The sequence below is a fragment of the Hymenobacter glacieicola genome (assembly GCF_014640315.1).
Lineage (GTDB): Bacteria > Bacteroidota > Bacteroidia > Cytophagales > Hymenobacteraceae > Hymenobacter > Hymenobacter glacieicola.
On the sequence record NZ_BMGS01000006.1, the window covers coordinates 56653 to 113645 of the forward strand.

At 60.9% G+C, this 56993-nt stretch carries 49 protein-coding genes (2 of these 49 only partly in view); 16 read left to right on the forward strand and 33 right to left on the reverse strand.

All coding sequences use genetic code 11. The annotated features are described in order from the left end of the window. The 3 genes from IEW18_RS12265 to IEW18_RS12275 all read right to left on the reverse strand — a co-directional run. Positions 1 to 569, reverse strand: partial view of a PQQ-dependent sugar dehydrogenase gene (locus tag IEW18_RS12265; protein WP_188558150.1) — the 5' portion only. It extends 1159 nt beyond the left edge of the window; only the first 569 of its 1728 coding nucleotides appear in the window; the start codon lies at positions 567 to 569; the stop codon falls past the left edge of the window. A gap of 206 nt (positions 570 to 775) precedes the next feature. Further along, a complete protein-coding gene (locus tag IEW18_RS12270; RefSeq protein WP_188558151.1) occupies positions 776 to 1657 on the reverse strand; it encodes a pirin family protein in 882 nt (293 codons plus the stop codon). 403 nt (positions 1658 to 2060) lie between these two features. Further along, positions 2061 to 2711 (reverse strand): HAD family hydrolase, encoded by a 651-nt coding sequence (locus IEW18_RS12275; RefSeq protein ID WP_188558152.1) that lies wholly within the window; start codon positions 2709 to 2711, stop codon positions 2061 to 2063. Positions 2712 to 2936: 225 nt separating this feature from the next. Here IEW18_RS12275 and IEW18_RS12280 point away from each other — a divergent pair, with 225 nt between their 5' ends. The 5 genes from IEW18_RS12280 to IEW18_RS12300 all read left to right on the forward strand — a co-directional run bounded on the left by IEW18_RS12280 (position 2937) and on the right by IEW18_RS12300 (position 9852). Next, positions 2937 to 5135 (forward strand): TonB-dependent receptor, encoded by a 2199-nt coding sequence (locus IEW18_RS12280; RefSeq protein ID WP_188558153.1) that lies wholly within the window; start codon positions 2937 to 2939, stop codon positions 5133 to 5135. Between the two features lie 150 nt (positions 5136 to 5285). Beyond that, a complete protein-coding gene (locus IEW18_RS12285) occupies positions 5286 to 6023 on the forward strand; it encodes a phosphodiester glycosidase family protein (RefSeq protein WP_188558154.1) in 738 nt (245 codons plus the stop codon). A 275-nt stretch (positions 6024 to 6298) separates the two neighbouring features. Then, positions 6299 to 6991: a hypothetical protein gene (locus IEW18_RS12290; protein ID WP_188558155.1), complete on the forward strand. Its 693-nt coding sequence runs from the start codon at positions 6299 to 6301 to the stop codon at positions 6989 to 6991. A 522-nt stretch (positions 6992 to 7513) separates the two neighbouring features. After that, positions 7514 to 8635 carry a sensor histidine kinase gene (locus tag IEW18_RS12295; protein ID WP_188558156.1) on the forward strand — a complete coding sequence of 374 codons (1122 nt, stop codon included), beginning with the start codon at positions 7514 to 7516 and terminating at the stop codon, positions 8633 to 8635. A 422-nt stretch (positions 8636 to 9057) separates the two neighbouring features. Continuing rightward, positions 9058 to 9852, forward strand: a complete 795-nt coding sequence (locus IEW18_RS12300) for a LytR/AlgR family response regulator transcription factor (RefSeq protein WP_188558157.1) — start codon at positions 9058 to 9060, stop codon at positions 9850 to 9852. A gap of 4 nt (positions 9853 to 9856) precedes the next feature. On the opposite strand, the gene IEW18_RS12305 is transcribed toward IEW18_RS12300, so the two are convergent. The 16 genes from IEW18_RS12305 to IEW18_RS12380 all read right to left on the reverse strand — a co-directional run bounded on the left by IEW18_RS12305 (position 9857) and on the right by IEW18_RS12380 (position 27962). Next, positions 9857 to 10291: a hypothetical protein gene (locus IEW18_RS12305; RefSeq protein WP_188558158.1), complete on the reverse strand. Its 435-nt coding sequence runs from the start codon at positions 10289 to 10291 to the stop codon at positions 9857 to 9859. 12 nt (positions 10292 to 10303) lie between these two features. Continuing rightward, positions 10304 to 11092 carry a LytR/AlgR family response regulator transcription factor gene (locus IEW18_RS12310; RefSeq protein ID WP_188558159.1) on the reverse strand — a complete coding sequence of 263 codons (789 nt, stop codon included), beginning with the start codon at positions 11090 to 11092 and terminating at the stop codon, positions 10304 to 10306. Between the two features lie 228 nt (positions 11093 to 11320). Next, entirely contained in the window at positions 11321 to 11830 is a 510-nt protein-coding gene (locus IEW18_RS12315) for a flavodoxin family protein (protein ID WP_188558160.1), read from the reverse strand. Between the two features lie 85 nt (positions 11831 to 11915). Then, positions 11916 to 12386, reverse strand: coding sequence for a DoxX family protein (locus IEW18_RS12320; protein ID WP_188558161.1), 471 nt, complete (start codon positions 12384 to 12386; stop codon positions 11916 to 11918). A 23-nt stretch (positions 12387 to 12409) separates the two neighbouring features. Next, positions 12410 to 13462 carry a sensor histidine kinase gene (locus tag IEW18_RS12325; RefSeq protein WP_188558162.1) on the reverse strand — a complete coding sequence of 351 codons (1053 nt, stop codon included), beginning with the start codon at positions 13460 to 13462 and terminating at the stop codon, positions 12410 to 12412. A gap of 3 nt (positions 13463 to 13465) precedes the next feature. After that, entirely contained in the window at positions 13466 to 14422 is a 957-nt protein-coding gene (locus IEW18_RS12330; RefSeq protein ID WP_188558163.1) for an alpha/beta fold hydrolase, read from the reverse strand. 320 nt (positions 14423 to 14742) lie between these two features. After that, positions 14743 to 15867, reverse strand: coding sequence for a 3-isopropylmalate dehydrogenase (gene leuB / locus IEW18_RS12335; protein ID WP_188558164.1), 1125 nt, complete (start codon positions 15865 to 15867; stop codon positions 14743 to 14745). Further along, entirely contained in the window at positions 15855 to 16454 is a 600-nt protein-coding gene (gene leuD / locus IEW18_RS12340; RefSeq protein ID WP_188558165.1) for a 3-isopropylmalate dehydratase small subunit, read from the reverse strand. The genes leuB and leuD overlap by 13 nt, the downstream gene beginning before the upstream one ends. 254 nt (positions 16455 to 16708) lie before the next feature. Next, complete coding sequence (leuC, locus tag IEW18_RS12345) at positions 16709 to 18106, reverse strand: 3-isopropylmalate dehydratase large subunit (protein WP_188558166.1); 1398 nt, start codon at positions 18104 to 18106, stop codon at positions 16709 to 16711. 199 nt (positions 18107 to 18305) lie between these two features. Next, positions 18306 to 19472, reverse strand: coding sequence for a 2-isopropylmalate synthase (locus tag IEW18_RS12350; RefSeq protein ID WP_188558167.1), 1167 nt, complete (start codon positions 19470 to 19472; stop codon positions 18306 to 18308). A 382-nt stretch (positions 19473 to 19854) separates the two neighbouring features. Beyond that, positions 19855 to 21132: a threonine ammonia-lyase IlvA gene (ilvA, locus tag IEW18_RS12355; RefSeq protein ID WP_188558168.1), complete on the reverse strand. Its 1278-nt coding sequence runs from the start codon at positions 21130 to 21132 to the stop codon at positions 19855 to 19857. 140 nt (positions 21133 to 21272) lie between these two features. After that, entirely contained in the window at positions 21273 to 22346 is a 1074-nt protein-coding gene (ilvC, locus tag IEW18_RS12360; protein ID WP_188558169.1) for a ketol-acid reductoisomerase, read from the reverse strand. A gap of 231 nt (positions 22347 to 22577) precedes the next feature. After that, complete coding sequence (gene ilvN, locus IEW18_RS12365; protein ID WP_188558170.1) at positions 22578 to 23183, reverse strand: acetolactate synthase small subunit; 606 nt, start codon at positions 23181 to 23183, stop codon at positions 22578 to 22580. 192 nt (positions 23184 to 23375) lie between these two features. Next, positions 23376 to 25139 (reverse strand): biosynthetic-type acetolactate synthase large subunit, encoded by a 1764-nt coding sequence (gene ilvB / locus IEW18_RS12370; protein ID WP_188558171.1) that lies wholly within the window; start codon positions 25137 to 25139, stop codon positions 23376 to 23378. Further along, positions 25096 to 26823 carry a dihydroxy-acid dehydratase gene (gene ilvD / locus IEW18_RS12375; RefSeq protein WP_188558172.1) on the reverse strand — a complete coding sequence of 576 codons (1728 nt, stop codon included), beginning with the start codon at positions 26821 to 26823 and terminating at the stop codon, positions 25096 to 25098. Before ilvD ends, ilvB begins: the two co-directional genes overlap by 44 nt. 230 nt (positions 26824 to 27053) lie before the next feature. After that, positions 27054 to 27962: a branched-chain amino acid transaminase gene (locus IEW18_RS12380; protein WP_188558173.1), complete on the reverse strand. Its 909-nt coding sequence runs from the start codon at positions 27960 to 27962 to the stop codon at positions 27054 to 27056. 529 nt (positions 27963 to 28491) lie between these two features. Here IEW18_RS12380 and IEW18_RS12385 point away from each other — a divergent pair. Together IEW18_RS12385 and IEW18_RS12390 are read left to right on the forward strand one after the other, a co-directional pair. After that, positions 28492 to 30036, forward strand: coding sequence for a tetratricopeptide repeat protein (locus tag IEW18_RS12385; RefSeq protein ID WP_229728724.1), 1545 nt, complete (start codon positions 28492 to 28494; stop codon positions 30034 to 30036). Positions 30037 to 30137: 101 nt separating this feature from the next. Continuing rightward, complete coding sequence (locus IEW18_RS12390) at positions 30138 to 32462, forward strand: GH92 family glycosyl hydrolase (protein WP_188558174.1); 2325 nt, start codon at positions 30138 to 30140, stop codon at positions 32460 to 32462. Between the two features lie 289 nt (positions 32463 to 32751). Here IEW18_RS12390 and IEW18_RS12395 read toward each other — a convergent pair whose 3' ends face one another. Together IEW18_RS12395 and IEW18_RS12400 are read right to left on the reverse strand one after the other, a co-directional pair. Then, entirely contained in the window at positions 32752 to 33624 is an 873-nt protein-coding gene (locus IEW18_RS12395; protein ID WP_188558175.1) for a hypothetical protein, read from the reverse strand. Positions 33625 to 33636: 12 nt separating this feature from the next. Continuing rightward, the gene (locus IEW18_RS12400; RefSeq protein ID WP_188558176.1) at positions 33637 to 34098 is read right to left on the reverse strand and encodes an ABA4-like family protein; all 462 of its coding nucleotides are present in this window, start codon (positions 34096 to 34098) and stop codon (positions 33637 to 33639) included. Between the two features lie 164 nt (positions 34099 to 34262). Between IEW18_RS12400 and IEW18_RS12405 the strand changes: the two genes are divergently transcribed. Next, complete coding sequence (locus IEW18_RS12405; RefSeq protein WP_188558177.1) at positions 34263 to 34961, forward strand: hypothetical protein; 699 nt, start codon at positions 34263 to 34265, stop codon at positions 34959 to 34961. 109 nt (positions 34962 to 35070) lie between these two features. Here IEW18_RS12405 and IEW18_RS12410 read toward each other — a convergent pair whose 3' ends face one another. The 4 genes from IEW18_RS12410 to IEW18_RS12425 all read right to left on the reverse strand — a co-directional run bounded on the left by IEW18_RS12410 (position 35071) and on the right by IEW18_RS12425 (position 39765). Next, the gene (locus IEW18_RS12410) at positions 35071 to 35502 is read right to left on the reverse strand and encodes a hypothetical protein (RefSeq protein WP_188558178.1); all 432 of its coding nucleotides are present in this window, start codon (positions 35500 to 35502) and stop codon (positions 35071 to 35073) included. Positions 35503 to 35720: 218 nt separating this feature from the next. Continuing rightward, positions 35721 to 37898 carry a dipeptidyl-peptidase 3 family protein gene (locus IEW18_RS12415; RefSeq protein ID WP_188558179.1) on the reverse strand — a complete coding sequence of 726 codons (2178 nt, stop codon included), beginning with the start codon at positions 37896 to 37898 and terminating at the stop codon, positions 35721 to 35723. 256 nt (positions 37899 to 38154) lie between these two features. Beyond that, positions 38155 to 39270, reverse strand: a complete 1116-nt coding sequence (locus IEW18_RS12420) for an AMP-binding protein (protein ID WP_188558180.1) — start codon at positions 39268 to 39270, stop codon at positions 38155 to 38157. A gap of 45 nt (positions 39271 to 39315) precedes the next feature. Continuing rightward, the gene (locus IEW18_RS12425) at positions 39316 to 39765 is read right to left on the reverse strand and encodes a hypothetical protein (RefSeq protein ID WP_188558181.1); all 450 of its coding nucleotides are present in this window, start codon (positions 39763 to 39765) and stop codon (positions 39316 to 39318) included. A 173-nt stretch (positions 39766 to 39938) separates the two neighbouring features. Here IEW18_RS12425 and IEW18_RS12430 point away from each other — a divergent pair, with 173 nt between their 5' ends. After that, complete coding sequence (locus tag IEW18_RS12430) at positions 39939 to 40160, forward strand: hypothetical protein (protein WP_188558182.1); 222 nt, start codon at positions 39939 to 39941, stop codon at positions 40158 to 40160. Positions 40161 to 40329: 169 nt separating this feature from the next. Here the strand turns inward: IEW18_RS12430 and IEW18_RS12435 are convergent, their stop codons facing one another. The 6 genes from IEW18_RS12435 to IEW18_RS12460 all read right to left on the reverse strand — a co-directional run bounded on the left by IEW18_RS12435 (position 40330) and on the right by IEW18_RS12460 (position 46236). Beyond that, positions 40330 to 40851 (reverse strand): hypothetical protein, encoded by a 522-nt coding sequence (locus IEW18_RS12435; RefSeq protein WP_188558183.1) that lies wholly within the window; start codon positions 40849 to 40851, stop codon positions 40330 to 40332. 257 nt (positions 40852 to 41108) lie between these two features. Further along, the gene (locus IEW18_RS12440) at positions 41109 to 41474 is read right to left on the reverse strand and encodes a DUF6370 family protein (protein ID WP_188558184.1); all 366 of its coding nucleotides are present in this window, start codon (positions 41472 to 41474) and stop codon (positions 41109 to 41111) included. A 128-nt stretch (positions 41475 to 41602) separates the two neighbouring features. Beyond that, positions 41603 to 42427 carry a 1,4-dihydroxy-2-naphthoyl-CoA synthase gene (gene menB / locus IEW18_RS12445; protein ID WP_188558185.1) on the reverse strand — a complete coding sequence of 275 codons (825 nt, stop codon included), beginning with the start codon at positions 42425 to 42427 and terminating at the stop codon, positions 41603 to 41605. A 94-nt stretch (positions 42428 to 42521) separates the two neighbouring features. After that, the gene (menD, locus tag IEW18_RS12450; protein ID WP_188558186.1) at positions 42522 to 44465 is read right to left on the reverse strand and encodes a 2-succinyl-5-enolpyruvyl-6-hydroxy-3-cyclohexene-1-carboxylic-acid synthase; all 1944 of its coding nucleotides are present in this window, start codon (positions 44463 to 44465) and stop codon (positions 42522 to 42524) included. A gap of 119 nt (positions 44466 to 44584) precedes the next feature. Beyond that, a complete protein-coding gene (locus IEW18_RS12455) occupies positions 44585 to 45808 on the reverse strand; it encodes a chorismate-binding protein (RefSeq protein ID WP_188558187.1) in 1224 nt (407 codons plus the stop codon). Next, on the reverse strand, positions 45805 to 46236 hold the full coding sequence (locus IEW18_RS12460; protein WP_188558188.1) for a hotdog fold thioesterase: 432 nt from the start codon (positions 46234 to 46236) through the stop codon (positions 45805 to 45807). The genes IEW18_RS12455 and IEW18_RS12460 overlap by 4 nt, the downstream gene beginning before the upstream one ends. Positions 46237 to 46461: 225 nt before the next feature. Here IEW18_RS12460 and IEW18_RS12465 point away from each other — a divergent pair, with 225 nt between their 5' ends. After that, positions 46462 to 47088: a histidine phosphatase family protein gene (locus IEW18_RS12465; protein WP_188558189.1), complete on the forward strand. Its 627-nt coding sequence runs from the start codon at positions 46462 to 46464 to the stop codon at positions 47086 to 47088. A gap of 635 nt (positions 47089 to 47723) precedes the next feature. Further along, positions 47724 to 49472, forward strand: coding sequence for a pyruvate dehydrogenase complex dihydrolipoamide acetyltransferase (locus IEW18_RS12470; protein WP_188558190.1), 1749 nt, complete (start codon positions 47724 to 47726; stop codon positions 49470 to 49472). Between the two features lie 108 nt (positions 49473 to 49580). On the opposite strand, the gene IEW18_RS12475 is transcribed toward IEW18_RS12470, so the two are convergent. Then, entirely contained in the window at positions 49581 to 50165 is a 585-nt protein-coding gene (locus IEW18_RS12475) for a hypothetical protein (protein ID WP_188558191.1), read from the reverse strand. A 143-nt stretch (positions 50166 to 50308) separates the two neighbouring features. On the opposite strand from IEW18_RS12475, the gene IEW18_RS12480 reads away from it, so the two are divergent. The 5 genes from IEW18_RS12480 (at position 50309) to IEW18_RS12500 (ending at position 56129) form a co-directional block, all read left to right on the forward strand. Then, positions 50309 to 52864, forward strand: coding sequence for a TonB-dependent receptor (locus IEW18_RS12480; protein ID WP_188558192.1), 2556 nt, complete (start codon positions 50309 to 50311; stop codon positions 52862 to 52864). Positions 52865 to 53042: 178 nt separating this feature from the next. Beyond that, entirely contained in the window at positions 53043 to 53579 is a 537-nt protein-coding gene (gene hslV / locus IEW18_RS12485) for an ATP-dependent protease subunit HslV (protein ID WP_188558193.1), read from the forward strand. Between the two features lie 163 nt (positions 53580 to 53742). Further along, on the forward strand, positions 53743 to 54714 hold the full coding sequence (locus IEW18_RS12490) for a deoxyhypusine synthase family protein (RefSeq protein ID WP_188558194.1): 972 nt from the start codon (positions 53743 to 53745) through the stop codon (positions 54712 to 54714). 116 nt (positions 54715 to 54830) lie between these two features. Then, positions 54831 to 55664 (forward strand): hypothetical protein, encoded by an 834-nt coding sequence (locus IEW18_RS12495; protein ID WP_188558195.1) that lies wholly within the window; start codon positions 54831 to 54833, stop codon positions 55662 to 55664. Between the two features lie 135 nt (positions 55665 to 55799). Next, positions 55800 to 56129, forward strand: a complete 330-nt coding sequence (locus tag IEW18_RS12500) for a hypothetical protein (protein ID WP_188558196.1) — start codon at positions 55800 to 55802, stop codon at positions 56127 to 56129. 105 nt (positions 56130 to 56234) lie between these two features. Here the strand turns inward: IEW18_RS12500 and IEW18_RS12505 are convergent, their stop codons facing one another. Beyond that, positions 56235 to 56993 carry the 3' portion of an N-acetylmuramoyl-L-alanine amidase family protein gene (locus tag IEW18_RS12505; protein ID WP_229728725.1) on the reverse strand. It continues 285 nt past the right edge of the window, so 759 of the gene's 1044 nt are visible here — the last part of the coding sequence; its start codon lies off the right edge, out of view; its stop codon occupies positions 56235 to 56237.

Below are 56993 nucleotides of genomic sequence, written 5' to 3' on the forward strand. Positions count from 1 at the left end.
ATGAGCAGGCGCCCGGCGTTATGGTCGTTGCTGCCCGGAATGGTGTCGCACAGAATAAGGGGCCGGCTCAGGGTTTGCGCCCGGGCGTCGTACTCGTAGCGCACGAGGCGGGTGGTGAAGAAGTTGCCGCCGTAATTGGGGGCGCTACCCTTGCCCGGCTGGTTGGCCCCCGCAAACCGGTAGATGTAGGTCAGGTACACGTAGGGCTTGCCGGTGAGCAGCTGCGGGTGCAGGGCCAGGCCCATCAGCCCGCCCTGGGGCCAGGGCTTGCCGCCGTCCACGGAGTCCGGAATTTTATCGTAGCGCGGAAATTCGCGGTTTTTGCTCAGGTCCAGCACTACCTGGCGGGCGCCCGTAGTGGGGTTGAGGCGGCTGACGCGGTAGCCGCGCGCTTCCGTAATCCAGAGGCAGTTGTCGGGCCCGTAGGTGACTTCCCACGGGTCGCTGAGCTTTTCCGCGAGTACGCGCCGGGTAAACTGCTCGCCCAGCGGGCCGGTAATGGTTTGGGCCTCGGTCTGAATTGTCCATACTACTCCCACCATCCAGCCCAGGATATTTCGTAACCGCATCAGTACAGGGTTCAGGGTAAAAGCTATGCCCTCAGGCGGTTACCCTTACTGGCCGGCGGAAGCTTTGGTTATGCTTGACCTTAGACTTGGTAGGTGGTATTACCGTGTCCTTCCGGGCGGAAGCGAGGAATCTGGGTTGGCCTCCTCGGGAGTAATCCAGATTCCCCGCTTCTGCCCCGAAGGACGGTTTTTTACCAAAACGCTTCCTACTTGTCCTCCGGAAACTGGCCCATGCCGCCGCTTTCAAAGTCGGCAATGGCCTGGACTAGTTCCCGGTTCGTGTTCATCACGAAGGGGCCATAGGTAGCCAGCGGCTCTTCGATGGGGGCCCCGGCCAGCACCAGCAGCACCGCGTCTTCGGTAGCGGTCAGGTGCACCTCGGGCAAGTCCCAGCCGAAGACCACGAGCTGTTTGGTAGCGGCCGGGCGGTTGCCGTGCATAGTAATAGCGCCCTTCACCACGTAGATGCCCACGTTGTAGTCGGCCGGCAGACTGATGGTAGTTTCGGTGCCGGCGGGCAGGTGCACGTCGAGCAGGGTGATGGGGGAGAAGGTTTCGGCCGGTCCGGCTACTCCTTCGTACGTGCCCGATACCACCCGAATCCGGCCGCGCCCATCGGCGGTAGCCACTTCCGGAATGTCTTGGGCTTGAATGTTCTGGTAGCGGGGCGGGGCCATTTTGTCCTGGGCGGGCACGTTTACCCAGAGCTGCAACAGCTCCAGGGTGCCACCGCGACGGGCAAATTCGGGTTCGTGGCGCTCCTCGTGCAGCAGGCCCGCGCCGGCCGTCATCCACTGCACGTCGCCGGGGCCGAGGGTGCCGCTGTGGCCGGCCGTGTCGCGGTGGGCCAGGTGGCCCTCGTACACCACCGTCACGGTTTCAAAGCCTCGGTGGGGGTGGGGCGGGGTGCCCAGGGGTGCCTCGGTGGGGGCTACCGGCATGGGCCCGGTGTGGTCGATGAGCAGGAAGGGGCTGAGCTGGCGGATGCGCGGGCCCGGCATGGGGCTGGTCACATCGAAGCCGTCGCCGACGAACTTCTTGTTGCCATCAATCACCTGAAAAATGCGGCGGCCGGTCGTCGGGGTCATAAGCAAGAGCTAGGATGCAGGTAAGCAAGAAACGGGAGCAGCTGTTGCAACCACACTACCCGCGCTAGGGTTTTGTCTAAGGTGTTGGCAACGCTCTTTCGGCTGAGTTAGAGTCCGTGAGCGGTAAATTAAAAGACCGTCATGCCGAGCCGGAGGCGAAGCATCTCGCGTGCTGCCGTCTGGTTAGCATAGCAGAGCCAGCACGCGAGATGCTTCGCCTCCGGCTCGGCATGACGGTCTTTTTGACTTAAAAGTTTCTACTGTCCACATAGCCTAGAGTGGGTGGAAGCTGTTGCAAATACCTGTAGTGCAACTATTTATGCTTTGTCTCTGCCTGACGGTTTTTCGCTATGCATCCGTTGCCAAACGGCCACTGCTTACCCCCAATGCTACCGGCCTATAACTACAGCAGCTTCTGCATGAACGGGTCACGGAAATCGGGGGCGAAGTGGAGCACGTTAGGTAGGTGGCGGAACTCAGCCGGCTCGTGGGTAGTCGTGAGGATGACGGTTGGCATGCCGGCATGTTGGGCCGCCTCGGCGCCTTTGGGTACATCCTCGAACACGAGGCAGTCGGAAGGGGCTACCCCTAATTTTTCGGCGGCCTTCAGAAAGGTTTCGGGGTGGGGCTTGCTCAGCGTCACGTCGTCGGCGCTGACGATGGCCGAAAAGTAGCGGCGGATGTCGAGGCCATCGAGCACGAAATCAATGTTAAACGGAATAGCGGCCGAGCCAATGGCCAGTAGAATGCCGCGCTGGTGAGCTTCGGCCAAAAACTCCGGTAGGCCGGGCAGCAGCTGCAGGTGGGGCCGGAACTCCTGCTGGTAGCGCTGCTCTTTGCGCACGGCCAGCTCGTCCATTTCCGCGGCCGTAAACCGCCCGGGCCCGAACACGCGCACCAGCACTTCCTGGTTTTTGCCGTACATCTGCGGCTTAAGCTCCTCCCAGCTGAAGTTGCCGCCCAACTCGTGGTTGAGAATGTGCTGCCAGGCGCTGGTGTGGTAGTCCATGTCGTGAATCATGGTGCCGTTGAGGTCGAAGAGGAAGGCTTTCATCAGAAGTAGATCAGGGGGCAGAAGCTGCGGGGGCCGGGGCCGGAAGTTGCAAATTGGGGCTGTTTACGGCGGTTAGGCTGCGCAAGCCGCGTATGCAGCGGAAATAATGGGTACCAGCAGGCCCGTAGGAACGCTTCATCCCCCTAATCCGACGCTTCGGTAACGGCAAGTTTCAGGCGCGGCGGCAGCGGGCCACTTTTGGCCTACACCCTCGCTGCTACCCCCATGAAACGTCTGCTACTCCTGGCCTTCCTGCTGCTGGCCCCGGCCCTACTGCTGCTGGCCCAACCTACTACCATCCTCAGCGGCACCGTCCGCGACGCTAGTGGCCAGCCGCTGCCGGGCGCCAACGTGTTCCTGAAAACTACTTTCGACGGGGCCACGACCGATTCCCTGGGCCGCTTTCGGTTTGAAACCCAGGCCGCCGGCTCCTACGTGCTGCAAGCCAGCCTGCTGGGCTTCGTGCCGGTGGAACGGCCGGTAGGGCTTAGCGGCCCGCCGGTGCGGCTGGAACTGGTGCTCAAAAGTACGCCCCACGCCCTGGGCTCGGTGCTTATTACGGCCGGGGCGTTTGAGGCCAGCGACGAGCACCGCAGTGCCGCCCTCAACACCCGCGACATTCAAACCACGGCCGGGGCCCTGGCCGATGTAGCCGCCGCGTTCAATACTTTGCCCGGCACCACGCGGGTAGGCGAAGACGGCATGCTGTTCGTGCGGGGCGGGGCGGCCTCGGAAACCAAGGTGTATATGGATGGGCTGCTAGTGCAAAACCCCTACAACGCCACGGTGGCCGCGGTGCCGGCGCGCGGACGGTTTTCGCCTAGCCTGTTCAAAGGCACCGTGTTTAGCACGGGCGGCTACTCGGCGCAGTACGGGCAGGCCTTGTCCGGGGTGTTGCTGCTGAACTCCACGGACCTGGCCCCGGAAACCCAGACGGGCCTCTCGGTCAGCTCCCTGTTCGTGGGCGCCTCGCACGTCAAGCGCTGGGCCCGCACGTCCCTCGATGCCACCGTCGACTACACCAACCTGACGCCCTACCAGCGCCTGCTCCCCCAAAACGTGACGTGGTTTCAGTCGCCGCGGGGGCTGACTACCTCCCTGGGGCTGCGGCACCACACCGGGCCGGCGGGCATGCTGAAAGTGTACGGCCGCTGGAGCCAGCAGCAGTTTCGCATCGGGCAGCCCAGCCCCGAGCCGGCCGGCCGCCAAACCGTGGGCCTGCGCAACGGCAACGGCTACCTCAACGCCACCTTCCGCAGCCCGTTGCGCCGGGGCTGGAGTGTGCAAACCGGCCTGGGGTTAAGCCTCGACAACCAGCACCTGGCCCCCGATACCGTGCGCATCGGCACCCGGGAGCAGGCCGTAGTGGGCCGGCTGGTGCTCATCAACGACTCGGCCGCGGCGCGCTGGAACGTGAAAATAGGGGCCGAGGTGCTGGTCCAGAACGTGCAGCAGCAGGTGCAGCCTAGTGCGGCCCTGGCTACCGTCTACACGCCTTCTTTCCTGGAGCAAAGGGCGGCGGGCTTCGTGGAATCCGACTTTCAGCTGACGGACCGGCTGGCCGGCCGCCTGGGCGCACGCACGGAGTATTCGGCCTTGCTGAACCGCTGGAACGCCGCCCCGCGCCTGGCCCTGGCCTACCAAACCACCAAAAACAGCTCCGTATCCGGGGCCTATGGCCGCTTTTACCAGAGCCCGGACAACGCCCTGCTGCTGGTGCAGCCCCGTCTGCGCTTCGAGCAGGCCACCCACTCGGTGCTGACCTACCAGTACGCCCGCGACCGGCAGCTGCTGCAAGCCGAGGCCTACTACAAAACCTACCGCCACCTTACCCGCTACGACGGCCAGAACGCCCGCCACCCCCAGGCCTATGACAACGGCGGCACCGGCTACGCCCGCGGCCTGGATGTGCTGTGGCGCGACCGGAAAACCATCAAAAACCTGGAGTACTACCTTAGCTACGGCTTTCTGGACACCAAACGCCAGTACCGCCACGACCCCGTAGCGGCGGTGCCCACCTTTGCGGCCCGCCACAGCCTGTCGGTGGTGGGCAAGTACTGGGTGCAGCCGTTGCACACGCTGTTCGGGGCCACGTACAGCTACGGCAGCCCCCGCCGCTACCACGACCTGAACGACCTCGAGCACGGCTACAACCAGGGCCAGCTGCCCAGCTACCAGGACCTGAGCCTGAACGCCAGCTACATCACCCGCCTGCTGGGGCAGTACACCATCCTGCACCTGGCCGCCACCAACGTGCTGGGCCGCCCTAACGTGTTTGGCTACCGCTACGCCGCCCAACCCGATGCCAGCGGCTTCTACAACCGCGTAGCCCTGACGCCCACGGCTCCGCGCATGCTGTTTGTGGCCCTGTTCATCTCCATCAACAAGCAACGCGCGCTCGACCTCAATGAGCGGCCAGAGTAGGGCCCCAGGCAACTTAACCGGCAGAAACGGAGCGGGCTGCTACCATCGTTCGATTTGCGCCTGCCCGGAAAGCCACGTCAAACCAGTAAGTTGCTCGTCCGCTGACAAGGTGCCTGGGCTAGAAACCAGGGTGTTGCAGCGCAGCATCGTATGAAGGTAAATCGAACCTGTTTGCTGGGGTGGGCCGCGCTACTGGGCCTGGGGCGCTGCCACCCTGATGCGGGCAGCCCTGCCGCTACCCCCGACCTCTACCTCAGCTACCCCGTAAACCCGCAGCGGCAGCAGCTGCGCTTCTACTGGCAGGACGACCAGGGCCAGCCGTTTCGCAGTATTCTGCGGTTACGAAGCTGGCTAACGCAGCGGCAGCAGCAGTTGATTTTTGCTACTAATGGCGGCATGTACAAGGCCGGCAACATTCCGCTGGGCCTGTACGTGGAGCAGGGCGTGGTCCGGACCCCACTGGATACCAGTAGTGGGCCGGGCAACTTCTACCTTAAACCCAACGGGGTATTTTTCCTGACGGCTGCGGGGCAGGCCGGCATTGTTCCTACGGCGGCGTTTCGGCAGCAGCGGGGCATTCGGTACGCTACCCAATCGGGGCCGTTGCTGGTGGTGGGCGGGCAGATTCATCCGGCTTTTTCCCCGCGCTCTGCCAACGTTAACATCCGTAACGGGGCCGGCATTCTGCCGGACGGAACCGTGCTGTTTGCCATGTCGAAGACCAAGGTAACCCTGCACGACTTCGCCACCTACTTCCGCCAGCAGGGCTGCCAAAACGCACTCTACCTTGATGGCTTCGTGTCGCGCACGTACTTGCCGGAAAAGCAGTGGGAGCAAACTGATGGCGACTTTGGGGTAATAATTGGCGTGACGGCGCCGGCCCGTTAGCCTCTACCCTGGCAACGTAGGCAACTGACTTAGCCATCCAAAAGAGCAAAGTCTCCTGACCACAAGCGCCGCAGCTAGTAGCTGTGGCGCTTACGTTTTTCAGGAGCTGCAGCTGCGGTAGGATATGCTTGTAGCCAGGGGGTAGTAGTGCCGCGCTGTGTTGGCCTGGGTTTACGCTTCATCCGGCTTATCCGACACTTCGGTAACGGCAAATTTCCTGGGGGCTCCGGGGCGCGCACCTTTGAAGCGTCAACCACCACAAACCTTTCCTCCCCATGAAAAAGTCCTTGCTCACCCTCGCCCTGGTAGCCGCTTCTTTTGCCGCCGTAGCCCAGAAGCCCACCGCGGCCACGCCCGCCGCTACCGCCGCCCCCGACTCCTACACCACCTTGCTGGCCGCTACCATTCAGGAGCTGATGAGCACCGGCGACCCGGCCAAACTCAAGCAGGCCGATGCCAAGCTGGAGCGCGCCGCCGCCGTGGCCCCCCAGGATTGGCTGCCCCGCTACTACCAGGCCTATGCCCGTACCATCACCACCTTCGTAAGCAAGGAGGAGGACGACCAGCGCGACCAGTACCTCGACCAGGCGGAAGCGGCTCTGGGTCAGGCTCGCAAGTTGGGCGGCGAGGCTTCGGAGCTGCTTGTACTGCAAGCCTACATTTACCAGGCCCGACTGAGCATTTCGCCCATGCTGCGCTCCATGCAGTACTCCAAACGGGTAACGGAAACCCTCGCGGCGGCCAAGAAAGCCAACCCTGCCAACCCGCGCGTGTACCTGGTACAGGCCAACAACGTGTACTACACGCCCTCCATGTTCGGGGGCGGGGCCGAGGTAGCCAAGCCCCTTTTCCAGGAAGCCCAGGCCCGGTTCGCCACCTTCAAACCCAGCTCGGTGCTGGCCCCCAACTGGGGCGAGCGGCAGGTAAAAGGCCGGCTGAAAAGCTACGAGACGGCCTCCGCTAACTAAACCGATTCAGCCTATAGTCTCTGCCAGTAAGTACTCAGAACGTTATGCTCCCTCTGGCGTCCGCTTATCAAAGCATCTCTTTATCAAAGCATCTCTGTCGCTAAGTAGGTAGTTGACCAGCTGAGGGTGGTGCCTTGTAACTGCCCGTCAGGCCGAGCGAAGCATCTGGCGTGCCGACGAAGGCAACGATACCTGATGAGATGCTTCGCTACGCTCGGCCTGACGGCCTTTGAGCTAACGGATAACAGTTGCTAATAGGAAGTCAGCACCAATGCAGTAGAGTTGCTTGGACCAGCGTGCCGTCAGGGCGGGCAGAACGCTCTACTAGGTGTAAAAGTCCCTTACTTGTTTCCTGTCCGTTAGGCTTGCTATAACAGCAAAAACCGTTGGGCCAGGGCACTGGCTCCGGCCCGATAGTTCAGCTACATACAGCTGCCTGCCTGGCCGCCCCAGGATGCCGTTGGCGGCTGGGTTTTAGTATCTTTTCGCTTGCTTTATTGGCCCGTTGAGGCTCCTGCTGCTATGCTCGAATCTGCCCTTCCGTCGAACCGCCCGGCTCCGGCTCCTGATGCCGCGCTAGCGGTGCGGCAAAACTCCCTCTCCACCCTGGGGCGGCACTACCCCCACCGCAAGTGGGCGTTCATGCTGGGCCTGATGCTGGCTTTGTCGTTGGGGCTGAGCTTTGTGTTTTGCCGGGGCTGCGCCCTATGGAGCGAAGATTTTCTGGTGACGTTCGGCTATAACTTTTTCTACACCACCGGCTTGTGGCTGGCCAACGGGTTTCCCAGCGAGTGGCTTAACCGCCGCGTCGACTGGACGATTCAGCCCATCAAGCGCTTCCTGATTACGCTGGCCATGTCGTTGGTTTTGTCCCTGATTGTGATTTTCATCGTCACAACGGGCTTCAACGTGCTCCATCACCACCAGTCCTGGCGCTCCATTACGTGGCGGCCTTTCGTGGTGCCGCTGCTCATTACGGTGGTCGTGTCGTTGTTTATGCACAGCCGCTCGTTTTTGCTGAGCTGGCGCGATGCCACCACCCAGGCCGAGCGCCTGCAGAAGGAAAACGCCCAGGCCCAGGCCGACAGCCTCCGCCGCCAGCTCGACCCGCACTTCCTGTTCAACTCCCTGAATGCCCTGACCTCCCTGATCGAGGAAAACGACCCCGCCCGGGCCACGCGCTTTATTCGCCAGCTCAGCCAGGTGTACCGCTATGTGCTCGAAAGCCAGGACCAGGAAGTGGTGCCGCTCGCGGAGGAAATGCGCTTCGTGGAGGCCTATTTGTTTCTGCAGCGCACCCGCCTGGGCGAGGGCGTGCAAGTAGAAATCAGGGTGCCCGCCGCCGCGCTGGAAACCCTGCTGGTGCCCGCGTTGGCCGTGCAGCTACTGCTGGAAAACGCCCTCAAGCACAACGCCACTTCCCAACGCGACCCGTTGCGCATCCAAATTGAGCTAAACGAAACGGCCCGCGCCCTCACCGTGCGCAACACGCGCCGCCCCCGCCGCCTACCCGATGGCGAGTCCACGGGCCTGGGTCTGAAAAACCTGCGCGCCCGCTACGCCTTTCTCACCAGCCAACCCGTGCGGGTAGAAGAGTCGGCCACGGAGTTTGGGGTAGTACTGCCCGTGCTGGAGCTGCGGTAGGTCGGTAGCTGTGGCGCTTCCGGGGGGCTGTAGAGACGCAACATTTTGCGTCTCGTCATTGAACGGACGTACTATGACGTACTATTCAGTATTCGAAGTGGACACTAAGCCAGAACGCAGTATTCGAAGTGGACAGTAACCAAGACCGTCATGCCGAGCCGCAGGCGAAGCATCTCGCTTGGCTGACGTCTGGATTACTTTGGCAACATCAGCACGCGAGATGCTTCGCCTGCGGCTCGGCATGACGTTCTTAGTTGAACCAAAGATTATTGCTGTTCACGCAGCCCAGAACAAAGCGCGGTAAACATCATCAGCCTGCAGCAGACGCAAGATGTTGCGTCTCTACCACCGGCCTTGAACAGCGCTTCGCGGCTACCTTTAGCACCCTATAATTCCTTTCCTTTCGCTTACTACCTGCCGCTATGCCTTCCATTGCTACCCCACTTCGTGCCCTCATCATTGAAGACGAACCCCTGGCTGCCCGCCGACTCACGGAGCTGCTGCGCAAACAGCCGCGGCCGGTGGAGGTAGTGGGTAAGGCCGAATCGGTGGCGGAGGCGGAGGCGTTGCTGCACGCTGTGCGCCCCGCGCCCGATGTGCTGTTTCTCGATATTCACCTGGCCGACGGGCTGAGCTTCGAGCTGTTTGAGCGCCTGGAAATCAGCAGCCCCGTCATCTTCACCACCGCCTACGACAAGTACGCCCTGCGCGCCTTCAAGGTGAACAGCGTGGACTACCTGCTCAAGCCCATTGACCCGGAGGAGCTGACGGCGGCCCTGCAGAAGCTGGAGCGCCAGCGCCGGGCCGCTACCCCCACCTTCGACGCCAACCTGCTGGCCCAGGTGCTGCGCCAGGCCCAGCCGGCCCGGGAGTACAAGTCGCGCTTCGTGGTGCGGGTAGGGGAGCACCTCAAGGCCATTCCGGTGGAGCAGATTGCCTACTTCGCCAGCCTGGAAAAAGTGACCCTGCTGCACACCCGCGAGGGCCGCAAGTTCGTCGTCGACTACACCCTAGAGCAGCTCGAAAGCATGCTCGACCCCACCGAGTTCTTCCGCCTCAACCGCGCCTACCTGGCCCACGCCGAAGCCATCCACGACATCATCCACTACACCAACTCCCGCCTCCAAACCATCCTCAAGCCCACCGCCCCCGACAACGACACCGTCCTAGTCAGCCGCGAAAAAGTCTCCGCTTTCAAGGCCTGGCTAGATCGGTGAGATACTACTGTTGTTTGAGCTTCATGCGCACTAGGGTACCCTGCAGGCCCATCTTATCATATTCAATGAGGGTATCACCGCTTAGGTAATAGTCGAATCGAAACTTGTTAGTGTGAACACTTACTTTAGGCTGGTGATATTTTGTGGGTTCGTAGGTTACTTTAATAGCTGATTCATAAAAGAAGTAGCGGTCAGCTGGAAAGGAGGCCCCAATTTCTTTCTCTCGATCAGTAAACGTGGTGTACGTGCCTGTCGAATCAGCTTTGATTTTGACAAGCGTAAAGCCTCCTTTATCGTGCCCAATCCAAGTGCCTTCTAATTCTTGAAGGCCTCCTGTTTCGCCAAGTTGCGTTAGCGCAGGCGAGGAAGTGGGATTTGGTTCACAGGCCCCTAGCAAGCACAAAGCGGCGACAAAAAACACAGTCTGGAAAGGTTTCATAGCCGTAAGGTATTACCCCTCCAGCCAGCTTTTCACGGCTGCAGCCTTCTCCCGGCTTACCAGCACTTCCTCACTGGGGGCCGGCTGCAAATCCAGCAGCAGCTTGCCGTTGAAGTGGGGGTGCAGGCGCTGCACGGCGGGCAGCTGGGCAATAAACTGACGGTTAAGGCGGAAAAATTGCGTGGGGTCCAGCAAGCTTTCCAGCTGCTCCAGGGTGTAGTCTACTACGAAGCGGCGGTTGTCGGTGGTGGCGAGGGTAGTGGTTTCGTGGCGGCTCTGGAACCAGGCTACTTGCGCTACGGGTAGGGGCAGGAGCTGCTCGCCGCTACGCACCAGGAAGCGGGTTTTGTACTGGCGGTCGGGGTGGGGTAAGGCGTCGAGCAGGCGCTCCAGGCGGTGAGCGGAATCAATGGCAGCTCCAGACGCCGGGGCGGCGGCCGGCGCGGCGCGCCACTCCCGCAGCTTCGTGAGGGCCGCCTGCAACTCGGCCAGCTTCACGGGTTTCAGCAGGTAATCGACGCTGTTGGCCTTGAAGGCCCGGATGGCGTAGGCATCGTAGGCGGTGGTAAAAATAACCGGGCTACGTACCAGCAGCTGGTCGAAGATTTCCAGACTCAGGCCGTCAGCCAGCTGAATGTCCGAGAGGATAAGATCCGGAGCCGGGTTGCTGCTAAGCCACTGCACGGCCCCGGTCACGCTGTCGAGCACGGCCGCTACCTGGGCCTCGGGGGCGGCTTGCTGGAGCAGGCGCTGGAGCCGCTCGGCGGCCGGGTATTCATCTTCGAGCAGCAGAACGGTCATGCCAGTGGTGAAATGGTGAGATGGTGAAATAGTGAGTTTGCTGTTCTAGGCTGTGTGGACGCAGATACCAAAGACCGTCATGCCGAGCCGGAGGTGCAGCATCTGGCGTGCTGACGTTGTAGTAGTAACTCAGAAATCAGCACGCCAGATACTTCGTCCCTGGCGTGCTGCGCCACCTGTTCGGCATGACGGCCTTGGTCTGAGTAGAAACCTGGCGGTCTACACAGCCTAGTTGCCTACGAGGCTGATCTTCTGGGCGAACTGACGGGCGGCTTCAACCGGAAAGGGCTGTTTGAGCGACTGGTAGAGCGTGCCCTCGAACTTCATGTTGAAGTACTCCGCCGTGCGGCGAAATGGCACCTCAAAGCCTTCGGGCAGCTCTTGGTCGGAGCCCACGGCGAGCAGGAACACGTGCTTGCCACGCAGCCCCCGGCCCAGCTGCTTGTGCGGAGGCTCGGTCAGGTCGGTCAGGCGGTCGAAGAAGTCTTTCATAATTCCGCTCATGCTGTACCAATACACCGGCGTGGCAAACACAACGACGGGGTGGTGCAGCAGCAGGTCCGCCAGCGCGAGAAACGTATCCCGGGCGGGGTACTCTTGCCGGTAGTTATACGGAGCCATCGGCCCCTGCTGCAAATCAACTAGTTGGTAAGGAACATCGGTTAGCACTTGAGAAACCAGGCGGCGGGTGTCGCCATCGGAGCGGGCACTTCCCAGGATAACCAGGGGCTTGTTCATAGGCGTTATGATGCGTGAGCAAACTCTCGGGAGGTAGTAATCCTCGCTCGGGGCTTGGTGATGAAAGCGGGGGTAGTACGGCTGGTTAGAAGGCCGTTTCAGCCGTCAGGTGCAGGCCAAAGTACCACGTCCAGGCCAGAAAGAACAGCTGCAGTGGCACCCGAAACCAGAGGTAGCGCGGGCCGGGGCCATCCAGGGTGCCCGTTTGGTAGTTGAGGTTCCGGCGGGCCGCCAGGATGTTGGCGGGCAAAATCAGTAGGAAGAAAACCAGCAGGCAACCAGCCGTTATGCCTCGCAGCGAGGGAAATAGCAGGCCCACGGCCGCGGCCAGTTCCAGCACGCCGGTGGCGTACACCCACGCCTGTTTGGCGGGCAGAAAAGCTGGCAGCATCAGCATCATGCCCTGGGTAAAGGCAAAGTGGGCGGCCCCGGTGAACAGCAGCATAGCTGCCAGGGCCCCGTTGCCCGCCAGCAGGTAGTTTGGGGCACCTTGAAGGAAATACGTGCCGGCCAGGAGCAAGCCGAACACGACCAGCAAGACAAACAGTGGTTTCATAAAGGAAGGAAGGAAAGGAGAGCCTACGCTGCCGCAAGCAGCGGCAGCCGCACCCGAAACCAACCATCGGCAGCGCTGACTTCAACCGGCTGCGGCGCTTGCAACAGCTCGTAGCGGTGGCGCACGTTGCGCAAGCCGGTGCCGGTGCCCGCCGCCAGCCCGGCGGTGCGGGGGCGCAGTGTGTTTTCGACCAGAAAGTAACCGGTAGCCACCTCGGCCCTGAGGCGCAGCTCCAAGGGGTGCTCTCGCGAGGCTACGTTGTGCTTCAGGGCATTTTCCACCAGCAGCTGAATGCTGAGCGGGGCCACGTGCAGGGGCAGGGCCGCCGCCGGAATGTGCTGTACTACCCGCAGATTGTCGCGGAAGCGGACTTTGTGCAGGGCCAGGTAGGTTTCTACAAAGGCCAGCTCCTCGCTCAGCGGCACGGTGGTTCGGTCGCGGGCCAACAGCACGTAGCGGTACACATCCGAAAGCTGCTCCACAAACTGCTGGGCCGGCTCGTTTTCGGGCTCAATGAGGGCCGAGAGGGTGTTGAGGGAGTTGAAGAGAAAGTGCGGGTCGAGCTGACTTTGCAGGGCTTCGAGCTGACTTTGCACCCCGGCGCTTTGCAGCTGTTCGGCCCGGCGCACGTTCTCGGCCCACTGCCGAAAGAAATTCCAGCTTTCGTAAATGAGCTGAATGACGATGGTGGGCACCATGTTCAGCCCAAACTCAAACCAAAACGTGGACCAGGTGAGGTGCCCGTCTTGCAGCAGCCCCGCAATGCTGCCCAGAATCAGCGTCACGGCGGCCGTAATCAGGGTGTTGATGCTGGCCAGCAGCCAGAGCCGCCGGGAGGTCTGCTCCACCCGCGGAAAGCGGCGGAACAAGGCAATCCACAGGGCCCGGCCCGTGAGCCAGAAGGAGCAGGTGAACCCAATCGAAATAACCCAGTTCACCAGAAACACCGGCACTGAGGGTACGTGCAGAATGCCCCGCGGCAGCAGCACCAGCAAAGCCAGCACCGGAATGCCGATGAGCAGAAACCACCGGTCGTTGATGCGGATGGGATTGGGGAGCGGGGCGGCTTCGGGCATGGACTACAACGTACGGGGCAGGTGCTGCACGAAGCTAACCACCGCCTGCCGAAACCGCAGCGGCTGCTCCAGAAAGGAGTAGTGCTTGCCCGGCAGCACGACCACCTGCTGCCTCAGGAACCGGAACGACTGCGGCGTGGCGCCCGTGGTGCGGTCGTCTTGGCCCGCAATAATCAGCGTAGGCATGGTAAGCTGGGCCGTGCCGGGCACGTAGTCCCGGCCGTAATCGGGCAGGCGGCCGCTGAACACTTGGGTAGCAAAGTCCTGGTTGGTGGGCACCGCGCGGGCGGCGTGGCTGGCGCGGGCGGCCAAGGAATCGGCCGAGTACTGGAGCTGATAGGCCAGTTTCTTCTGCTGCAACGCGCCCATCACCAGGCCAAAGCGCTGCATCATCGGGATATTCGGGTTGGGCTGCTCGGTGGGGGGTAGCAGGGAGGTACCGTACTGCAACATGCTTTCCAGCGAGGCCGTGGGGTTCAGCACGCTATTCACCAGCACCAGCGCCTGCACCCGCTGCGGGTATTGGGTGGCGTAGGCCGTGGCAATGGTGCCCCCAAAGGAGTGCGCCAGCACTACCCACTTCTCTAGGCCCAAGTGCTGGCGCAGCTCTTCCAAATCCTGCACCATGCGCGCCATCGAGTAGTTTTTGCGCGGCGAGCTGGCCGAGCGCCCACTACCCCGCTGGTCGAAGTAGATCATGCGCAAGTCACTTTCCAGTCGGTTGCCGCCCAGCTTCTCAAAGGAATAGCTGCCCGCGCCCGGTCCGCCATGCACAAACACGCACGGCGTACCCCGGCCCGCCACCTGCACAAATAGCCGCACCGAGTCGGAGGTGAGCAGGGTGGTAGCGCCGTTGGTGAGTGTGGTCGGTTTGCTTTGCGCCCAGGCGTGACCTAGGCTGGTCAGGAGCAGCAAGCAGGCGAGTAGCGCGGAGAATGGACGGAAGCGGGGGCTGGTCATGGGAGAGGAGGTAGGAGGTTTGAGACTAGGGTGATAACTGGTTCAAACCTCCTAAAAACGCTCTATTACTACCAGCGCAATCCGGGCGAAACGCACCCAGAGCGGGGCGAAGCAGGAGAAAGGGCAAGGTCAAAAGCAAGCCTCCAGACCTGTCATTCCGAGCGGATCGAGGAATCTGGGTTATCCGCAAGAGGCCAACCCAGATTCCTCGCTCCGCTCGGAATGACAGTTTTAGTATCTATTCTATTACCAAAAAAAGCCCAGGCATCAAGCGTTGCCGCCTGACACCCGGGCTTCACCAACCCACCCCTGGGTGTAGCTTAAATAATGGTGCTCATGCCGAGCTTGATGTTGTTGCGGTGCACCTCACAGTCGGCAATATCCAGCACGCTGTAGGCAATGAAGTTGCCCACCTGCTCGGTGGTGTAGAGCGTGGTCGGGTTCAGTTCTGGCGTTACTACCCCTTGGTCGAGAGCGTGTTGCACGGCGTCGCGCACGCAGTCGGCTTCCTCCTGGAGGTGGAAATGGTCGAGGAGCATGGCAGCTGAGAGGATGGTGGCAATGGGGTTGGCAATGCCTTTGCCCTTGGCCTGGGGGTAGGAGCCGTGAATGGGCTCGAACAGCGCCGCCCCGTCACCCACGGAGGCCGACGGCAGCAGGCCTAGCGAGCCGGCAATAACTGAGGCTTCATCCGAAATAATGTCGCCAAACATGTTTTCCGTCAGGATAACATCGAACTGCTTGGGGTTGAGGATGATTTGCATGGCCGCATTGTCCACGAACAGGTAGTCGAGGGCTACGCTGGGGTACTCGGGGGCAATGCTCTGCACGGTTTCGCGCCAGAGGCGGGAGGTTTCCAGCACGTTGGCCTTATCGACGAGCGTGACTTTGTGGCGGCGCGTTTCGGCCGCTTTAAAGGCCCGGTGCGCAATGCGCAGGATTTCGTCGCGGTGGTAGGTACAGTGGTCGTAGGCGCTGGCGCGGTCCTCGCTACGGCCTTTCTCCCCGAAGTAGATGCCGCCGGTCAGCTCCCGGAAAATCAGAATGTCGGTACCCTGAATCCGCTCGGCTTTCAGCGGGGAATGCGCCAGCAGCTGGTCGTAGGCCGTAATGGGGCGGATATTAGCGTAGAGGCCTAGGGCCTTGCGCAACCCCAGCAGCCCCTGCTCGGGGCGCACTTTGGCGGTGGGGTCGTTGTCGTACTTGGGGTCCCCGATGGCACCGAGCAGCACCGCATCGGCCTGGCGGCAGGCCTGCAGGGTAGCCTCGGGTAGGGGCGAGCCGGTGGCATCGATGGCGCAGGCTCCCATCAATTGGTAGTCGAAGGTAAACTCATGCCCGAAACGGCTGGATACGGCCCGCAGCACACGCACGGCCTCGCTGCACACCTCGGGGCCAATCCCGTCGCCGGGCAACACCACAATCCGTTTGCTTAAAATATCCATGACCGTTGTTGTTCGTAGGCCGTAATGGCCGCCTCCTGGCTAATGAGAAAATCGATGTCGTCGTACCCGTTGAGCAGGCATTCTTTCTTGTAAGGATCCAGCCCGAAATGAATGGCCTGAGCCCAACCCGGCACCGTGAGCGTCTGGGCCCGCAAATCCACCGTCAGCGTGGCCTGCGCATCCTCTGCTACCACCTCAAACAAGCCCTGCAGCACCTCGTCCGACACTTGCAGCGGCAGCAGCCCCGTGTTCAGGGCATTGCCCCGGAAAATATCGGCGAAGTAGCTGCTGATAACCACCCGAAAACCAGCGTCGGCCAATGCCCAGGCGGCGTGCTCCCGGCTCGAGCCGCACCCGAAATTCTTGCCGGCCAGCAAAATCTGGTGGCCCAGGTAGCGGGCATCGTTCAGCACGAAATCCGCCTTAGGCTGCCCATCAGCGGCGTAGCGCCAGTCGGCAAACAGGTTTGCACCGAATCCTGCGCGGGTCGTCGCCTTCAGAAAGCGCGCCGGGATAATCTGGTCGGTATCCACATTTTCTATCGGAAGCGGCACCACGCCGGAGCGTAGCGTCTGGAATTTTTCCATGGGAGTAGGGAAATTAACTATTACTGAACGTCATGCTGAGCTTGCCGAAGCATCTTTCCCGCTTCGTTGCAGGTGTCTGTTCACTAGCCCAGGGTTTAAATCCTGGGCTATGGAGCGGTGACGTTGCTAGGCCAATTGAGTTAGCCAGCGGAAGAGATGCTTCGGCAAGCTCAGCAGGCCAGTTAGTGTGGCAACGTCAGCACGCGAGATGTCTCGACAAGCTCGACAGGACGTTCTGTTTGGTCGTTCTGAATCTAATTCACATACTGCGTGATGTCCACCAACCGGCCTTCCACGGCGGTAATGGCGGCTACCAGGGGGCTGGCTAGCAGGGTGCGGGCTCCCGGGCCCTGGCGGCCTTCGAAGTTGCGGTTGGAGGTAGACACGCAGTAGGCGCCGGCCGGAATCTTGTCGTCGTTCATGGCCAGACAGGCGCTGCAGCCTGGTTCGCGCAGCTCGAAGCCGGCGTCGGCCAGCACTTTGTCGAGGCCTTCGGCAATGGCCTGCTGCTCTACCTGTTTGGAGCCCGGCACGATGATGGCCTCCACGTGGGCGGCCTTGCGCTTGCCCCGCACGTAGGCCGCCACGGTGCGCAAATCCTCAATGCGCGAGTTGGTGCAGCTGCCAATAAACACGTAGTTGATTTTCTTGCCCAGCAGCGACTCGCCCGGCTGGAACCCCATATAGCGCAACGACTTATCGAAGCTAGTAGCCTCGCTACCCCCGTTAAGCACCGGAATGCTGGCCGACAGCGGAATGCCCATGCCGGGGTTGGTACCGTAGGTAATCATGGGCTGAATGGCCCCGGCATCGAACTGCAGCTCGGCATCAAACTGGGCGTCCTCGTCCGAATACAGCGTCTGCCAGTAGACCACGGCCCGGTCCCAATTCTCCCCCTGGGGCGCAAATCGGCGGCCTTGTAGGTAATCAAAGGTGGTAGCATCTGGGGCAATGAGGCCGCCGCGGGCGCCCATTTCGATGCTCATATTGCAGACCGTCATGCGGCCTTCCATGCTCAGGCCCCGGATGGCGCTGCCGGCGTACTCCACGAAGTAGCCCGTGGCCCCGCCCGTGCCCAGCTGGGAAATGACGTAGAGAATCAAATCCTTGGCCGTGACGCCGGGCCGCAGCTCCCCGTCGAGGGTGATGCGCATGCGCTTGGGCTTATCCAGCAGCAGGCACTGCGAGGCCATGACCTGCGTCACCTGGCTGGTGCCAATGCCAAAGGCAATGGTCCCGAAGGCGCCGTGAGTGGAGGTGTGCGAGTCGCCGCAGACCATGGTCAGGCCCGGCTGCGTGATGCCCAGTTCCGGCCCAATCACGTGCACGATGCCCTGGTACGGGTGGCCCAGACCATACAGCTCCACGCCAAACTTAGCGCAGTTCTCGGTGAGCTTATCCACCTGGGAGCGGGACAGCGGGTCCTGAATCGGCTGGTTTTGGTGGCGGGTAGGTACGTTGTGGTCGGCCGTGGCCACAATTTGCTCTGGGCGGCGCAGCGTAAGGCCGCGGGCCGTCAGCTCGTCAAACGCCTGCGGGCTGGTGACTTCGTGAATCAGGTGGCGGTCGATGTAAAACACGGTGAGGCCACCGGCCACTTCGCGCACCACGTGCGCGTCCCAGATTTTATCGAATAAGGTCTTGGATGACATGGGGGAGGGGTGGGAATTTTGAACGTCAGATGTTGGGCTGTAGGGACGCGTATTCGCGTCTGCTGCGTGCTGACGTTGGCCCGTGTAGAGACGCAACATCTTGCGTCTCGGCGTTGCTGATGTTGTTTATTTAGGCTGTTCCAGGCCAGTCGTTCTGCCGTGAGACGCAACATATTGCGTCTCTACACGGGCCAACCTACTACCCCACCGTCACTAGCTGTTCCTGCTCCACCATCACGTGCAAGTCCTCGTCTACCACCTCTTTTTGGCGGTCGGCGAGGACTAGGAAGGAGGCGTAGGCCTTGTTGAGGGCGGTGCGGTCGAAGTCGTAGCCGATTTTCTGGAGGCGGTAAGCCAGGGCGGCGCGGCCGGAGCGGGCCGTCAGCACAATGGCCGAGTCGGGCATGCCCACTTCGTGCGGGTCGATGATTTCGTAGGTTTCGCGGTGCTTGATGACGCCGTCCTGGTGAATGCCGCTGGAGTGCGAAAACGCGTTGGCGCCCACAATGGCCTTGTTCGGCTGCACCGGCATGCTCATCAGGTGCGACACCATAGCCGAAGTTTCGGCCAGCAGCTTGGTGTTGATGCCCGTCTCAAAGTTGAGGTAAGGGTGTTGGCGCAGCACCATCACGGCTTCTTCCAGGGCCGTGTTGCCGGCCCGCTCGCCCACCCCGTTGATGGTGCACTCTACCTGCCGGGCGCCGCCCAACACGCCCGCAATGGAGTTGGCCGTAGCCATGCCCAGGTCGTTGTGACAGTGAGTAGAAAGGCGCACGTGCTCAATGCCGCGCACGTTATCGGCCAGGTACTTAATCTTAGCCCCGTATTCACTCGGCAGGCAGTAGCCAGTAGTATCGGGGATGTTGAGCACGGTGGCGCCGGCCCGGATGGCGGCCTCACAGACGCGGGCCAGAAACTCGTTGTCGGTGCGGCCGGCGTCTTCGGTGTAAAACTCCACGTCCTCCACGAACGATTTCGCCAGCTTCACGGCTGCCACGGCCCGCTCCAGCACTTTCTCGGGGGTAGTGCACAGCTTGAATCGGATATGAGAATCGGAAGTACCAATGCCGGTGTGAATGCGCGGGTGCCGGGCCGATTTCAACGCCTCGGCGGCCGTAACAATATCGTTTTCCACAGCCCGGGAGAGGCCACAGACGGTAGCGTGACGCGTTTGAGCCGCAATTGCTGCTACCGCCGCAAAGTCGCCCGGACTCGACACCGGAAAACCGGCCTCAATCACATCTACGCCGAGTAGCTCCAGCTGGCGGGCAATCAGCAGTTTCTCGTCCCGGTTCAGCTTGCAGCCCGGCACCTGTTCCCCGTCGCGCAGGGTCGTGTCGAAGATGTGGATTTTCTGAGTTGCCATGTCTCTAGGGTTCAGTCAGCGCAAAATGCTGCCCGCAAGAACACGGCTTGGGCGTCAGAGTGAAAACGGGTTGGTGATAGGCTTACTATTTCTAAAAGTTGATTTTTGTTTTATAAGTTGCTGATATAAAGATAATTGAAGCAAGTGTAAATACAGCGGCAAAGCTCTAAAGAACGAAGCTCCCCTCCTCAGATGAGGAGGGGTTGGGGGTGGTTGATGATGTAGGGACAATTGCTGGCCCTAGTTCGCCTCACCCCTAGCCCCTCTCCAGGGGGAGAGGGGAACTAGCTCTAGTAGTCGTTCTACTGCCCATCAACCACCCCCAGCCCCTCCTCATCTGAGGAGGGGAGCTAGTTTTCTAGCTTCTAATTCTAGTACGTGCTTACACCAGCAAGCTCAGGAAATCCTGCTTGCCGTTGAGGTATTCGTAGCCGAAGCCCTCGGCGGCCATGCGCAGCTGGATGCCCTCGATGTCGTGGGGGCGCTGGACTTCGAGGCCGATGAAGACGGGGCCTTTTTCCTTGTTGTTCTTCTTGATGTACTGGAACTGGATGATGTCGTCGCCCTCGCCCTCGCGCAGAACGTGGTTGACGAAGCGGCGCAGGGCGCCGGGCTTCTGGTTGAAGGTGACCAGGAAGTAGTGCTTGCGGCCCTGGTGGCGCATGGCCCGCTCCTTGATGTCCTCCATGCGGGTGATGTCGTTGTTGGAGCCGCTGAGCACGCACACCACCGTTTTGCCCCGGATCTGGTCGGCGTACTGGTGCAGGGCCGAGATGCTGAGCGTACCAGCCGGCTCCAGCACAATGCCTTCCTCGTTGTACATCTTCAGCAGGTCCTCGCACACCTGGCCTTCCGGCACCAGGGCTACCTCGTCCAGCAGCTCCCGACACAGCTCAAACGTCAGTTCGCCGGGGCACTTCACGGCCGCGCCGTCTACGAAGCTCTCAATGTGCTCCAGGGGCTGCCGTAGGCCAGTCTGGATGGCGCGCTGCATGGAAGGCGCGCCGAGCGGTTGCACGCCAATGAGCTTGGTGTGCGGACTCAGCTGCCGAAACACGCTGCCCACCCCCGAGGCCAGGCCCCCGCCGCCAATCGGCATAAAGCAGTAGTCAATGGAGGCCGGCGCGTCGCGCAGAATCTCCAGGCCCACGGTGGCTTGGCCTTCCACAATGGCCAAGTCGTCGAAGGGGTGCACGAAGGTGCTGCCGCGCTGGTTGCAGAAGTCTTTCGCGGCCTGGTAGGTATCATCGAAGGTAGCCCCCGTGAGGACGACTTCTACCTGATCTTTCCCGAACAAGCGTACTTTGTTTACCTTCTGGGCCGGGGTTTGGGCGGGCATGAAGATGTGGCCGCGGATGCCCAGCAGCTGGCAGGCATAGGCTACCCCCTGGGCGTGGTTGCCGGCGCTAGCGCACACTACCGCCCGCTGTTGCTGCTCCCGGCTCAGGCCGGCCATCTTGTTATACGCCCCCCGGATTTTGTAGGAACGCACCACCTGCAAATCCTCGCGCTTCAGGTACACCTGCGCCCCGTACGCCTCCGATAGGCCCAGGTTGTGCTGCAGCAGCGTGTTGTAAATAACGCCGTCCAGCGTGCGCGCCGCCCGTTCCACGTTTTCCAGCCGCACGGTGGGGGCGGAGGTTAAAGTATCTGATTCCATAGGAAATAGGTTGTCAGCAATAAAAGTGAACGTCATGCAGAGGCGGAGCCGAAGCATCTCGCGTGCAGTCGTCTGGTTTACTACCTATCATCAGCACGCGAGATGCTTCGGCTCCGCCTCTGCATGACGTTCAGGAAGATTTAAGGGGCGCTTAGCTCCTCTACTTTCTCGGTGGCTTTGGAGCGCAGCTCGCGCACGGTGGCGCCGGTTTGCCACAGCTCCGAGTCGCGCACTTCTTTCAGCTCGGCTTCCAATTCCTGGCGGTAGCCGGGGGTAGAGCCGCGCTGAATGGTGCGGGCGGCTTCGGCGCCGGAGGCTACGCTGTCGTAGAGTTCGTTGAGCACGGGCAGGGTAGCCTCGCGGAAGCGGCCTTTCCAGTCGAGGGCGCCGCGCTGGGCCGTGACGGAGCAGTTGCTGAACATCCAGTCCATGCCGTTTTCGCCCACCAGCGGCACCAGGCTCTGGGTGAGTTCTTCTACCGTTTCGTTGAACGCCTCGGAAGGGGAGTGCCCGCGCTGGCGCAGCACCTGGTACTGAGCCTCGATGATGCCGGCCAGGGCCCCCATGAGCACGCCCCGCTCGCCGGTAAGGTCGGAGTACACCTCGCGCTTGAAGTCCGTTTCGAACAGGTAGCCCGAGCCGACCCCGATGCCCAGGGCAATGGCCTTGTCGTAGGCGTGGCCGGTCGCGTCCTGGTACACGGCAAACGAGGAGTTCAGGCCCCCGCCGGCCACAAACAGGCGGCGCAGGCTAGTACCGCTCCCCTTCGGGGCCACCAGCACCACATCCACGTCGGCGGGCGGCACGATGCCGGTTTGGTCGTTGAACGTGATGCCGAAGCCGTGGGAGAAGTACAGGGTTTTGCCGGGCGTCAGCTTGGCTTTGAGGGTGGGCCACACCGCAATCTGGCCGGCGTCGGAGAGCAGGTTGGCAATGATGGTGCCCCGCTCGGCGGCTTCCTCAATGTCGAACAGGGTTTCGCCTTCCACCCAACCATCGGCTTCGGCCTTGCTCCAGGACGCGGAGTCGCGGCGCTGCCCGATGATGACGTGGAAGCCATTGTCGCGCAGGTTTAGGGCCTGGCCGGGGCCCTGTACCCCGTAGCCAATCACGGCAATGGTTTCGTTTTGCAGAATGGCGCGGGCTTTATCCAGGGGAAATTCGTCGCGGGTGACTACGTGCTCTTCTACGCCGCCAAAGTTGATGGTTGCCATGATGTTGGGTATTGGGTTGGAAGATGAATTTGTGTAGTTGCTATTCACTAGCCCAGGGTTTAAACCCTGGGCTATGGAGCCGGTCTTTGTGTTTTCAGGCGGTCATGCTGAGCGGAGCCGAAGCATCTCTATCTCTGACTAATTACAAGGCCTCGCACCGACTCAATGAAGCGGTAGAGATGCTTCGACAAGCTCAGCATGACGGTCTTTCGGTAGTAAGTAGTAAATAGCCTACATCGTGAACACCTTGTCGCGGCTGTTGAGGTAGTCGTTTTCGCTGACCTCGGGGCTGGGCTCGGTGCGCTCGAACTCGCGGAGTTTGTGGTGGAAGCCCTGGCTGTCTTTGATGATGGCAATGCGGGCCGAGCGCACGAACTCAATGAGGCCGTAGGGCTGCAGCACCGCCAGGAGCTTGTCGGTTTCCTCGCGGTGACCGGTGGTTTCGAACACGGTGTAATCCTTGCGAATGACCACGGCGCGGGCTCCGTGCTCCCGCAACAGCCGCTCTACCAGGGCCCGCTCGGCAATGATGTCGGTGGGCACTTTGTAGAGGGCCATTTCCTGCCAGATGACGTCCTCGTTGGGGTTGAAGTACACCTTGAGCACCTCCACCTGCTTCTCAATCTGGCGGGCAATCTTGCGCACCACCTCCTCGGTTTCCACCACCACAATATTGAAGCGGTGAATGCCTTCGACCTCCGAAGGGGAGGTGTTGAGGCTCTCGATGTTGATTTTGCGCCGGGAGAAGATGATGGCAATGCGGTTCAGCAGCCCCACTTGGTTTTCGGTGTAGGCTGTGATGTTGTACTCCCGCCGGTCGATGGATTGCTGGGTCATGGCGCTGTAGGCTGTAGAGACGCAATATTTTGCGTCTCTCCGTTGCTGATGTTGTTTAGGTTGTCATTCCGACGCAAGAGGAATCTGGGTCCTCATTCAACGATTTGATCCAGATTCCTCTTGCGTCGGAATGACAACTGGGGCTGCCCGTTCTGGCGCTGAGACGCAACATGTTGCGTCTCTACAGTCGTTCTACTTCAGCCGAATCTCCCCAACCCCGCAGCCCTGGGGCACCATGGGGAAGATGTTGTTCTCTTTCGTTACCATCACCTCCAGCAGGAAGGAGCCGGGATGTTCCAGCATCTCGCGCAGGGCGGGTTGCAGCGCGGGGCGGTTGTCTACGCGGCGGCCGGTAATGCGGTAGCCGCGGGCCACAGTCACGTAGTCGGGGCTGGCAATGTCCACGAAGGAGTAGCGCCGGTCGTGGAACAGCTCCTGCCACTGGCGCACCATGCCCAGGAACTGGTTGTTGAGCAGCAGGATTTTCACGTTCACGCCGGTTTGCATGATGGTGCCCAGCTCCTGAATCGTCATCTGCATGCCCCCGTCGCCGATGACGGCTACTACCGTGCGCGCCGGCGCGCCGTATTTGGCTCCAATGGCGGCGGGCAGGGCAAAGCCCATGGTGCCCAGGCCCCCGCTAGTGATGTTGCTGCGGGTATGGTTGAGCCGGGCGTAGCGGCAGGCCACCATCTGGTGCTGGCCTACGTCGGTCACGATGATGGCCTCGCCCTGGGTCAGCTCGTTGAGCTGCTGAATTACCTCGCCCATGGTCAGCTCGTCGGAGGTTGGGAACAGCTCATCCTGGATGACGGCCGCTATTTCCTCCGCGTCGTGGTCGAGGAAGCGTTGGCGCCACTCGGGGTAGGTGCGGGCTTCCACCAGCTCCGTGAGCAGGGGTAGGGTTTCCTGGCAGTCACCCCACACGGGCACGGTGGCCTTCACGTTCTTGTCGATTTCCGTGGGGTCGATGTCGAGGTGAATGACCTGGGCCTGCTTGGCGTATTTGTCGAGGCGGCCCGTTACCCGGTCGTCGAAGCGCATGCCAATGGCAATGAGCACGTCGCACTCGTTGGTCAGCACGTTGGGGCCGTAGTTGCCGTGCATGCCCAGCATGCCCACGTTCAGGGGGTGGCCGGTGGGTAGTGCGCCCGCCCCGAGAATGGTCCAGGCGGCTGGAATCCCACTTTTCTCAATGAACTGCCGGAACTCCTGCTCCGCCTGGCCCAGCAGCACGCCCTGGCCCCAGAGCACCAAGGGGCGCTGGGCTTGGTTGATGAGCACCGCCGCCTGCGCCACGTACTCCGGGCGCACGACGGGCCGAGGCCGGTAGCTGCGGATGTGGGTGCAGGGCTGATAGGGCGCAAAATCGGCCTTCTGCAGCTGGGCGTTCTTGGTAATGTCAATCAGTACGGGGCCGGGGCGGCCGCTGCGCGCAATGTAGAAGGCCTTGGCCAGCGCCTCCGGAATTTCACTGGCGTCCGTTACCTGATGGTTCCACTTGGTAATGGGCGTGGTAATGTTGATGATGTCGGTTTCCTGGAAGGCATCCGTGCCCAGCAAATGCGCGAACACCTGACCCGTGATGCACACCAGCGGCGTGCTGTCAATCAGGGCATCGGCGAGGCCTGTTACGAGGTTGGTGGCGCCGGGCCCACTGGTGGCAAACACTACCCCCACCCTCCCCGACGACCGCGCGTAGCCCTGGGCCGCGTGAATGCCGCCCTGCTCGTGGCGTACCAGCACGTGGTTGAGCTGATCCCGGAAATCGTAAAGCGCATCATAAATTGGGATGATGGCGCCGCCGGGGTAACCAAACACGGTGTCCACGCCCTCCGCCAGTAGGGCGTGCAGCGTGGCCTCGGCTCCCGACAAGGTGCGGGTAGCGGGCTCCGCCGTGGCTACGGCCGTTTCAGGCAAGGTTGGCGCGGGCTGGGGTGATGGGTTCGAATACATGGTCTTCCTGGTAATCGGTGATACAGCCGCGGCTCGCGTCGCTCACGGTGCGGATATACTTCAGCAGCACGCCTTGTTGCACGGTGGGCCGGGGCCGCTGCCACTGCTGGCGGCGCAGCTCCAGCAGGGCGTCCTCTACCTGCACCTCCATGGTGTTGGTGCCGGCATCCAGCACAATCCAGTCGCCGTTTTCAACCAGCGCAATGGTGCCGCCGTCGTACGCCTCGGGGCACACGTGCCCGATGACAAAGCCGTGGGTGCCGCCCGAAAAGCGGCCATCGGTAATCAGGGCTACCTTGTCGCCCAGGCCGGCCCCAATGATGGCCGAGGTAGGCTTGAGCATCTCCGGCATGCCCGGCCCGCCCTTGGGGCCCACGTAGCGAATCACGACGACCTGGCCGGGCTGAATCTTGCCCTGCGAAATGCCTTCGTTCAGCTCCTCTTCGGAGTTGAACACAATGGCCGGGCCTTCAAACCGCAGGCCTTCCTTGCCGGTGATTTTGGCCACCGCACCCCTTGCGGCCAGGTTGCCATACAGAATCTGAATGTGACCGTCGGCTTTGATGGGGTTATCTAAGGGGCGAAGCAAGTCCTGCTCGGCACCCAAGGGCTGCACGTCGGCGAGGTTTTCGGCGAGGGTCTTACCCGTTACCGTCAGCAGGTCGCCGTGGAGCAGGCCGAGGTTCAGCAGGGTTTTCATCACGGCCGGCACCCCGCCCAAGGCTGAGAGGTCTTCCATCAGATACTTGCCGCTAGGCTTGAGGTCGGCCAGTACCGGCGTGCGGTTGCTCACGGCCTGAAAGTCCTCCATGGTCAGCGGCACGCCGGCGGCGTGGGCAATGGCAATCAGGTGAAGCACGGCGTTGGTGGAGCCGCCCAGCACCGTGGTCATCACCAGGGCATTTTCGAAGGCCTCGCGCACCAGAATATCGCGCGGCTTGAGGTCGAGTTCGAGCAGGCGGCGCAGGTAGGCGCCGGCCGAGCGGCACTCCTGCTGCTTCTCCTGGCTCACGGCGGGGGAGGACGAGGAAAACGGGACGCTCATGCCCAGCGTTTCGATGGCCGCCGCCATGGTATTCGCCGTGTACATGCCCCCGCAGGCCCCGGGCCCTGGGCAGGCATTGTGGATGATGCCCCGGTAATCCTCGTCCGATATCTGCCCCTGCAGCTTCTGCCCGTAAGCCTCAAAGCACGAGACAATGTTGAGCTGCTGCCCCTTGAACGTGCCGCCTTTTATGGTACCCCCGTACACCATGAGCGAAGGCCGGTTCAGGCGGGCCATGGCAATGAGGGCGCCCGGCATGTTTTTGTCGCAGCCCATCACGCAGGCCAGGGCATCGTAGTTGTGCGCCCCGGCCATGGCCTCAATGGAATCGGCAATAATTTCCCTGGAAACCAGAGAGTAGCGCATGCCCGCCGTGCCATTCGTAATGCCATCCGACACGCCGATGGTGTTAAACCGCAACCCCACCAGCCCCTGCTCCTGCACGCCTACCTTCACCTGGTCGGCCAGGCCATTGAGGTGCATGTTGCAGGTGTTGCCCTCGAAGCCCGTGGAGCAGATGCCCACGAACGGCTTATGCAAATCAGCGTCCGAAAGCCCCGAGCCAATGAGCATGGCCTGGGACGCCGGCAGGCTGTCGTCCTGGGTGTAGATGCGGCTGTATTTGTTCAGAAGGGTCATGGGAGGGGTGTAGAGACGCAATATGTTGCGTCTCGTCGTTGCTGATGTTGTTTACTTGGGCCTTTCTGGCGGGGCACCTCACCCCCGACCCCCTCTCCGAAAAAGGAGAGGGGGAGCCAAGGGGGCATTAATGCATCCTGTATCTAAAGCAAGGCGGTTACTTTACTCTTAATCGTCTGGCTCCCCCTTTCCCGCGGAGAGGGGGGCAGGGGGGAGGCCCCTCTAGGTCACTACCGCTGCGGCTCAACCACGCGGGCAGTGCGGGCTACCGTCTGCCCGGTCACCAAGGCGTGGTAGTGGCTGGAAAGCATGCCGCCAATGGTCTGCTGGAAAGGTGTATCAAAGCTGATGTCATCCACGGAGGCCACCCCGATAACCTCGGCGGCGGTACCCGTCATGAAGGCGGCGGAAGCAGTGCGTAGCTCCTCGGGCGTGAAGAACTTCTCGTGCACCATGATGCCGGCTTCCCGGGCCAGGTCGATGATGGTGTTGCGGGTGATGCCGCGCAGGATGCTGCCCGCGGGAGCCGTGAACAGCTCGCCGTTGCGCTCGAAGAAGAAGTTGGCGCCGGGGCCTTCGGCTACGTAGCCGTTCATATCCAGGAGCAGGGCCTCGTCGTAGCCGCGGCCCTTGGCCTCGGAGCTGGCAATGATGGAGTTGACGTAGTGGCCCGCCACTTTCGCCTCAATGGGCACCGCCTTGGGGTTGGGCCGCTCGTAGGGCGACACCGTCAGGCGCAGCAACTGGTCGCCGAGGTATTTGCCCCATTCCCACACCGCAATCAGCACGTTGCTGCTCGTGGCCGCCTTCAGGCTCATGTTGGGGGTAGCGGCAAACACCAGCGGCCGAATGTAGGCGTCGGTCAGGTGGTTGCGCTCCAGCACCTCGTAGCTGATGCGCGTGAGTTCCTCCACCGAGTACTCCAGGGGCAAACCAATGGATTTACAGGAGTAGTGCAGGCGCTCGTAGTGCTGCTCCGCCTTGAAAATGCGGGCTCCGGCCGGCGTGTTGTAGGCCCGGATGCCTTCAAACACGGCGTACCCGTAGTGCAACGACTGGGCATACACTCCACAAGTAGCCTGCCCGGCCGGCACAAACTCACCATCCAGGAAGGCAACGGTATTACTGCTGTAGTACATGAAATTCAGGGCTAGGAAAAGAATAGGGAGGAAGTCGGTATATGAAAAAGCCTTCCTGAGCACCGGGCTAAGAAAGGCTTGCTGTGACGATGAACACGCAGTTCCTTTCAGCCCGGAAGCGGCAGCGTAATGACTGGCAGCGTAATGACTGAGAGCACGGGCAGGCAAGACGATTTCATGGGAGGCAAAAACGGAAGAAGGATGTAGCAGAGGAAAGAAACGAAAGCTCGGCAGCGCCTTGGTTGGGTTCTATTCTTTTCAGGACGCAACGGCCGCTGCTGGTGTATTCGGTAAGAGTTGCTCGGGTGATGGTGGACCGCCGGCTTGCCGCAGGTGACGAAAGAAATAGTGCTGACCAGAAGGTGGAAAAATGCTCGAGCCTATCATCTTTACAGCGGTAGGATGCACGCAAGTACTGGAGCCGATAAGCAGCTCGAAAACTTTTTTCTCAATTACATACTATTTCAAAATCTTGACTATGCAACTATAAGTACTTTGTAATCAATGCATTGACTTTTAGATAAATACAATGCCCAACGAAAGCACCGACCCGGTTTTTCAGCTCATCAAGACGTTGACCCGCACCGAAAAGCGGCACTTTCGCCTGTTTGCCAACCGGCAGGGCTCTACCGATGGGCTGAAGTTTCTGCAGCTTTTCGATGCCCTGGATGGGCAGGAGCGCTACGACGAGGAGCGGGTGCTGGCCCAGGTGCCGGCCATTAAAAAAGTGCAAGTAGCCAACCTAAAGGCCAACCTGTACCGGCAGCTGCTGGCCAGCTTGCGCATGTACCACGCCGGCCACAACCTCGATATTCAGCTCCGCGAGCAGCTCGATTACGCCCGCGTGCTCTACAACCGGGGCCTCTACCAGCAGAGCCTGCGCATGTTGGAAAAGGTAAAGGCCACGGCCCAGCAAACCGAAATGCAGCACATTGTGCTGCTGGCGCTGGATTTTGAGAAACTGATTGAGGGGCAGTACATTACCCGCAGCCTGCGCGGCCGGGCCCGGGAATTGTCGGATGAGGCTACGGACACGGTGCGGCACGTGGCCCGCGAGCATGAGCTGTCGAACCTGGCTCTGCGCATGTACGGGCGCTACCTCAAAATTGGGCACACCCGCAACCAGCAGGACTACGAGAAGATTACGGCTTACTTCCGCGAAGGACTGCCCGTGCTCGACCCGCGGCAGGCCGGCTTCTTCGAGCAGCTCTACTACTACCAGGCCCACGTCTGGTACTACACCATCACCCAGAATTTCCGCTTCTGCTTCCGCTACGCCCAGAAGTGGGTTGATTTGTTTGAGCACAACCCGCTCATGCAGGAGCAGCAGCCCATGCTCTACATTAAAGGCCTGCACAACCTGCTTATTACGGCCCACAACCTGCTGTACTACAGCAAGTTTGAGCAGGTGCTGCGCCAGCTGGAGGCCTACGCCGCCGACCCGGATCGGCGCACCAGTCCTAACATTGAAATGCTGCTGTTCCTGTACATCTACACGAACCGGCTCAACGGCTACTTCATGCGCGGGCAGTTCACGGAAGGCCTCCGCATTATCCCGGAGCTGCTGGAAAAGCTGGACTATTTCCGCCTGCAACTCGACCCGCACCGGCGCCTGGTGTTCTACTACAAAATTGCCAGCCTCTACTTCGGCAGCGGCCAATCTGATAAGGCCATTGAGTACCTCAACAAGGTTATTTACCTCAAGGAGGCGAGCCTACGCGAAGACATTCAGTGCTTTGCCCGCATCCTGAATCTGATTGCCCACTACGAGGCCGGCCGCGACGAAGCCCTGGACTACCAGATCCGCTCGGTGTACCGCTTCTTGGGCAAAATGAACGACCAGCAGCAGATGCAGGAGGCTATCTTCCAGTTCCTGCGCAACCTCGGCGACGTCGCGCCTTCCCAGCTAAAAGACGCCTTCATCAAGCTGAAAAACAAGCTCATCCGCATTGCTGAAAACCCCTTTGAGCGCCGCCCCTTTCTCTACCTGGACATCATTTCCTGGCTGGAAAGCAAGATTGAAAACGTGCCCGTGCAGGAGGTTATTCGGCGCAAGTTTCGGCAGCTGAAGTAAAGTCCGCCAGAGAAAGGAGCCTACCTGTTTCGCTGCTACCAAAGTTGGCGGAGTTGGCGTAGATTGACCGCGTGCTACCCTTGCCCCCGTGCCCTCTTTCTATGGTAAACTTCTTCGCTGCTGCCCGCCTTGCTTTTCTTTGGATAGTAGTAACCGCGGGCCTGTTGGCTGCCGGCGCGGCGCGGGGGCAGCCGGCCCAGGGGCCCGATGTGGTGCAGTGGGTGAACCCGCTGATGGGTACCGATTCCAAGCCCGAGCTGTCCAACGGCAACACCTACCCAGCCATTGCCCTGCCCTGGGGCATGAACTTCTGGCTGCCGCAAACCGGCAAAATGGGCAGCGGCTGGGCCTACCAGTACTCGGCCGACAAGATTCGGGGGTTCAAGCAAACCCACCAGCCCTCGCCCTGGATGAACGACTACGGGCAGTTTGCCCTCATGCCCATCACCGGGCAGCCGCGCTTCGAGGAGGACGCCCGGGCCAGCTGGTTTTCGCACAAGGCCGAAACCGCCACGCCCTACTACTACCGCGTGTACCTCGCCGACCACGACGTAACCACGGAAATTGCGCCCACCGAGCGCGCGGCCCGCTTCCGGTTTACATTCCCTAAGACCGACAGCGCCTATGTGGTGCTCGATGCCCTGGACAAAGGCTCCTACGTGAAGCTGCTACCCCAGCAAAACAAGATTATCGGGTACACTACCCGCAACAGCAAGGGCGTACCGCCGAACTTCAAGAATTACTTCGTGCTGGAGTTTGACCGGCCTTTCACCAGCACGGCCATTTACCAGGATAAAAAGCTGGATACAAGTGGCCTGGAGGCCCAGGCCAATCACACCGGCGCCGTCGTCGGTTTCCGGACGCGCAAGGGCGAGCAGGTGAACGTGCGCGTGGCCTCATCCTTTATCAGCCCCGAGCAAGCGGAGCTTAACCTGTGGGAAATTGGGGCGGATGATTTCGAGGCCGTGAAGCAAAAGGCCCGGCAGGCCTGGAACCAGCAGCTTGGCCGCATTCAAGTGGAGGGCGGCTCCGATGATCAGCTGCGCACGTTTTACTCGTGCCTGTACCGCTCCCTGCTGTTTCCGCGCAAGTTTTACGAGTTGGATGCCGCCGGCAAGCCCGTGCACTACAGCCCCTACAACGGGCAGGTACTGCCGGGCTACCTCTATACCGATACGGGCTTCTGGGATACGTTCCGGGCCCTGTTTCCCTTCCTGAACCTGATGTACCCGAGCGTAAATGCCCAGGTGCAGGAAGGGCTGGTGAATGCCTACCTGGAAGGCGGCTGGCTGCCGGAGTGGGGCAGCCCCGGCTACCGCAACGTGATGATTGGCAACAACTCGGCCTCGGTGGTGGCTGATGCCTACCTGAAAGGCGGGCGCGGCTACGACATCAACAAGCTCTACGAGGCCCTGGTGCACGGGGCCAACAACGCCGGTCCGCTGCAGGCCGTGGGCCGGGCCGGTGCGGACTATTATAACAAGCTGGGCTACGTGCCCTACGACGTCAAAATCAACGAAAACGCGGCCCGCACCCTGGAATACGCCTACGACGACTTCACGATTTATCAGCTGGCCAAAGCTCTGGGCCGCCCGCAAAAGGAAGTCAACCTCTACGCCAAGCGCAGCCAGAACTACCGCAACCTGTTCGACAAGCAAACCGGCCTGATGCGGGGCAAAAACCAGAACGGGAAGTTTCAGGCCCCCTTTAACCCCTTCAAGTGGGGCGACGCCTTCACCGAAGGCAACAGCTGGCACTACACCTGGTCAGTGTTTCATGACGTGCAGGGCCTGATGGATCTGATGGGCGGTGCCAAGCCCTTCGTAGCCACCCTGGACACGGTGTTTACCCTGGCGCCGGTGTTCGATGAATCGTACTACGGCTCCGTGATTCATGAGATTCGCGAGATGCAGATTGCGGGCATGGGCAACTACGCCCACGGCAACCAGCCCATTCAGCACATGGTGTACCTCTACAACTACGCCGGCCAGCCCTGGAAAGCGCAGTACTGGGCCCGCGAAGTGCTCAACCGCCTCTACCAGCCCACCCCCGACGGCTACTGCGGCGACGAAGACAACGGCCAGACCTCGGCGTGGTACGTGTTTTCAGCCCTGGGTTTCTATCCCGTATGCCCCGGCACCGACCAGTACGTGCTGGGCGCCCCGCTCTTTAAAAAGGTAACGCTGCAGCTGGAAAACGGCCGCCAGGTGGTGCTCAGCGCGCCCAACAACAGCGCCGATAACCGCTACATCCGTGGCCTGCAGTTCAACGGCCAAGCCTACAACTACAACTGGCTGAGCCACCAGGCCTTGCTGCAAGGCGCCACCCTGGATTTCGACATGGCCCCTACCCCCACCACTACCCGAGGAACCACCCCAGAGGCCGCGCCCTACTCCTTCAGCAAGCCTAAAAAAGGACGTAAGTAGAAAGGCAATAGATTCAGCTCAGGCCGATTGGGTAGTACAACCTGGCCTAGGGTCTGTGGACAGTAACTAAAACAGCACGTCATGCTGAGCTTGTCGAAGCATTTCTACCGCTGGCTAACTCCTGTCGTGAGGACGAAGCGGTAGAGATGCTTCGACAAGCTCAGCATGACGGTGGTTTATCTTAGTCTCTACACCCAAGAGCGGGTTATCTTGCTCTACACCCTAAGAACAGGGATTAGTGCAGCTGAGAATAGTGCCGAGGATAGAGGATATAGGGGTAGCCGCCCTTTCAAAAACGCCCTTGAACCAGAGGCGTGCCTTGCAGGGCCTGCAGAAACAGCAAGGCCACTAGAGCGGCGTAGAGCGCGGCACCCAGCCAGGTCAGAAGCACGGCGCGCCGGGGGAGCCAGCGGCTGATAACCCAGCCGAGCAAGGGCACCACTTGCAAGGAATGCAGGCCTAGGAAATGGGCAATGCGCAGGTCGCCGGCGCGGGTGCTCCAGCCCAGGCCGGGTAGGCCGGGTCCACCATCGGGGGCGCCCACGGTGTGCTGGTTCAGGTGAATCATCATGCCGCCCAGCAGGCTGCCGAGCAGGAATAGCAGTAGGCCCAGGCGCACGCCCCACACGTAGCCCGCCGGGCCGTGGGGGCGGTGCCGCCACACCAGCAACAGGGCCCAGATGGTAGCAACCGTGTTTACCACAATCATGACGCCCATCACGCTGAAGATCATGCCATCTAGTGGGGTAGCGCCGTTGAAGTGCGAGGTAGTACCGCGGGCCGCCTGGGTTACGATGCACACCATTTCCGCTACCATACTCACGCCCACCGCCCAGCTGATGCGCCGCACGGCCCGCTGAGCTGGGGCCGGCAGGTCGGCTAGCAGCCAAGCCAGCGTCCAGAGGTAAAGCAGCCCCGACACGGCAAACTTGGCTGGCTTCACCCACACGGGCAGGCCCGTAACTACGCGGTTATCAAAGGGCAGCACCACCAGGGCCATCAGCAGAAACCCCACGTGCAGCCACCCACTCCACGATAGGATGGGATTGACGCGGTGCAGCACCCGCAGCCAATCAGCGGCGTAGGCCCGCACCGAAACCCGTGGGCGGCTGGCAGGCGAAACCGGGACCATCGTCATTTTCAGAGGCAGGGAAGCAGACATACAAACAACCGATTACTGCGCGAGAGAGGAAGCTGGAGCCGAAACTTCGCGGCCGTAGAAGCGCCGCACCAGGCTGTAGAGCAGTAGCCCCACCGGCCCCAACAGAAACGTAAGCAGCAAGCAGGGCACCAGCAGCCCGTGCGGCACGCCGCGCCGCCGGGCATCCAGGCTTTCCCAGATGCCCAGGCTCATATCAAAGCACAGATAATGCACCCAGCCCGCCAGCAGCCCCCACGGGTTGCGGAACAAAGCGGTTACTTCGGCCAGGGAGTTGAATCCGCCTTCGGCGGCGTGTGGGCCCAGGTAGTGCGCCCCAATCAGCAGGGCGTAGGCCGCGGCCAGCAGCAGGGGTATGGCGCCGCTCAGTACTACAGCCTGCGTGAGGCGCCAGCGCGGCGCTACCACCAACAGGGCCCAGCCTAGCAGGGCAACCGTGTTGGCCAGGGAAAACAGGGGTTCGGGGTGCAGAAGCATAACGAGTGCGGCCTGATGAGGCCGTAAACATGCATGAAAAGCGGGTGGCCGCCGCCGACAATCGGGGCGAAGCAGCCGGTAGCACTGGTGAAGCGTACGGGGTAGCCGGGTGAGTTGAGGGGGCCGCGTACAACCAAGCCTGCCGGAAGGCGTATTTTTGCGTTGTGGAAGCTGTTTGTTTACCCCGTTTTCTGGCCTTGGCTGGTGTGCTGCTGCTGGCCGCCCCAGCCGCCGCGGCAGCCAGCCCGCCCCCCGCCGAAGATAGTACTTTTGTGCGTCAGGCCCACCGCCGCGTCGTCTTTCAGCTAGACCAGCGCTTTTCCATTCTTAATGGCAAAGTGGTGGGCATTAATGGCGTAAAAGGGGGCGTTGAATGGCGCGGCCGCTGGCGGGCGGGCCTGGGCGTGTACCGCCTCTCCGGCGGGGTGCCTACCCGTATTGCCCAGCCCGAAGGTACCCCACCCGGCACCCGCGACGAGGTCCGGTTTCGCTACCTGGCTGCCTACGGCGAGTACGTGTTTATTGGCAACCCGCGCTGGGAGCTAAGCACGCCGCTGCAGCTAGGAGCCGGCAGCTACTACACCAAATACTACTACCCCGACGGCGGCGTGCGGCGCACCAACAGCCAGGTCTTGTTCCTGCTTGAGCCATCCATTGGAGCCCACTACCGCATTTTTCGCTGGATTGGGGTGGGCGCCGGCGCGGGCTACCGGCAGGTGTGGGCCGCCGGCAAGCAACCCGAAGATGATATGAGCGGCATCATTTTCTTTGGGCGTGTCAAGCTGTTTCTCGGCGACCTAATTAAGGTAGCGCGCGGCCACGAGCGGCTGTTCTCCCAGCAAGGCCTGAAGTTAGAAAAGTAAGCGCCGCTGACAGAGGTACTTAGTTGAAAGAACGCAGCAAAAGCAGCCCGTCCTCCTAGGCGGAAACCTCAGGAGGACGGGCTACTTTTGCTGCGTTCCGTGTTGCTTTTTACCGCGAGCCGGCTACGCCTTTGGCCGACAGGGGCCGGCGCAGCACGTAGCGGCGCACATATTCGCTGGGCTCGCCTTTGGTGTAGTTGATGGGCTGCTCCAGAATCTGGACAATTTCCCAGCCCCGGCTACCCATGTAGTTCAGGGCGCTGATGGTGGTAGCAAATACCTGAATCTTGCCGGCCTCGCGCACTACCTGCTCCGAGCCGCCCAGCTTCTCGTAGCCGTAGCCGAAGTCCACGTATATGTCGCCGCTCTTTTCCTTTTCGGGCTTGCCGATGTTGACAAAGCCCGTGCGCATCAGCTCACAGAACTCGTAACGCTCGGCCTCGGCTTGCACCGGACGAACGGGCTGCGCCGTCTGCGCCTGAACGTGCCCGGCAGTAGCCAGCAGCGCGGCTGCCATCAGGGTAGGGAAGAAGTTTTTCATGGGGGTGATTGGTTGGTGGGGAGAGTTCAGTGAAAGTTTTTTCGGCCGAGAAGCAGGCGAAGGGAAGGTGAAATAATAGTGCGGCTACGTCTGCAAAGTACCAGGAAGCCTGTCATTGCAGCCAGCGGAAAGAATCTGGGCTTGCCAGTCGGCCACTTACCCTAGGTTCCTTTTGCTGGTCGCAAGGACAATTCTGGTTGCTGTGCAGCTTAAAGGGCTTAGTTATAGTTGGGCAACAGGCGGTAGTGGCGGCCGTATTCCAGCATCTGTTCGGCGAAGTTGGTGGGATATTCCAGCTTCACGTCCACAATCTTGTCGCCTTGCTTTACGGGCACCAGCCGGGGCTGAATAAACCCGACGTAGGGCGCAATGTTCAGCTTTTGGTAGCGGGCCAGCACTTCCTTGTGCAGTATGGGGTCGACTTTCACCCCGTAGGTTTCAATCAATGCCTTGCCGGCGGCGTAGTCGCCTTCGCTGGTGATGCGCTGCAGCTCCCGCAGCAGCTGCCCAAACAGGCCGCGCAGCTTCTCGTAGTCGTTGACGCGGAAGTAGGTGTTGCCCGCGCGGGTTACCTTTTCAATGACGTTGTCTTTGCGGCCTTTCTCCAGCACCCAGCGGGCCACCAGCTGGCGGTTGCGCATGTGGGCTTCTTCCACCGTCTCGCCAAATTGCAGGCGCACCAGCTGGGTCAGCAGGCCGTTGCGGATGTAGCTGTCGTACTCTGCTTTGGCCACGTCGGCGGAGGGCACCACGCCCAGCTGTATCAGCTTGGGGTCGGGGAGGTAGTAGAGGGCCACCAGGTCGGCGCGGGCTTCTTCCAGGGCTGAGGCGTAGCTTTTCAGGGTTTCCTTGGGCGTGCCCACGCCTTTGTTAATCTGCCCCGAGGCGTGCCCGATTACCTCGTGCATGTCGGTGTGTAGCTTGGCGGCCAGCTCCGAGTAGGTGCGCGCCCGTTGCTTTTCGGCTTCATCAACGGCAAACTCATCCAGCATACCGCCCGCCTCGGCCGCGTTGCTGGCCTCCACAATGTTGCCCAGCTGCACCGATTTGGAGCCGTGCTCCTTCCGAATCCAGGTGGCATTGGGCAGGTTAATGCCGATGGGCGTTTTGGGGGCCGTCGCGCCGGCTTCCACCACCACGGTAATTACCTTGGCCGTAATGCCCACCACGTTTTGCTTGCGGTGCTGGGCCAGAATGGGCGAATGATCCTCGAACCACTGGGCCTCTTTGCCAATGGCCTGAATGCGCTTGGTGGCCTCTAAATCCTTGAACGACACCACCGACTCGTAGGCCGCGCGGTAGCCCAGCGGGTCGCCGTACACTTCAATAAAACCGTTTACTACGTCCGTTCTCGACTTGGTGTCGTGCACCCAGGCCACGTTGTACTCGTCCCACTTTTTCAGGTCGCCGGTCTGGTAGAACTCCACCAGCTTGCGCAGGGCCAGCTCCTGCTCGGGCGTTTCGGCCACGGCGGCGGCCTTGTTGAGCCAGTACACCACCTTGGTCAGGGCCGCGCCGTACATGCCCTCCGTAAACCAGGCCCGCTCCACAATGCGGCTCTGCCTGTCTTTCACCAGCTTGGAGTTGAGGCCGTAGGAAATGGGCTGGGGGTCTTTCTTGTTGATTTTCTTGCGGTAAAAGGCCTCTACCTCAGTCTGGGTCATGCCCTCGTAGTAGTTGTTGGCCGAGGTTTTGACCATGTCTTTGCCCGCCTCCTGATTTACCCGCTTGGGGGCCACGCTGGGGTCGAAGAGAATGGGTTTCAGGGTGGCCAAAAACTTGGTTACCGACTCGCCCGGCTCCAGGGGCAGCTTTTTGGCATCAGTAGCAAACACCAACTCCCGGAAATACTCGGGTGTGCATTCAGGCGTAAACTTGCGGGTGCTGTAGTGGTGATGAATGCCGTTGCTGAACCACACGCGCTTGGCGTAGGTGGCAAACTTTTCGGCCTGGGCTATCTGCTGCTGGTTGGTGCTGGCCGTGCGGCGCTCCTCGTTGGCCGGCCAGAGGGCCTCCACGGTGCGGCGCACCCGCAGGTTATGCCGGTAGTTCTGGTCGTAGGTAATGTCGCGCCCGCTCAGGGCCGCCTCGTAGAGATAGTAGAGCAGCTCCTTCTGGCGGGGCTCCAGCTCCTCAAAGCCGGGTACCTGGTAGCGCAGAATCCGCAGGTCGGCAAACTGCTCCGTTACTATCTGAAAGGGCGGAGTAGCCGGGGCCAGTGGGGCCACCGGAGTCGATTCTTCCGGCGCAGCTGCCGCAGCCAGTTGCCCCACGGCCTCCGTGGTAGCACTGGTTACGGCCGCGGTAGGGGTGGTGGGGCGGGAGGTGCTGGCGCAGCCGCTACCCAACTGGGCTAGGAGCAGGAAAGTAGCCGCCGAAAAACGCGTATGACTCATTGATTAGGTACAGGGTGGGAAGTTGTACAAATCAACGGATAATTTCACATAGCGAAGGCGAGATGGTGAAATAGTGAGTGAGTGAAGTAGGATCAGGGCGAGGGTACTCGTATAAGCGGCCTGTCATCTTGCGCTTGCGAAGAACCTTCTCACGGTGGAGCACCAGTCGAGTGAACGACTCGTTCAGGCGTGAGAATGTGCCTCGCAAGCGCAAGATGACAAACGGTTTAGTTACTTCACTCATTCACTCACTCACTCACCACCTCACCATTTCCAAAGTGGTGCGTCGGTCTAGCTTGCCGGAGGGCGTGGCCTGGAACTGCGGCACGAAGACAAAGTCCCGGGGCTGCTCGTATTTATCGAGGCGCTGACTCAGCAGGGCCTGCAACTGCTGCTGTTGGGCCGGGGCTAGCGGCTCACCTTCTAGGAAAGCGGTTACCTGCTCGCCCAGGCGCTCGTCGGGGCGGCCCGCTACGAAGGCGCGGCACCGCAGGCCCAGCTCCATGAGGGCTACCTCCAGCACCTGCTCTACCTTTTCGGCCTGCACTTTCACGCCACCGCTGTTAATCACGAAATCGGCCCGACCCAGCCACTCGAAGGTGTGCGCGTCCCGTAGGTTTACCCGGTCGTTGGTGGTGATGAGCTGGCCTTGGGTTACATCGGCCCGGATAGTGAGGCAGCCGCGCTCATCCTGGCCCACGTGAATGCCCGAAAGCACGTGGTAGTAAGGCGTTACCTCGGGGCCGTTGAGGCGGCGCAGGGCAATATGGGAGGCCGTTTCCGTCATGCCATAGGTCAGGTACACCGGCACCTGTAGCTGCTGAATTTCCTGCTCCAGGCTTTTCTCCACGGCCGCGCCGCCCACCAGAATGCCCTTCAGGCGGTTGAGGCGGGGGGCGTGGCCGGCGGCCAGCACGGCCCGCAGCTGCAGGGGCACGAAGGAAGTGAAGTCGAACGCCGCCCCGGCCGGCACCAGGGCCAGCGGGTCGGCCTGGGGCTCCACAATGGTTAGGTGCATGCGCCGCTCAAAGGCCCGCACCAGCATCATCAGCCCGCTCACAAACTCGCAGTTCAGGCACACCAGCATCCGGTCGCCGGGGCCCAGGTCGAAGTAGTCGCCGGTGCGGCGGGCAGACGCTGCCAGCTGTTGGCGCGTCATGGTTACGCGCTGGGGTAGGCCCGTGGAACCCGAGGTTTGCAGCCCAAACTCCTGGGCCCCGTTCAGCCACTGCCGGCAGAAATCCAGCACCCGGGCCTCGTAGCCGTTCAGGTCGGTAGGGGAGTTGGCGGGGTACTGCTGGATGTCGGCGTAACGAAATTCGCGCCCATTGAGCAGCAGGGAATCGGGAAGGAGGGCAGAGTCAGGGGCCATGCAGAAGATAGTAGGAGAACCAAAACGAGCCGTATACGCAGCGGCTCAGCTAAGCAGCCAGCGTTGGTAGGCTTTGGCAGAAGGAGCGGTGAGAAAGGCCAAAACTAGCAGCAGAAACCCGTAGGCTGGCAATTCCAGGGCCCCGCGGCTCAGGGCGTAAGCAACCAGAAAGGGCAAACCCAGCAGGCCCAGCAGACTGTTGCGCAGAAAAATCCGGGCCTGGTAGAGCCGCATGTTTTCCTCGGCCCGCCGGCGTAGGTTGGGCCGTAGCCGCCGGGCCAGCAGGTACAAAAGCAGCCCAACTACCGGCACCAGCGCCCCCAACAGCAGCAAGGCCGGCCCCGATGCCGTGGCCGAGGCATGCGGCGTGCCCAGCCCTACCTGGCTGCTCAGGGCCAGCACTACCCCCACCGTGAGCAGGGCCTGCCCGCCGTAGTGCAGCCAGTGCAGGCGCCAGATGCGCCGGATGGCATGGTGGAATTCCGCATCGGTCATGGGGCGTAACAGGCAAGTAAATCGGATGGCGCAAGAAGTGGAGCCGAGCAGGGGCCCGGGTACTACCTCCCGGCATACGAAACTACCCCGCTCAGGATAAGAAAACCTGGTGGCGCTTGACTTCGAGCGGGTTAACCTCGTATCTTAAACCAGGTCACTACACTCCATCTGCCATGCTTCCTGCCGCCCTAAGCCCGTTTGCGCTGGCCCGAACGTTTGTTTTCCGGCGCTACCTCACGCTGCGTAGCCACGTAGTGCGCCCTACCACCGCCACGCCGGTTGTGGACGCAGCCCGCAAAGCCCGCAAGCAGCTGAAAAAACGCGCCAAGGAGGAGCGCCTGCGCAACTTTTTCGGCTGGTGCGAGGGCTGCGGTGCCTACGGCTCAATATTCTGAGTGCCACCCCAGCAACCAGGCCGGAATATTGGTAGGCTAGACTGGCGGGGAAGTGTAAACCAGAAGGGCGCTACGAAAGCAAAAAGCCCGTTCTGCTGCGCTGGCTCAACTATTCCTACCGCTGCGCTGGCTAACCAAGGAAGTGGTAGGCGCCCGACTGCGTAGCGCCCTAGCTAACGGCAATTATGGTGGTTACCGCCGACGACATCATGGTCATGTAGTAGTTTGCGCAGTGCAGGACGGTAAGCAACAGCAGCACTTTAGAGTCAGATGCCTCCAGCTCCTCCGTGGAGGTAAGCGTGTAGTTGTAATTGAGTTTGCTCCACTGAAAATCGGGCTTTACAACCAGTAGCTCCTGCTCGTTTCTGCCCCGTAGCGCGTACTCGCCTTTGCGCATACTCTTGCTTTTGAAGACAAAGGCCTGGTTGCCGTCATCGAGCCGGGACTTGATGATGATGTTACCGTCCCAGTTCATTTTAAAGTTCAGGAGCACCTTATCCTGGTCTTTCAGCTCAATGGTAGTGCCCCAGAAACCCTTGGGCTCCAACCTGAACGAGGAGCCATCGGCCAGGGTAGCAACTGCTTTAAAGGAAAACCATTCGCTGTAGTGCAGGGCTGCTAGGGCGGTGCCGTCAGCAGCCAGCAGCTGAAAGTCTCGCGTGCCGTCGGCTATTATTCTGTATGCGGCCATAGTTCTTATAAATACGTGCTAGTTGACCACCCGCCGCACCTGCGGGAGTGAAAGAGGTAGCGTTTTGCGCTCCGCCAATATAGTGGGTAACACGCAACAGAAACGTACTTCAGCTAAGAACCCCGGCAGGAAGCGGCCCGCATAAAAACGCCCACCCGAAAACCCAGGTGGGCAGTGCGCCAAACGGTAAGCAACTCCAGGAGCCAGTGCGGCCGAGCTGTTGGCTAGAGCCGTGTTGTACTGGCCCCGGAGGCCCGCTACTTGCCCGAGGCCGGCTGGTCTGGGAGCAGCTTAAAGTAAGTTGCCCGGAAGCGGTTCTCCACTACCTCGCCCTGCACTTCTGCCTTCCGGATGGCCTGGCAAAAACCGTCCTTGGCGTGGGCGTCCCCGTGCGAATCAATGGTGGTGCCATCCACGAAGTAGGCGTTGCCGTCGAGGCGCACGGCCAAATCACAGCCTTTGCCCGGCAGCCCCAGCCGGCACTGCCCGCAGGAAGCCTCCACTACCCGCACTTCCTTGGCCTTGTCGGGGGTAGCAACACGGGGCGCCGGCGCCGCCGACTGCGCCTGCGCGGTGCAGACGGCGGTAACACTCAGCAATACCAGCAGCAGGGCAGCTTTCATACAACTTCAGGTAAGGCAGTAGAGACGTGCGGCAATATAGCCAGCAGCAGACAAAGCAAACGCAGGTACAACAAAACGGCCCGCATCCGAGGACGCGGGCCGCAGTATAACCATCCTGAAACGAAAAGTTACGGGAACTTGGGGTACTTCGAGAAATCGGGCTTGCGCTTTTCCAGGAAGGCGTTCTTGCCTTCTTTGGCTTCCTCCGAGAGGTAGTAAAGCAGCGTGGCGTTGCCGGCCAGTTCCTGAATACCGGCCTGCCCGTCGAGTTCGGCGTTGAAGCTGGATTTGAGCATCCGCAGGGCCAGGGGGCTCTTTTCCAGAATCTTGTGGCACCAGGCTACCGTCGTTTCCTCTAGCTGCTCCAGAGGCACTACCTTGTTTACCAGGCCCATGTCGAGGGCTTCCTGGGCGTTGTACTGGTCGCAGAGAAACCAGATTTCGCGCGCCTTCTTCTGGCCTACCACGCGGGCCAGGTAAGAAGCCCCGAAGCCACCATCAAACGAGCCCACGTTGGGGCCGGTCTGGCCGAAACGGGCGTTGTCGGCGGCAATGCTCAGGTCGCAGACTACGTGCAGCACGTGCCCGCCCCCAATGGCCCAGCCGGCCACCATAGCCACTACGGGCTTCGGAATGGAGCGAATCTGCTTCTGCAAATCCAGCACGTTCAGACGAGGTACGGTGTCCTCGCCGACGTAGCCACCTTCGCCGCGTACGCTCTGGTCGCCTCCCGAGCAGAAGGCTTTGCCGCCCTCACCAGTGAGGATAATTACCCCAATGTCGGTGCGGTTGCGGCAGATATCCATGGCCTCAATCATCTCCTGCACCGTGAGGGGCGTGAAGGCGTTATGGACCTGGGGGCGGTTGATGCTGATTTTGGCAATGCCACCAGCCTGCGTGAAGAGAATTTCGCGGAACTCCTTAATCGGAGTCCAGGTAAGTTGTTCGGCCATAGAAAGTTGGGATGGAAAAGCGTCACATATTCCTGTCATCCTTCCTTCCGAGCTTGCGGCGCGATATCGGCGGGATGACAAGTAGGGAAAAGCATTAGGCAAACGAAGATTTCACCGCGGCGCGGTATTGTTCGAAGAATTCGGCATTGGTCGGGCTATCCGTGGTGATTTCAAGCAGACTCGCGCCGGATTCGGGTGCAAAGAAAACCGGTAAAGCCGATTCTAGTTCGGTAAAGGTGCGGGCCGTGTGGTAATGCAGGTGAAAATCCCGCGCCGTATTCTCGGCCGTGAGGGGCTGGCGCGTCTCGAAAAACTCCTCCAGCTCGGGCTGCTGACGGGGCCCGTCAATCAACCGGAAAATGCCGCCGGCGTGGTTATTAAGCAGGATTACGCGCAGATTGGGCGTGGGGTAATTGTGCCAGAAAGCGTTGCGGTCATAGAAGAACGCCACGTCGCCGGTGAGCAGCACCACGGGCCGGTCGGGCTGGGCCAGGGCCGCCCCAATGGCCGTGCTAGTGCAGCCGTCAATGCCGCTGGTACCGCGGTTGGCGAAAACTTCCGCGGTGCGGCCGGCCGGCAGTCCTAGGATGTTGGCGTAACGCACGGCCATGCTGTTGGCCAAGTGCAGGGCCGTATGGTCGGGTAGCAACTGCAGGGCTCGGTAAATGGCCGTAAACTCGTTGAACGGCTGGTTGGGCTGCTGCATAAACTTCTGCAGGAACCCTTCGGCCCAGTTTTCCGCCGCCAGCCAGGGCTTGAGGTAGGCCGCCTTCGCCGAAGCAGCCGCCTCGCTCAGGTGCGCGCCGCTGCCCGGCCATACTAGCCGCACGGGGCCGGTAGGCGCCGGCGCCGCTGCCACGCGGGTAGCATCCGGAGCTGCCGTGTGGTTAGGCGTGGTCACGTAAGGAGTCGAAGTTGTGGTCGCGCTATGAATCGAACTTAGATCAGAAGATTCTGAGACTCCTATACTATTTGTTGTACTACGCGGCGCTTCAGCCAGCAACGCGGCAAAAAAATCCGTTGGCTCCATGCGCACTACCTTGGTCAGCGACTGGAACGTGTCAGCTACCGCGCCGGCCGGCTGAACGTGCCAGTGCTGGGTTGGCTTAGCGGTGCGCAGGTAGAGCTTGAGGGCTTTGGAAATCAACGACTGGCCGAAAGTAATCAGCAGCTCCGGCTTCAGGGCCGCCTTCAGGCCCGGCTCGGGCACCGCCATAAATACGTCCTGGCGGCCCAGCGGGCGCAGGCGCTGGTCGAAGTTGGGGGCAGCGGGCAGGTGCAGGTTGGCAATCAAATCACCCACGACTGGCACCTGGTAGGCGGCGGCAAACTGGCGCACGGCCAGCAGCAGCTCCGCGCTGGCAGGATGCTGCCCAGCTACCACCAGCACGCGGCCGGTAGTTTGAACAGCCTCCCGCAACTCCTGCAGCGCGGCCGCGGGTAGCTGCGGCCGGCCGGGAAGCTCCCGGGTTACCTTCACCGGTTGAAACTGCAACTGCTCGCCGGCTTTGGGGTAGAAAGGCTCCCGCAACGGCACGTTGACTTGCACCGGCCCCGCCGGAAACTGCTCGGCCAGCCCAATGGCTTCCGACACGATGCGCCCGGCGTGCCAGTGTGCGTCGGGGTGGGTGGTATCAGCGGGGAAGGTGAAGGTTCCTTTGGCGTGGGCCCCGTACAGGTCGGCCTGCCGGATGGTCTGCCCATCGAGTTGGTCAATCCACTCCGGCGGCCGGTCGGCGGTGAAGACTACCAGCGGAATCTGCTGAAAATAGGCTTCGGCTACGGCCGGCGCGTAGTTCAGGCCCGCCGTGCCGGAGGTGCACACCAGCGCCACGGCCCGCCGCTGCGCCTGCGCCAGCCCCAGCCCGATAAAGGCCGCAACCCGCTCGTCGGGCACCGTACGCACCGTAATGGCCGGATGGCGGGCAAAGGCAATGGTTAGGGGCGCGCACCGGGAGCCCGGCGACAGGACCACGTCCGTAATGCCAAGCTGGGCGCAGATTTCGGGAATATTATGAACGGCTTGGAGGGAAGACATGGGGTAGTAAAATAGAAAAGGATAAAGCCTGCGCCTTTGCCCTGATGAAGGCCGTCGTGCTTGGATAAGCTCAGCATGACGGGCTTTTGATACTGCCACTGAGTGCTTTGGTTTTCATTTTACTCATGTAAAATAGCGCCAACGGTGCGCAGCTTCAGCTCCGTTTCCTGCCACTCACGCGCCGGGTCAGAGTCAATGGTCAGCCCGGTTCCGGCGTAGAGAATGGCTTCCTCAGGACGCAGCTGCAGGCAGCGCAGGTTTACGTAGAGACGGGCCACACCGGCTTCGGGCAGATTGACGGGGCCCAGAAAACCGGCGTAATAGGCGCGGTCGTAGCCTTCCTGCTGGCGCAGAAACTCCAGGGCGGGCTGCTTGGGTACCCCGCCCACGGCCGGGGTAGGGTGCAGCAATCGAAGCATATCGGTGCCCAGCGTGGGGAAGGGAACCTGGGGTAGGTGCACGGCAAAATCGGTGCGCAGGTGCAGCAGCTGCCCAGCAGCCACGGTGCGGGGGCCCCGCTCGTCGTACTCGCGCAGGCGCAGCTGCTTAAAGCAGTTCACGATGTAGCGCGCCACCATGGCGTGCTCCTCCAGGTCTTTGTGGGCCCACTTAGCGGTGGCCGGTATCATGCCCGGCAGTAGCGGCTGGGTGCCGGCCAGGGCCATGGTCCGGAAAACCTGGTCCTCGGTAATTTCAGCCAGCACCTCGGGGGTAGCGCCCAGCCAGGTGCCCACGCCCGGCGCACTTACCACCGACACAAAGGCATTGGGGTAGCGCTCCTGCAGCTCGTCAAACGCGGCCAGGGCATCGAAGCCCGGCGGCAACGGCCGGCGCACCGCGCGGCTCGATACTACCTTCTGCACGGTGCCGGCCTCAATGGCGGCTACCCCCGCCGCTACCAGCGCCTCATAGGCGGGCTGGGAAGCCGTGGCCGGTACGGGCTGGCGGCTCATGTGCCAGGGCAGGTCGGCCGTGGGCGGGAGGGCCGCAAAGCGCTGCCGCAACTCCGGCAGCCGGGCCGCCGCCGCCGGGCTCACCTGAATTTCCTCCGGGTGGGCCAAGTCAAAATACAGGTCGGCAGGCAGGAAAAGCGGCGGGTTGTGGTCGGAGTCTCGGAAGGGAAAAAAGGCGAAGCCCGCCGGGGCCGTAGGCTCCAGGGCCGGCGGCAACCCCACGTAAGCGGAATCAACTTTCAGGCTCAAGCACAGCCGCGCGTGCTGGGCGCCGGGTAGCCGCCACAGCGCCACGGGCCGGCCACTGCTCAGGGCCAGGGCCACTAGTCGCCGCCGCCGGTCCGCCACCGGCAGGTTGGGCTGCCAGGAAATGCGCTGCAGGCTACTCATGCCTGGGGCTTGGCGGCGGGTAAGTCAATGACGGCCATGGTAATGCGGCTGATGCACACCAGGGCCCCGGTTTCCTCATGGGTAATCCGAATTTCCCAGACCTGGGTGCTGCGGCCTACGTGCAGGGCTGTGGCCCGGCCTACTACGTAGCCGTCGCGCACTCCTTTGATGTGGTTGGCATTGATTTCCAGCCCTACGCAGGCCTGCTTGGTCGGGTCAAGTCTGGTAGCGGCGGCCACGCTGCCCAGGGTTTCAGCCAGGGCTACGGAGGCGCCCCCATGCAGTAGTCCCATGGGCTGATGGGTGCGGCCGTCTACGGGCATGCGCCCTTCCAGGTAGTCGTCGGTGAGGGCGGTAAGTTCAATGCCCAGGGCATCGGCCAGGGTAGGGCGGGTGCTTACCCAGTGCTTAATTTGCTCCAGCGTCATGCGTAAGGAGTGAGGGTCGAAATAGGAAGGCCACGGTAGTGGTTGGCCGCAGCAAACCGACGCTGCGGCCGTAAAAGAGTAACCGCTTCAGGTCGAAAAAGTAGGTGGAAAGGCTGGCTGAGCGGCCTGATGATGGCAAAACCAGCAAGACAAACCACCTTAAACACATCTGTGCGGGCGAAAAGCCCGTACTTTAACGGCAGACACAGCAAAACTAGGGGGAAAGTGAGCGTCAAAAAAATATACCTCATCCGCCACGGCCAGACCGATTTCAACGTGCGCGGCATTGTGCAGGGCAGCGGCGTCGACTCCTCTCTAAACGAGGCCGGACACCGGCAGGCGGCACGTTTTTTCGCCGCCTACCGCCACGTACCCTTCGATAAAGTGTACACCTCCCTGCTGCAGCGGACTCACCAGTCGGTGCGCGGCTTTCTGGAGCTAGGACTACCCCACGAGCAGCACGCGGGCCTCAACGAAATTAGCTGGGGCATCCGTGAGGGTACCCGCATCACGCCCGAGGAGGATGAAGAATACCACCAGGTACTGCAGGACTGGCGGGCGGGCCGTACTACCTCTCGCCTGCTGGGCGGGGAAAGTCCCGAGGAAGTGGCGGCCCGGCAGCGCCCGGTTATCGAGCTGCTCACCTCCCGACCCGAGGAGGAAAACGTGCTGGTGTGCATGCACGGCCGGGCCATGCGGGTCCTGCTTTGCCAGCTGCTAGGCTACCCCTTACGCCTGATGGACTCTTTCGAGCACCACAACCTCTGCCTGTACCAACTTGATTACACCGGCTCCATGTTCACCGTGCGCAGCTTTCTGGACGTGCGGCACCTGCAGGAAAATCATGTCTAGTAGCAGTTTAGGGGTAGCCGGGCTGGTTGGGTTGCTGTGCGGTTGTACTGCGGAAACTGAAGAACAACGCATGGCGGGCTCCGCTTCAAACTCCGTGACGCCTGCTTCAGAGGTGGCGGATACTATCCAAGAGGGCTTCCGCTGCTATTTTCCGGAGTATTGCTACCGGCTGATAACGGCTCCGCCTACCGTATCTGTCCGGCATCACGCCTGGCGAGGCAAGGTGTTTGTCGGCTTTACTGTTGATTCTACCCTCCGGATCAGCTCAACCCGCATTATGGGTGTACGTCTGATCTGGAAAAAAACGGGTAAGCCCTACCGGAGTTTAGGGATGCAGCCAGATGCAGTGAAGCTGCAGCGTTTTTTGCCACTGGTTAGGCCTGTAGTTAAGCAACTAAACATGGTGCCTACCGCGCGTATTGATCGAAAAGCGTGTGGAGTAGAGCAATGGGTGGTGCCGGTAACTTTCAGGTGAATGACCGTCTGCGTGTCGGGCGCTTTTCTTCTGCAATGCTGGGATTGCTTACTCAGGCGAAAATTCGCTGTTTTGAGCCTGCCCGTAGAAGAGTGTGTTTAGTTTGCTCCCCCAAAAAAACGGGCTAATTTTGGCCCCACTCAACCCAACGAAGACGCAGATGGCCGAACTCATAAAAATGCCCAAAATGAGCGACACGATGACCGAAGGGGTCATTGCTTCGTGGCTCAAAAAAGTAGGCGACAAAGTAAAATCCGGGGATATTCTGGCCGAAGTTGAAACCGACAAGGCCACGATGGAGCTGGAAAATTACGAAGACGGCACCCTCCTGCACATTGGTCCGAAAGAAGGCGAATCCGTGCCGGTTGATGGCTTGCTGGCCATTGTGGGCAAGGAGGGAGAAGATATTTCCGGCCTGCTGAGCGGCGGCAGCGCGGCTCCGGCCCCCGCCGCCGAGGCTCCCAAGGCTGAAGCGGCCCCGGCTCCGGCCCCCACGCCGGCCCCGGCGGCGGCCCCTGCTCCAGAGGCCCCGGCCCCGGTTGCGGCGGCTCCGGCCAGTAACGGTAAGAAAGCTACCGTTATTCGGATGCCGAAAATGAGCGACACAATGACGGAAGGCACCATTGCCTCCTGGCTTAAGAAGGTCGGCGACAAAGTAAAATCGGGCGACGTACTGGCCGAAGTGGAAACCGATAAGGCTACCATGGAACTGGATAACTACGAAGACGGCACTCTGCTCTATATCGGCCCAAAAGAAGGCGAAGCCATTCCCGTAGATGGCATCCTGGCTATTATTGGCGAAGAAGGCGCCGACGTGCAGGCCCTGCTCGGTGGCCAGTCGGGCGGTAGTGCCCCGGCTGCGGCAGCCGCGGAAGCCGCTCCGGCTGCTGCTACCTCCTCGGCGCCGGCGCCGGCCGCTGAGGCTGCTCCCGCTCAGAGCGGGGGCCGCATCTTCGCCTCGCCCTTAGCCAAGAGCATAGCTAAAGACAAAGGCATTGACCTGAGCACCATCAAAGGCTCGGGCGAAAACGGCCGCATCGTTTCCCGCGACCTGGAAAGCGTCCAGCCTGCCACGGCCACCGCGCCGTCCGCTTCGGCGCCGGCCGCGGCTCCCTCGCAGCCCGCTCAGGCAGCTAACACGCAGTCGGAATACATCCAGGCGGCTTTGCCCGAGCAGCCAAAAGCAGCTCCTGCCCCAGCAGCTACCCCCGCGCCAGCTGCCGCCGAAGGCACCTACATCGATACCCCGGTGTCGCAGATGCGCAAGGTCATTGCCCGCCGCCTCTCGGAAAGCCTGTTCACGGCCCCGCATTTCTATCTGACGATGGAAATCCTGATGGACCGCGCCATGGAGGTTCGTACCCAGCTCAACGCCCTCTCGCCGGTGAAGCTCAGCTTCAACGACCTGGTTATCAAGGCCTCGGCCGTGGCCCTGAAGCAGCACCCCGCCGTAAACTCCTCGTGGCTCGGCGACAAAATCCGTCAGAACAAGGTGGTCAACATCGGGGTAGCCGTAGCCGTAGACGAAGGGTTGCTGGTACCGGTGGTGCGCAACGCCGACGGTAAAGGTCTCTCAACCATTGCTACCGAAGTAAAAGAGCTGGCTGGCAAAGCCAAGAGCAAGAAGCTGCAACCGAGCGAGTGGGAGGGCAGCACCTTTACCATCTCCAACCTGGGCATGTTCGGCATCGAGGAATTCACCGCCATCATCAACCCCCCGGATGCCTGCATCTTGGCCGTGGGCGGCATCAAGCAGACGGCCGTGGTAAAGGACGGTCAATTGGCCATCGGCAACGTGATGAAAGTAACCCTGAGCTGCGACCATCGGGTAGTAGACGGTGCTACCGGCGCTGCCTTCCTCCAGACGCTGAAAAGCCTGTTGGAAGACCCCATGCGTATGCTCATCTGATAAGCAGGCGTAAGCCGAGAAAAACCACGCCGCCAGTCCCGCTCCGGAGCTGGCGGCGTGGTTTTTCTCGGCTTATGGGGAGGTAGGCCCGCGGTTAGCTATTGGCTGTTATTGGCGGTGCCAAAGTCCGCCGCGCTTGGTGGTAAAGCCAATCAGGCCCTCGTCGCGGGAAAAATATACGTTGGTCAGCGTGTCGGTCGGGTGAGCCGCTGCTGGTACGCCCATCCGGCCCAAAAACCGGTAGGTCTTGTTGCGGATGGTCGTGTCCTGGGCTACGATGGGCGAGCCCAGGCGGGGTTTCTCGTAGGAGTTAAAGGAAGTGTGCCCCGCCTGTTTATAGGTGTGAATGTCGCCGCAGGTTTTCCCCATCCGGGTGACGTAAATGGAATTAGACCGGGCCTCCAGCGTCAGGTTCAGCAACGAGTCGGGGGCGTTCCGATACCAGACCGTAATAACTTCGGTTTCAAAAGAGCCACCTTTGGACTGCCCCTTCAGCACCTGCTCCTTACGCGCCACCGTAACCGTCCGGACCTGCCCGGCAGCATTGCGGAAGGAAAGGGTTTGCCCGTGCTGTTCTCGCAGCCACTCCTTGGTATAGGCGGGTATCTCAGACTGGTCTAACGAATCGGCGAAGTTGCCGCACGCCGATAGCGCTAGGGCCAGAGTGCCGGCCGCGAATACTGGTCGTTTCATGGCCTTAAACATAAGGAAAGCGGAAGGATTATAGTTGGTGGGCGGGAGGTAGGAATGCAGTTTATCTTAAAATTCCTATACTTACCGGCGGTGGGAGCTACGCCGGCGGCACCCGATTGTGAATCGTTCAATCGAGTAAGGGTATGAAGCAGAATTTACTAGTAGCAACGCTGTGCTTAGCCAGCGTCGGTGCTTTTGCGCAAGGCCAGGCTATTTCGGGGCAGATTGTAGACAGCGCCGGCAAGCCCGTGATTGGGGCGACGGTAGTAGAAAAAGGAACCAACAACGGCACGGCCACCGGCAACGACGGCCGTTTTACCCTCAAGGCGCGCACGGCCAGCCCCCGGCTGCAAGTCAGCTCCATTGGCTATGCTTCCCAGGAAGTTGATGCTACAGGTGGAGCAGTGAGCGTACAGTTAACCGACGCCTCCACGGGCCTCGGGGAAGTGCAGGTGGTTGGCTCCCGCAGCCAGAACCGCTCCGTCACGGATTCGCCCTCGCCAGTGGATATCATCGACCTGCGGGAAGTAACCACCAAAACCGGGCAGCTCGACGTGAATCAGCTGCTGCAGTTTGTGGCGCCCTCCTTTAACTCCAACCGCCAGACCGGCTCCGACGGCGCCGACCACGTGGACCCCGCCACTTTGCGCGGCCTCGGGCCCGACCAAACCCTGGTGCTGGTCAACGGCAAGCGCCAGCACCAATCGGCCCTGGTGAACCTGTTTGGCACCCGCGGCCGCGGCAACACTGGCACCGACCTGAACGTGATACCGGCCGCCAGCATTGAGCGGATTGAGATTCTGCGCGACGGGGCCTCGGCCCAGTACGGCTCCGATGCCATTGCCGGCGTTATCAACATCGTGCTGAAAAGCTCGGTGAAGGAGCTGACCGCCAACGTGAACTACGGCGCCTACGACGCCAAATACCGCTTCGACGACGAGAACTTCGACGGGGGCAACTTCAACGCCAACCTCAACTACGGGGTAGGCCTCGGCGAGCGGGGCAGCTTTGTGAATGCCACCGTCGACTATAACCTGCGCGAGCACACTCAGCGGGCCAACGTGCCCAACGCCGACGGCCTGGCCCGCCGCGAGTACGGCGACCCGAAAATCTGCAACCTCTCGGCCTACCTCAACTCCCGGTTTGCCCTCAGCGACCGGTCGTATTTCTACGTGTTTGGGGGCGGCAACAAGCGCCAGGGCGACGCCTACGCCTGGACCCGCTTTGCCGACGACGACCGGAACGTGCCCGCCATTTATCCCAACGGCTTTGACCCCATCATCAGCAGCGACATCTGGGACGCCTCGGCGGTGGCGGGCCTGCGCACGGCCCTGGGGCAGTGGGAACTGGACCTGAGTAACAACTTCGGCTCCAACCGTTTCGAGTACGGGGTCAAGAACTCGCTCAATTCCTCGCTGGGGGCCAGCTCGCCTACCTCGTTTTACGCGGGAGGGTTTCAGCTCCAGCAGAACGTGGCGAACCTGGGCCTGACGCGCAACTACAAAACCGTGCTGCAGGGCCTGAACGTAGCCGCCGGGGCCGAGTGGCGGCGCGAGTGGTACTCGCTGTTCGCGGGTGAAGAAGCATCCTACGCCAACTACGACCCCCAATCCGGCGCGGCCAGCGGCTCCCAGGGCTTCCCTGGCTTTCAGCCGACCGATGCCATCAAGGCCCAACGCGACAACCTGGCGGCCTACGCCGATGCCGAGCTGAGCCTGACCCAGCGCTGGCTACTGGCCGGGGCCCTGCGCTACGAACACTACTCCGACTTCGGCAGCACGCTCAACTACAAGCTGGCTACCCGCTTTAACCTCACGGAGTTCCTGACCCTGCGCGGCACCTACAGCACCGGCTTCCGGGCTCCGTCCCTGGCTCAGGTCAATTTCAACTCTACCTTCACCAACTTCATCAACGGCGAGCCGGTGGAAGTGCTGCTGGCCCGCAACAACAGCGCTGTAACCCAGAAGCTGGGCGTGCCCAGCCTCCAGCAGGAAACCTCCAACAACGCCAACATCGGCCTGACCAGCCGCATTGGCTCCTCCTTAAGCCTGACCCTGGACGGCTACTACATCAAGGTGAAGGACCGGGTGGTGCTTACCAGCCAGTTCTCTGCCGCCGACCCCGTTATCGGACCCGATTTGCAGGCCCTGAACGTGGACCAGGCCCAGTTTTTCGCCAACGCCGCCGACACCCGCTCCCTGGGCCTCGACGTGGTGCTGAGCCATACGCTACCGCTGGGCAGCGGCCGGCTGAACTCCACGCTGGCGGCCAACGTCAACAACCTCAAAATTGACCGGGTGCGTACCTCGGGCCGCCTGACGGGTAGGGAGGCCGAATTCTTCGGGGCCCGGGAGCAGGCCTTTGTAAAAGCCTCGGCCCCGCCTTCCAAAATCAACCTGACCTTTGACTACCAGCTTGGTCGCTTTGGGGCCTTGCTGCGCTTCGTGCGGTTTGATAAGATTACGCTTATCGACTGGGACGGCGCCCCCATGCAATACGACCCGCGCATCACCACCGACCTGACCCTGAACTACGCGCTAACCAACCACTTGCAGTTCATTGTGGGCAGCGCCAACCTATTTAACCGTTACCCCACCTTATTTGACCCCCAGCGCACGGAAACGGGCGGGGCCTGGGACCCGGTGCAGATGGGGGCGAACGGCCGGTTTTACTTTGCTAAATTGCAGGCCCGTTTCTGAGTAGGTGCCAGCTAAAAATTACCTGTCATCCTGACGAAGGAAGGACCTTCTCCCGTTGAAACGAGCCATTGCTGGGTTAATCGTTTCAGCGGGAGAAGGTCCTTCCTTCGTCAGGATGACAAGCCTTTTTCTGCTACCAGCTGGGGTGGGTACTACTAACAGCTGAATCGTTCCTGATATGAGAATTCGCTCCACTACCGTCCTGGGCGTACGCCACAACGGCGAAATTGCCCTCGGTGCCGACGGCCAGGCCACCATGGACAAGCACGTGGCCAAGAGCAACGTGCGCAAGGTCCGTAAGCTCCACGACGGCAAAGTGGTCACCGGCTTTGCCGGCTCTACCGCCGATGCCTTTATGCTGCTGGATAAGTTCGAGGAAAAGCTGGGCAGCTACAACGGCCAGCTGCGCCGCGCGGCTATTGAGTTGGCCAAGGAATGGCGCAAAGACCAGTACTTGCGTAAGCTCGAAGCCATGATGGTTGTCTGCGACCGGGACGAGCTGCTCATCATTGCCGGCACTGGCGACGTGCTCGAGCCCGACTCCGACGTGGCTGCCATTGGCTCCGGCGCCATGTTTGCCCAAGCCGCCGCCCTGGCCCTGAAAAAGCACGCGCCCCACCTCACAGCCCGCCAGATGGTAGAAGAGGCCCTGCATATTGCCGCCGACATCTGCATCTACACCAACCACAACCTCATGATTGAGCAGCCCAGCTAGGGTAGGAAATCAGCACCACCATGCTTTACTACTCCTGCATTTGTGAGCAACCCAGCCCGGATAGTACGCTATTCAGAATCTTCGATATAGCCTAGGCGTATTGAACGATTCCGGGCTGCACTTTGATTGTAAACCGCATACCACCTACAGAACCTACGATTCGATGAACGTAACGAACTTCCTCAAGCACCACTACCGCCACTTCAACGCCGCTGCTCTGATTGATGCCGCCGAAGGCTACAACAAGCACCTGGCCGATGGTGGCAAGATGATGATTACCCTGGCCGGCGCCATGAGCACCGCCGAAATGGGCATTCAACTGGCTGAGCTGATCCGCCAGGACAAAGTGCAAATCATCAGCTGCACGGGTGCCAACCTGGAAGAGGATATCTTCAACCTGGTTGCCCACGACTTCTACGAGCGGGTACCCAACTACCGCGACCTGACGGCGGCCGACGAGCAGGCCCTGCTGGAGCGCCACATGAACCGCGTAACCGACACCTGCATTCCGGAAGAAGAGGCCATGCGCCGCCTGGAGCACTCGGTGCTCAAGTTCTGGGAGCAGGCCGACCAAGCCGGCGAGCGGTACTTCCCCCACGAGTTCTTCTACCAGATTCTGAAGTCGGGCGAGCTGGAGCAGTACTACCAGATTGACCCCAAGGATTCCTGGATGTTGGCCGCCGCCGAGAAAAACCTGCCCATCATCTGCCCCGGTTGGGAAGACTCCACGCTGGGTAACATCTTCGCCGGCCACGTTATTTCGGGCGACATCAAGAACGTGCACACCGTACGTACTGGCATCGAGTACATGATTTACCTGGCCGACTGGTACACCCAGCAGGCTACTGAGGAAAGCAAAGTGGGCTTCTTCCAGATTGGCGGCGGCATTGCCGGCGACTTCCCGATCTGTGTGGTGCCCATGCTCCACCAGGACCTGGGCCGCACCAGCGTGCCGCTGTGGGGCTACTTCTGCCAGATTTCAGACTCGACCACGTCCTACGGCTCGTACTCCGGCGCCGTGCCGAACGAGAAAATCACCTGGGGCAAGCTGGGCCAGGACACGCCCAAGTTCATCATCGAGTCGGACGCTACCATCGTCGCCCCGCTGGTGTTTGCCATGGTGCTGGGCCAGTAATTAGCTGCGTAGTCTGAGTGCTTCATAAAGAGCCTGTTGCTGATACAGCAACAGGCGCTTTTGCTTATCTGATTAGGTGACTATTCAGGGTTTACAGCATCAAGCAAAAAAGCTAAATGGAACAGCAGAAGTCAAAACCAGTTCGAATACTGCTTATCGTTCTCCGTGTCATTGTGGGTGCTGTGGCAGGATGCTACTTGTTGTTACTTCTGCTCTTACTTGTGATAAAAATGCTGGAGCCTGATAAAAGAGAAGCATTTTTAGCCGACCAGATTATTTCAGAGGTGTACTTCCGAAACCGCACCAATGCAATGCTTTCCCTGGCGCTGACAGTCCCGCGTTCGTCCCTACAGCTTGATACCGTATGGTGGGGAGTAGAAATTGCCCCCGAAGCTGTTGGCTACGCAATGGTAGCTCGGCATCTGACCCTGGGCTGGGTAGAGTATCCGGTTACGGCCCCGGTATTGCTGCAAGGCTCCGGTGATACGCTGGTGGCAGATAAGCCAATCGACCTTGCTGCAACCGGCATGGCTGGCAAGCGTCCAGCCTTTTACCCACATCGAAATTTACCACTCTGGAAAAGCCGTCTGCGACAGTACAAGCCTGCTTTTGAGTCAACGGTAACGCTACGGCCTCTTTCCGGGAAGCTAGATTCGATTATAGTGGTAGTGAAAATTGCTCCCTACGACAGCCTTTTACTTGCTCAGGAACAGGAAAGACCGGTTGAAGTAACTGAACCTAAGAATGTGAAAGAAGGCCGGCCGGTAGATGAGGCAGTTGAGGAAACTATTTCTTTTGCCCTGTTGCCCAGAGTGCAGTGGACTGACTCTCTTCAGCGGGCACATAGACAGTATATTACCTTGGCTGATATCAAAAACGCTCGGGCTAAAAAAACCATTACTGTTTCCAAAGAGCCCAGCAAATCAATTCACTACCTGGATTTTAAGTAGCAGCACAACTGACCGAGGGGGTGCTAAGTGCTTGCCTTGCAAAGTACGGTTGCTATCCAGTTGATATTTTACTGATTACTGCCGCCCGAGACTATACCTTCGACCTCGATTTTACCCTGCCTCCTTCGCTCAGCCATGCCCCTCGACCCCGCCAGCTTCCTCCAACACACCGCCCCGGACGAAAAAACGACGGTTTACACCAAAGCCACGGACGGCACTGTGCAGGAGCATCCGGCCCTGCTGATTGCCCAAACCAAGCACCAAAAGCTGTTTATCACGCTGGAGAAGCGGCGCCGCTACGTAACACACACGCAGGTGCCGGGCTCCAACGACGTGGAAATCGACTTTCTGCAGGATTACGAGGAGGTAGAAGCCTTAATGGAAGACGCCGGCCTCGACGGCATTCACGACGGCGAGCAGGGCATTCTCTACCACAACCTGCTGTTTCTGCTGATGAATCCGTAAATAGTGATGAGGGAATGAGGTGAATAGTGACAGGTAACAGTGATGCAATAAATTCACCCTTCACCTGTCACGATTCACCATTCACCTCATCACTATGTACCTAATTTACCGCCCGGTATAATCAGCTAGCAAACCTTCGTAAATCCAGTTGGCCAGGGCTTGGCGGTTGTCGGCCACCACGAAGCGGCGCTGGTCCTTGCTGTTGCGGATGTTGCCCAGCTCCATGAACACGGCCGGGGCGTGGCTGGTGCGCACCTCGTAGAGGCTGCTGCGGATGGACACGTTGCCGGAGTAGGGGCGGCCGGGTTGGGCGCGCTTGTAGCGGGCAGTGAACACCTTGTGAATGTTCTTGGCCAGGCGCAGGCCGGCCTGACTGTTCTGGTGGTGGTAGAAGAATACGTCGATGTTCTGGCCGGCGCTGCGGCTGTCGACGTGCAGGCTCAGCAGGCGCTGGTAGGCCCCCTTGTGGCGAGCGTAGAGCTTGTTTACCTGCGTCATGCGCTGGCGCAGGCGACCAAGCTGACTGAGCGGAATGCGTTGCTGGGGGTAGGTCAGCTCGTCGTAGTCCATCTTCAGCACGCTCTCGTCGCGGATACCGTCGTTGGGGTCCTGCACCATCAGGTACACGGTAGCGCCGTGCTCCATCAGCACCCGGGCCAGCCGGATGGTCACGTCGTAGGCGTACTCATCTTCGGCCAGCTTGTAGGTGCCGTACTGCCCGATGGCGCCGGGGTCGGGGCCGGCGTGGCCCGGCGAGAGGTAGTACACCGCTCCCCGCAGGGCCCGGTCGCGGACGGGTACCGGGCTGTAGGCGGGGCCGAACAGTTTGGCCGGGAGCAGGGGGGTAGTGCTGATGCCGTGCGA

Bases quoted from the DNA above. Each gene is read 5' to 3' on its own strand.
- IEW18_RS12480 (WP_188558192.1), top strand. From the start codon at position 50,309: ATGAAGCAGAATTTACTAGTAGCAACGCTGTGCTTAGCCAGCGTCGGT.
- IEW18_RS12390 (WP_188558174.1), top strand. From the start codon at position 30,138: ATGGTAAACTTCTTCGCTGCTGCCCGCCTTGCTTTTCTTTGGATAGTA.
- IEW18_RS12430 (WP_188558182.1), top strand. From the start codon at position 39,939: ATGCTTCCTGCCGCCCTAAGCCCGTTTGCGCTGGCCCGAACGTTTGTT.
- IEW18_RS12330 (WP_188558163.1), bottom strand. From the start codon at position 14,422: ATGACCAGCCCCCGCTTCCGTCCATTCTCCGCGCTACTCGCCTGCTTG.
- IEW18_RS12395 (WP_188558175.1), bottom strand. From the start codon at position 33,624: ATGTCTGCTTCCCTGCCTCTGAAAATGACGATGGTCCCGGTTTCGCCT.
- ilvD (WP_188558172.1), bottom strand. From the start codon at position 26,823: ATGACCCTTCTGAACAAATACAGCCGCATCTACACCCAGGACGACAGC.
- IEW18_RS12415 (WP_188558179.1), bottom strand. From the start codon at position 37,898: ATGAGTCATACGCGTTTTTCGGCGGCTACTTTCCTGCTCCTAGCCCAG.
- IEW18_RS12495 (WP_188558195.1), top strand. From the start codon at position 54,831: ATGGAACAGCAGAAGTCAAAACCAGTTCGAATACTGCTTATCGTTCTC.
- ilvA (WP_188558168.1), bottom strand. From the start codon at position 21,132: ATGGAATCAGATACTTTAACCTCCGCCCCCACCGTGCGGCTGGAAAAC.
- menD (WP_188558186.1), bottom strand. From the start codon at position 44,465: ATGTCTTCCCTCCAAGCCGTTCATAATATTCCCGAAATCTGCGCCCAG.
- IEW18_RS12490 (WP_188558194.1), top strand. From the start codon at position 53,743: ATGAACGTAACGAACTTCCTCAAGCACCACTACCGCCACTTCAACGCC.
- IEW18_RS12310 (WP_188558159.1), bottom strand. From the start codon at position 11,092: ATGACCGTTCTGCTGCTCGAAGATGAATACCCGGCCGCCGAGCGGCTC.
- ilvC (WP_188558169.1), bottom strand. From the start codon at position 22,346: ATGGCAACCATCAACTTTGGCGGCGTAGAAGAGCACGTAGTCACCCGC.
- IEW18_RS12425 (WP_188558181.1), bottom strand. From the start codon at position 39,765: ATGACCGATGCGGAATTCCACCATGCCATCCGGCGCATCTGGCGCCTG.
- IEW18_RS12410 (WP_188558178.1), bottom strand. From the start codon at position 35,502: ATGAAAAACTTCTTCCCTACCCTGATGGCAGCCGCGCTGCTGGCTACT.
- IEW18_RS12305 (WP_188558158.1), bottom strand. From the start codon at position 10,291: ATGAAACCTTTCCAGACTGTGTTTTTTGTCGCCGCTTTGTGCTTGCTA.
- IEW18_RS12290 (WP_188558155.1), top strand. From the start codon at position 6,299: ATGAAAAAGTCCTTGCTCACCCTCGCCCTGGTAGCCGCTTCTTTTGCC.
- IEW18_RS12435 (WP_188558183.1), bottom strand. From the start codon at position 40,851: ATGGCCGCATACAGAATAATAGCCGACGGCACGCGAGACTTTCAGCTG.
- leuD (WP_188558165.1), bottom strand. From the start codon at position 16,454: ATGGAAAAATTCCAGACGCTACGCTCCGGCGTGGTGCCGCTTCCGATA.
- IEW18_RS12385 (WP_229728724.1), top strand. From the start codon at position 28,492: ATGCCCAACGAAAGCACCGACCCGGTTTTTCAGCTCATCAAGACGTTG.
- IEW18_RS12285 (WP_188558154.1), top strand. From the start codon at position 5,286: ATGAAGGTAAATCGAACCTGTTTGCTGGGGTGGGCCGCGCTACTGGGC.
- IEW18_RS12295 (WP_188558156.1), top strand. From the start codon at position 7,514: ATGCTCGAATCTGCCCTTCCGTCGAACCGCCCGGCTCCGGCTCCTGAT.
- IEW18_RS12315 (WP_188558160.1), bottom strand. From the start codon at position 11,830: ATGAACAAGCCCCTGGTTATCCTGGGAAGTGCCCGCTCCGATGGCGAC.
- IEW18_RS12320 (WP_188558161.1), bottom strand. From the start codon at position 12,386: ATGAAACCACTGTTTGTCTTGCTGGTCGTGTTCGGCTTGCTCCTGGCC.
- IEW18_RS12275 (WP_188558152.1), bottom strand. From the start codon at position 2,711: ATGAAAGCCTTCCTCTTCGACCTCAACGGCACCATGATTCACGACATG.
- IEW18_RS12280 (WP_188558153.1), top strand. From the start codon at position 2,937: ATGAAACGTCTGCTACTCCTGGCCTTCCTGCTGCTGGCCCCGGCCCTA.
- menB (WP_188558185.1), bottom strand. From the start codon at position 42,427: ATGGCCGAACAACTTACCTGGACTCCGATTAAGGAGTTCCGCGAAATT.
- leuC (WP_188558166.1), bottom strand. From the start codon at position 18,106: ATGTCATCCAAGACCTTATTCGATAAAATCTGGGACGCGCACGTGGTG.
- ilvB (WP_188558171.1), bottom strand. From the start codon at position 25,139: ATGTATTCGAACCCATCACCCCAGCCCGCGCCAACCTTGCCTGAAACG.
- IEW18_RS12500 (WP_188558196.1), top strand. From the start codon at position 55,800: ATGCCCCTCGACCCCGCCAGCTTCCTCCAACACACCGCCCCGGACGAA.
- leuB (WP_188558164.1), bottom strand. From the start codon at position 15,867: ATGGATATTTTAAGCAAACGGATTGTGGTGTTGCCCGGCGACGGGATT.
- IEW18_RS12475 (WP_188558191.1), bottom strand. From the start codon at position 50,165: ATGAAACGACCAGTATTCGCGGCCGGCACTCTGGCCCTAGCGCTATCG.
- IEW18_RS12300 (WP_188558157.1), top strand. From the start codon at position 9,058: ATGCCTTCCATTGCTACCCCACTTCGTGCCCTCATCATTGAAGACGAA.
- IEW18_RS12270 (WP_188558151.1), bottom strand. From the start codon at position 1,657: ATGACCCCGACGACCGGCCGCCGCATTTTTCAGGTGATTGATGGCAAC.
- IEW18_RS12400 (WP_188558176.1), bottom strand. From the start codon at position 34,098: ATGCTTCTGCACCCCGAACCCCTGTTTTCCCTGGCCAACACGGTTGCC.
- hslV (WP_188558193.1), top strand. From the start codon at position 53,043: ATGAGAATTCGCTCCACTACCGTCCTGGGCGTACGCCACAACGGCGAA.
- IEW18_RS12470 (WP_188558190.1), top strand. From the start codon at position 47,724: ATGGCCGAACTCATAAAAATGCCCAAAATGAGCGACACGATGACCGAA.
- IEW18_RS12440 (WP_188558184.1), bottom strand. From the start codon at position 41,474: ATGAAAGCTGCCCTGCTGCTGGTATTGCTGAGTGTTACCGCCGTCTGC.
- IEW18_RS12380 (WP_188558173.1), bottom strand. From the start codon at position 27,962: ATGTACTACAGCAGTAATACCGTTGCCTTCCTGGATGGTGAGTTTGTG.
- IEW18_RS12420 (WP_188558180.1), bottom strand. From the start codon at position 39,270: ATGGCCCCTGACTCTGCCCTCCTTCCCGATTCCCTGCTGCTCAATGGG.
- IEW18_RS12460 (WP_188558188.1), bottom strand. From the start codon at position 46,236: ATGACGCTGGAGCAAATTAAGCACTGGGTAAGCACCCGCCCTACCCTG.
- ilvN (WP_188558170.1), bottom strand. From the start codon at position 23,183: ATGACCCAGCAATCCATCGACCGGCGGGAGTACAACATCACAGCCTAC.
- IEW18_RS12325 (WP_188558162.1), bottom strand. From the start codon at position 13,462: ATGCCCGAAGCCGCCCCGCTCCCCAATCCCATCCGCATCAACGACCGG.
- IEW18_RS12455 (WP_188558187.1), bottom strand. From the start codon at position 45,808: ATGAGTAGCCTGCAGCGCATTTCCTGGCAGCCCAACCTGCCGGTGGCG.
- IEW18_RS12350 (WP_188558167.1), bottom strand. From the start codon at position 19,472: ATGGCAACTCAGAAAATCCACATCTTCGACACGACCCTGCGCGACGGG.